The organism is Anaerosolibacter sp., from assembly GCF_029240175.1.
Taxonomy (GTDB): Bacteria; Bacillota; Clostridia; order Peptostreptococcales; family Thermotaleaceae; genus Anaerosolibacter.
In genome coordinates, this window is the sequence record NZ_JARBTM010000002.1 from 57,672 (window position 1) to 115,342 (window position 57,671).

At 39.5% G+C, this 57,671-nt stretch carries 52 protein-coding genes, 1 pseudogene and 1 other annotated feature (1 of these 54 only partly in view); of the genes and pseudogenes, 45 read left to right on the forward strand and 8 right to left on the reverse strand.

All coding sequences use genetic code 11. The annotated features are described in order from the left end of the window. From citF to K0R93_RS01605, 17 genes are all read left to right on the forward strand, one after another. Window positions 1–944, forward strand: partial view of a citrate lyase subunit alpha gene (gene citF, locus K0R93_RS01525; RefSeq protein ID WP_300296544.1) — the 3' portion only. It extends 598 nt beyond the left edge of the window; 944 of the gene's 1,542 nt are visible here — the last part of the coding sequence; its start codon lies off the left edge, out of view; it ends in the stop codon at window positions 942–944. 14 nt (window positions 945–958) lie between these two features. Beyond that, a complete protein-coding gene (gene citX, locus K0R93_RS01530; protein ID WP_300296547.1) occupies window positions 959–1,480 on the forward strand; it encodes a citrate lyase holo-[acyl-carrier protein] synthase in 522 nt (173 codons plus the stop codon). Window positions 1,481–1,612: 132 nt separating this feature from the next. Then, entirely contained in the window at window positions 1,613–2,278 is a 666-nt protein-coding gene (locus tag K0R93_RS01535) for a GntR family transcriptional regulator (protein WP_300296550.1), read from the forward strand. 188 nt (window positions 2,279–2,466) lie between these two features. Continuing rightward, entirely contained in the window at window positions 2,467–3,492 is a 1,026-nt protein-coding gene (locus K0R93_RS01540; protein WP_300296552.1) for a Bug family tripartite tricarboxylate transporter substrate binding protein, read from the forward strand. Between the two features lie 77 nt (window positions 3,493–3,569). Further along, entirely contained in the window at window positions 3,570–4,037 is a 468-nt protein-coding gene (locus tag K0R93_RS01545; RefSeq protein ID WP_300296555.1) for a tripartite tricarboxylate transporter TctB family protein, read from the forward strand. A gap of 26 nt (window positions 4,038–4,063) precedes the next feature. Next, complete coding sequence (locus K0R93_RS01550; RefSeq protein ID WP_300296558.1) at window positions 4,064–5,563, forward strand: tripartite tricarboxylate transporter permease; 1,500 nt, start codon at window positions 4,064–4,066, stop codon at window positions 5,561–5,563. A 135-nt stretch (window positions 5,564–5,698) separates the two neighbouring features. After that, window positions 5,699–6,529 carry a stalk domain-containing protein gene (locus K0R93_RS01555; protein WP_300296560.1) on the forward strand — a complete coding sequence of 277 codons (831 nt, stop codon included), beginning with the start codon at window positions 5,699–5,701 and terminating at the stop codon, window positions 6,527–6,529. Between the two features lie 103 nt (window positions 6,530–6,632). Beyond that, entirely contained in the window at window positions 6,633–7,043 is a 411-nt protein-coding gene (locus K0R93_RS01560) for a CGGC domain-containing protein (RefSeq protein ID WP_300296563.1), read from the forward strand. Between the two features lie 460 nt (window positions 7,044–7,503). Further along, a complete protein-coding gene (gene mglB, locus K0R93_RS01565) occupies window positions 7,504–8,613 on the forward strand; it encodes a galactose/glucose ABC transporter substrate-binding protein MglB (protein ID WP_300296566.1) in 1,110 nt (369 codons plus the stop codon). Between the two features lie 102 nt (window positions 8,614–8,715). Next, the gene (gene mglA, locus K0R93_RS01570) at window positions 8,716–10,239 is read left to right on the forward strand and encodes a galactose/methyl galactoside ABC transporter ATP-binding protein MglA (protein ID WP_300296569.1); all 1,524 of its coding nucleotides are present in this window, start codon (window positions 8,716–8,718) and stop codon (window positions 10,237–10,239) included. 11 nt (window positions 10,240–10,250) lie between these two features. Further along, window positions 10,251–11,324: a galactose/methyl galactoside ABC transporter permease MglC gene (gene mglC / locus K0R93_RS01575; RefSeq protein ID WP_330684964.1), complete on the forward strand. Its 1,074-nt coding sequence runs from the start codon at window positions 10,251–10,253 to the stop codon at window positions 11,322–11,324. Between the two features lie 57 nt (window positions 11,325–11,381). Beyond that, window positions 11,382–12,545 carry a galactokinase gene (locus tag K0R93_RS01580; RefSeq protein ID WP_330684965.1) on the forward strand — a complete coding sequence of 388 codons (1,164 nt, stop codon included), beginning with the start codon at window positions 11,382–11,384 and terminating at the stop codon, window positions 12,543–12,545. 92 nt (window positions 12,546–12,637) lie between these two features. Next, complete coding sequence (gene galE, locus K0R93_RS01585) at window positions 12,638–13,627, forward strand: UDP-glucose 4-epimerase GalE (protein WP_300296576.1); 990 nt, start codon at window positions 12,638–12,640, stop codon at window positions 13,625–13,627. Between the two features lie 11 nt (window positions 13,628–13,638). Then, window positions 13,639–15,144 (forward strand): UDP-glucose--hexose-1-phosphate uridylyltransferase, encoded by a 1,506-nt coding sequence (gene galT / locus K0R93_RS01590; protein ID WP_300296578.1) that lies wholly within the window; start codon window positions 13,639–13,641, stop codon window positions 15,142–15,144. 5 nt (window positions 15,145–15,149) lie between these two features. Continuing rightward, window positions 15,150–16,187, forward strand: coding sequence for an aldose epimerase family protein (locus K0R93_RS01595; protein WP_300296581.1), 1,038 nt, complete (start codon window positions 15,150–15,152; stop codon window positions 16,185–16,187). Window positions 16,188–16,199: 12 nt separating this feature from the next. Then, window positions 16,200–18,158: a beta-galactosidase gene (locus K0R93_RS01600; RefSeq protein WP_300296583.1), complete on the forward strand. Its 1,959-nt coding sequence runs from the start codon at window positions 16,200–16,202 to the stop codon at window positions 18,156–18,158. Window positions 18,159–18,183: 25 nt separating this feature from the next. Then, the gene (locus K0R93_RS01605; RefSeq protein WP_300296586.1) at window positions 18,184–19,185 is read left to right on the forward strand and encodes a LacI family DNA-binding transcriptional regulator; all 1,002 of its coding nucleotides are present in this window, start codon (window positions 18,184–18,186) and stop codon (window positions 19,183–19,185) included. 415 nt (window positions 19,186–19,600) lie between these two features. Here the strand turns inward: K0R93_RS01605 and K0R93_RS01610 are convergent, their stop codons facing one another. Then, window positions 19,601–19,801: a cold-shock protein gene (locus tag K0R93_RS01610; RefSeq protein WP_300296589.1), complete on the reverse strand. Its 201-nt coding sequence runs from the start codon at window positions 19,799–19,801 to the stop codon at window positions 19,601–19,603. Window positions 19,802–20,058: 257 nt separating this feature from the next. Here K0R93_RS01610 and K0R93_RS01615 point away from each other — a divergent pair, with 257 nt between their 5' ends. Further along, the gene (locus K0R93_RS01615; RefSeq protein ID WP_300296593.1) at window positions 20,059–20,226 is read left to right on the forward strand and encodes an aspartyl-phosphate phosphatase Spo0E family protein; all 168 of its coding nucleotides are present in this window, start codon (window positions 20,059–20,061) and stop codon (window positions 20,224–20,226) included. A 138-nt stretch (window positions 20,227–20,364) separates the two neighbouring features. After that, window positions 20,365–20,553 (forward strand): ferredoxin, encoded by a 189-nt coding sequence (locus tag K0R93_RS01620; protein WP_300296596.1) that lies wholly within the window; start codon window positions 20,365–20,367, stop codon window positions 20,551–20,553. Window positions 20,554–20,578: 25 nt separating this feature from the next. Here the strand turns inward: K0R93_RS01620 and K0R93_RS01625 are convergent, their stop codons facing one another. From K0R93_RS01625 to K0R93_RS01635, 3 genes are all read right to left on the reverse strand, one after another. After that, window positions 20,579–21,847, reverse strand: a complete 1,269-nt coding sequence (locus tag K0R93_RS01625; protein WP_300296598.1) for a hypothetical protein — start codon at window positions 21,845–21,847, stop codon at window positions 20,579–20,581. A 284-nt stretch (window positions 21,848–22,131) separates the two neighbouring features. Further along, window positions 22,132–23,424: a nickel-dependent lactate racemase gene (larA, locus tag K0R93_RS01630; RefSeq protein WP_300296601.1), complete on the reverse strand. Its 1,293-nt coding sequence runs from the start codon at window positions 23,422–23,424 to the stop codon at window positions 22,132–22,134. 46 nt (window positions 23,425–23,470) lie between these two features. Further along, entirely contained in the window at window positions 23,471–24,871 is a 1,401-nt protein-coding gene (locus K0R93_RS01635; RefSeq protein WP_300296604.1) for a sodium:solute symporter family protein, read from the reverse strand. Window positions 24,872–25,497: 626 nt separating this feature from the next. On the opposite strand from K0R93_RS01635, the gene K0R93_RS01640 reads away from it, so the two are divergent. From K0R93_RS01640 to K0R93_RS01745, 22 genes are all read left to right on the forward strand, one after another. Continuing rightward, window positions 25,498–26,415, forward strand: coding sequence for a DMT family transporter (locus K0R93_RS01640; protein WP_300296607.1), 918 nt, complete (start codon window positions 25,498–25,500; stop codon window positions 26,413–26,415). A 259-nt stretch (window positions 26,416–26,674) separates the two neighbouring features. After that, window positions 26,675–27,616 carry a hydroxymethylglutaryl-CoA lyase gene (locus K0R93_RS01645; protein ID WP_300296610.1) on the forward strand — a complete coding sequence of 314 codons (942 nt, stop codon included), beginning with the start codon at window positions 26,675–26,677 and terminating at the stop codon, window positions 27,614–27,616. A gap of 70 nt (window positions 27,617–27,686) precedes the next feature. Next, window positions 27,687–29,096: an aldehyde dehydrogenase family protein gene (locus K0R93_RS01650; protein ID WP_300296613.1), complete on the forward strand. Its 1,410-nt coding sequence runs from the start codon at window positions 27,687–27,689 to the stop codon at window positions 29,094–29,096. Window positions 29,097–29,147: 51 nt separating this feature from the next. Beyond that, the gene (locus tag K0R93_RS01655; RefSeq protein ID WP_300296616.1) at window positions 29,148–30,950 is read left to right on the forward strand and encodes a thiamine pyrophosphate-binding protein; all 1,803 of its coding nucleotides are present in this window, start codon (window positions 29,148–29,150) and stop codon (window positions 30,948–30,950) included. A 219-nt stretch (window positions 30,951–31,169) separates the two neighbouring features. Further along, window positions 31,170–32,048 carry a shikimate dehydrogenase gene (locus tag K0R93_RS01660; protein WP_300296618.1) on the forward strand — a complete coding sequence of 293 codons (879 nt, stop codon included), beginning with the start codon at window positions 31,170–31,172 and terminating at the stop codon, window positions 32,046–32,048. A gap of 31 nt (window positions 32,049–32,079) precedes the next feature. After that, window positions 32,080–32,559 carry a TRAP transporter small permease gene (locus tag K0R93_RS01665; protein ID WP_300296621.1) on the forward strand — a complete coding sequence of 160 codons (480 nt, stop codon included), beginning with the start codon at window positions 32,080–32,082 and terminating at the stop codon, window positions 32,557–32,559. Between the two features lie 88 nt (window positions 32,560–32,647). Continuing rightward, complete coding sequence (locus K0R93_RS01670) at window positions 32,648–33,940, forward strand: TRAP transporter large permease (protein ID WP_300296623.1); 1,293 nt, start codon at window positions 32,648–32,650, stop codon at window positions 33,938–33,940. Window positions 33,941–34,121: 181 nt separating this feature from the next. Beyond that, complete coding sequence (locus K0R93_RS01675; RefSeq protein WP_300296626.1) at window positions 34,122–35,111, forward strand: TRAP transporter substrate-binding protein; 990 nt, start codon at window positions 34,122–34,124, stop codon at window positions 35,109–35,111. A 210-nt stretch (window positions 35,112–35,321) separates the two neighbouring features. Further along, entirely contained in the window at window positions 35,322–36,497 is a 1,176-nt protein-coding gene (locus K0R93_RS01680) for an MFS transporter (RefSeq protein WP_300296629.1), read from the forward strand. Window positions 36,498–36,691: 194 nt separating this feature from the next. After that, window positions 36,692–37,489, forward strand: a complete 798-nt coding sequence (locus K0R93_RS01685; protein ID WP_300296632.1) for an IclR family transcriptional regulator — start codon at window positions 36,692–36,694, stop codon at window positions 37,487–37,489. Window positions 37,490–37,503: 14 nt separating this feature from the next. Further along, a complete protein-coding gene (locus K0R93_RS01690; protein WP_300296635.1) occupies window positions 37,504–38,448 on the forward strand; it encodes a DMT family transporter in 945 nt (314 codons plus the stop codon). A 134-nt stretch (window positions 38,449–38,582) separates the two neighbouring features. Beyond that, window positions 38,583–39,020, forward strand: a complete 438-nt coding sequence (gene aroQ / locus K0R93_RS01695) for a type II 3-dehydroquinate dehydratase (protein WP_300296638.1) — start codon at window positions 38,583–38,585, stop codon at window positions 39,018–39,020. A gap of 300 nt (window positions 39,021–39,320) precedes the next feature. Next, entirely contained in the window at window positions 39,321–40,109 is a 789-nt protein-coding gene (locus tag K0R93_RS01700; RefSeq protein WP_300296641.1) for an IclR family transcriptional regulator, read from the forward strand. Between the two features lie 268 nt (window positions 40,110–40,377). Then, complete coding sequence (locus tag K0R93_RS01705) at window positions 40,378–40,821, forward strand: hypothetical protein (protein WP_300296644.1); 444 nt, start codon at window positions 40,378–40,380, stop codon at window positions 40,819–40,821. Window positions 40,822–40,832: 11 nt separating this feature from the next. After that, the gene (locus K0R93_RS01710; RefSeq protein ID WP_300296647.1) at window positions 40,833–41,222 is read left to right on the forward strand and encodes a HAMP domain-containing protein; all 390 of its coding nucleotides are present in this window, start codon (window positions 40,833–40,835) and stop codon (window positions 41,220–41,222) included. Window positions 41,223–41,230: 8 nt separating this feature from the next. Beyond that, a complete protein-coding gene (locus tag K0R93_RS01715; protein WP_300296650.1) occupies window positions 41,231–42,082 on the forward strand; it encodes a methyl-accepting chemotaxis protein in 852 nt (283 codons plus the stop codon). A gap of 126 nt (window positions 42,083–42,208) precedes the next feature. After that, window positions 42,209–42,485 (forward strand) — a binding site (T-box leader). 61 nt (window positions 42,486–42,546) lie between these two features. Next, entirely contained in the window at window positions 42,547–42,840 is a 294-nt protein-coding gene (gene ilvN, locus K0R93_RS01720) for an acetolactate synthase small subunit (protein ID WP_300296653.1), read from the forward strand. Between the two features lie 63 nt (window positions 42,841–42,903). Beyond that, window positions 42,904–43,896, forward strand: coding sequence for a ketol-acid reductoisomerase (ilvC, locus tag K0R93_RS01725; RefSeq protein ID WP_300296656.1), 993 nt, complete (start codon window positions 42,904–42,906; stop codon window positions 43,894–43,896). A gap of 10 nt (window positions 43,897–43,906) precedes the next feature. Beyond that, entirely contained in the window at window positions 43,907–45,571 is a 1,665-nt protein-coding gene (gene ilvD, locus K0R93_RS01730) for a dihydroxy-acid dehydratase (protein WP_300296659.1), read from the forward strand. A gap of 28 nt (window positions 45,572–45,599) precedes the next feature. Then, window positions 45,600–47,255: a biosynthetic-type acetolactate synthase large subunit gene (ilvB, locus tag K0R93_RS01735; protein ID WP_300296662.1), complete on the forward strand. Its 1,656-nt coding sequence runs from the start codon at window positions 45,600–45,602 to the stop codon at window positions 47,253–47,255. A gap of 14 nt (window positions 47,256–47,269) precedes the next feature. Continuing rightward, window positions 47,270–48,190: a branched-chain amino acid transaminase gene (locus tag K0R93_RS01740; RefSeq protein WP_300296666.1), complete on the forward strand. Its 921-nt coding sequence runs from the start codon at window positions 47,270–47,272 to the stop codon at window positions 48,188–48,190. Between the two features lie 193 nt (window positions 48,191–48,383). Continuing rightward, window positions 48,384–50,180: a methyl-accepting chemotaxis protein gene (locus K0R93_RS01745; protein ID WP_300296669.1), complete on the forward strand. Its 1,797-nt coding sequence runs from the start codon at window positions 48,384–48,386 to the stop codon at window positions 50,178–50,180. Between the two features lie 57 nt (window positions 50,181–50,237). Here the strand turns inward: K0R93_RS01745 and K0R93_RS01750 are convergent, their stop codons facing one another. Together K0R93_RS01750 and K0R93_RS01755 are read right to left on the reverse strand one after the other, a co-directional pair. Next, on the reverse strand, window positions 50,238–51,131 hold the full coding sequence (locus K0R93_RS01750; RefSeq protein ID WP_300296671.1) for a DMT family transporter: 894 nt from the start codon (window positions 51,129–51,131) through the stop codon (window positions 50,238–50,240). Between the two features lie 155 nt (window positions 51,132–51,286). After that, window positions 51,287–51,463 (reverse strand): annotated as a pseudogene (locus K0R93_RS01755) (glutaredoxin family protein); the annotation flags it as partial. Between the two features lie 227 nt (window positions 51,464–51,690). Here K0R93_RS01755 and K0R93_RS01760 point away from each other — a divergent pair. Next, window positions 51,691–53,052, forward strand: coding sequence for an MATE family efflux transporter (locus tag K0R93_RS01760; RefSeq protein ID WP_300296675.1), 1,362 nt, complete (start codon window positions 51,691–51,693; stop codon window positions 53,050–53,052). Window positions 53,053–53,084: 32 nt separating this feature from the next. On the opposite strand, the gene K0R93_RS01765 is transcribed toward K0R93_RS01760, so the two are convergent. Beyond that, window positions 53,085–54,797 (reverse strand): methyl-accepting chemotaxis protein, encoded by a 1,713-nt coding sequence (locus K0R93_RS01765; protein ID WP_300296677.1) that lies wholly within the window; start codon window positions 54,795–54,797, stop codon window positions 53,085–53,087. Between the two features lie 396 nt (window positions 54,798–55,193). On the opposite strand from K0R93_RS01765, the gene orr reads away from it, so the two are divergent. Continuing rightward, window positions 55,194–56,258 (forward strand): ornithine racemase Orr, encoded by a 1,065-nt coding sequence (orr, locus tag K0R93_RS01770; protein WP_300296679.1) that lies wholly within the window; start codon window positions 55,194–55,196, stop codon window positions 56,256–56,258. 110 nt (window positions 56,259–56,368) lie between these two features. Further along, window positions 56,369–57,046 (forward strand): hydrolase, encoded by a 678-nt coding sequence (locus K0R93_RS01775; protein ID WP_300296682.1) that lies wholly within the window; start codon window positions 56,369–56,371, stop codon window positions 57,044–57,046. Between the two features lie 16 nt (window positions 57,047–57,062). On the opposite strand, the gene K0R93_RS01780 is transcribed toward K0R93_RS01775, so the two are convergent. Beyond that, entirely contained in the window at window positions 57,063–57,227 is a 165-nt protein-coding gene (locus K0R93_RS01780) for a hypothetical protein (protein ID WP_300296685.1), read from the reverse strand. A gap of 134 nt (window positions 57,228–57,361) precedes the next feature. Here K0R93_RS01780 and K0R93_RS01785 point away from each other — a divergent pair, with 134 nt between their 5' ends. Further along, window positions 57,362–57,595: a hypothetical protein gene (locus K0R93_RS01785; protein ID WP_300296687.1), complete on the forward strand. Its 234-nt coding sequence runs from the start codon at window positions 57,362–57,364 to the stop codon at window positions 57,593–57,595. Window positions 57,596–57,671: the final 76 nt, after the last annotated feature.

Genomic DNA, 57,671 nt, shown 5'->3' on the forward strand with positions numbered 1-57,671 from the left:
AATTTGCGGATACCGTAGTACTCATAACCGATAATCTAGTTGATTATCCGAATGTTCCTGCCAGCATTCATCAAACAGACGTAGATTATGTGGTTCAAGTAGATGCTATAGGAAATCCAAAAGGGATTGTATCAGGAGCAACCCGTTATACAAGGAACCCCAGAGAATTGCTTATCGCCAAATATGGAGCTCAGGTTATCGAAACATCAGGTTATTTTATTGATGGATTCTCTATGCAAAGCGGATCTGGCGGGGCTTCCTTGGCAGTAGCAAGATTTTTAAAGGATAAGATGATTGAGAAAAATATTAAAGCCCAGTTTATTCTAGGTGGAATCACTGGGCAATATGTAGAAATGCTTAAAGAAAATCTTGTGGAAAAACTATATGATACCCAAAGTTTTGATCTGATTGCTGCCCGATCTATTGGGGAGAATGCAAGTCACTATGAAATCGACGCGTCTTTCTATGCCAATCCTCATAACAAAGGGTGTGCAGTAAATCAATTGGATATTGTAATTCTAAGTGCCCTAGAGGTGGATACCCAGTTTAATGTAAATGTTATCACTGGGTCAGATGGTGTTATAAGAGGGGCTTCAGGAGGTCACTGCGATACTGCAGCTGGGGCGAAGCTTACGATGGTGGTAGCGCCACTTATACGAGGAAGAATACCCACAATATTGGATCGTGTAAATACAGTAATTACCCCAGGAAATACTATAGATGTGCTTGTTACAGACCGTGGAATAGCTATAAACCCTTTAAGAAAGGATTTGTTGGATCGCTTCAAAAATACAAAGCTGCCTCTCTTTTCCATAGAAGAATTAAAGGAAAAAGCAGAGCAATTAACTGGAAAACCTGAGCCTATCGAATTTGGGGAAAAAATTGTGGGACTTGTTGAATATAGGGATGGCACCATTATTGATGTGATTCGACAAGTAAAGTAGAGAGGATAACGGCTATGAATGACTCAGATGATGTGTTGCAAATGATATTATCTGCTAGGGAATTACGGGCAAATAGACAAAAAGATTTTCTAGAAAGATTTGGACATTCGTTGGTGTGCTTTACGCTAAATATTCCTGGACCTGATAAAAATGCTGTGTTATATGAGCACATTCATCAAGAAGGACTAAGTCATTTCCTCCAGTTGCTGCAGGAAAAAAAAGTATCTGTTATTCACTGGGAAGTGGAACAGAGTATCCTTGGAATGGAAGGATATATCAGTGTAGATTTAGACAGTGCCCTTCTAAAGAGAATGACAATAGAGATTGAGGATAAGCATCCATTGGGGAGGATCTTTGATTTTGATGTGTTTGGGCCTGACAGTAGTGTATGGAATCGTACTTCCCTAGGCAAAGAAAGAAGAAAATGTTTATTATGTGAAGACACTGCGATTCTATGTGCTCGTAGTAGAAGACATTCATTAGAGAATTTGATGAACAAAATACACAATATGGGAAAAGCTTATTTCAACAGATAACATGAAAAAGGATGTTCGTTATACCTGCTCCTGATTGGCGGTGTTAAAAATTTGAATCGAGAAGGAATTTAGAAAATTTAGAAGAATATATATACAAGGATACGGGATACCAAAAACAGTAGGGGTGATAATATGGATCAATATTTTGGAGCAGTAAACATCGCAAACGTAAAACCCATTCGTGATATCGTTTATGAAAATTTGAGAAAAGCTATTATGGATGGCAAGCTTCAGCCTGGAGAAAGAATTGTAGAGAAGGATTATGCAGAAAAGATGAATATTAGCCGTACGCCTATCAGGGAGGCACTACGGAAATTAGAAATAGAAGGACTTGTACAATATATCCCAAGAAAAGGCGTAGTGGTAAATGGATTTAATCACGAGGATATTGTAGAAATCTATGCAATTCGAAAGGCCCTTGAAGGATTAGCAATGAAATATGTTATACAGAAGATTACAGAGGAAGAGATAGGCAAACTGAAAAAGCTCACGGATTGTATGGAATCTTCCAATGCAGCTGGAGATTATGAAAGTCTGTTTAATACTTGTAAGGAATTCAATGAAGTTATTCTTAGTGCGAGCAGAATGCCTAAGATTACAGGTTTAATCAATACAATGCAGGAATATCTAGAGCGATTTAGAAGAATCACCATGTCAAAACGTACTAGAAGAGAAAGTGCTATTCAAGAACACAAAGCAATTCTCCAAGCAATTATTGATAGGGATGCAGAGAGAGCGGAGCGATTGGTTTATGAACATTTAGACGCTTCTGAAAAAGTATTTTTTGAAGGTTTATAAGGTGCTAATTAAAACAATTAGCATTTTATGGAAAATACGGGATACCGTACACCGTATTTCAGGAAAAGGTTTTTCGGTTTTTGTTTAATACGGGATACCGTACACCGTATATGAAATGTTTTTCATGTCTTAGTTTGATTAAAGGATCTAAGACAATGATAATAAAAAAGAAAGTGGGAGGGAGTAAAATGAAAAAAACTAAGAAAGTATTGTTATTTGCTGTTTCAATGTTGGTAGTACTGTCATTGGTATTAACAGGGTGTGGGGCAAAGCCAAGCAGCACCGCAGGTGGAGAGCAGGCTCCAGACTATCCGAAAAAAGCCATGGAGTTCATAGCACCAGCCGGAGCAGGAGGTGGATGGGATTTAACGATTCGTACTGTTGCTAAGACATTACAGGATGCTAAGCTGGTTTCAGTACCAATGCCTGTTACAAATAAGCCAGGAGGCGGCGGTGGCGTAAACCTCGCCTACATGCAAGAAAAGAAAGGCAGCGATTCTTTGATTTCTGTTTATTCGCCACCAATTCTATTAATCAATTTAAATGGTTCTACGCCGCTTGGTTATAAGGATACAACACCATTGGCAAGATTAATCACAGATTATGGTGCATTTGCTGTAGCGAAGGACTCTAAATATCAATCTATTACTGAAGTTATGGAAGCTTTAAAAGCTGATCCAAAGAGCGTAAAGATCGGAGGAAACTCAGCGGCAGGAAGTATGGATCATGTTCAGTTCTTGATCATGGCAAAGGCAGCAGGTGTTGAGAAAATTAATGAGATCGATTATATTGCTTTCCAGGATGGTTCTGGAGCAGCGCAAGTAATGGGTGGACATATTGATTTGTTAACCACAGGAATGAGTGATGTAAGGGCTTTAGCAGAAAGTGGTGAAATGAGAGTTCTTGCATCTACAGCAGAGAAAAGAATCGGTACTGGTGTACTAGCCGAAATTCCTACATGTAAAGAGCAAGGTATCGATGAGACGTTTGAAAACTGGAGAGGTTTGTTTGGTGCCCCAGAAATGCCTGACTATGCAGTGAAATACTGGCAAGATACCCTTGCAAAAATGGTTGAAACACCTGAATGGCAAAAGGCGCGTGAAACAAATGGTTGGGACGATGCCTATATGAATAGTGATGAATTCGTAAAGTTCTTAGAAGAAACCAATGAACAGTACAAGACCATCCTCAGCGAAATTGGGATGTTAAAATAGTAGCTAATCATAGTAGATGGGTAGAGGCTATGGCCACAGCTTCTACCCATATCAATAGAAAAGTGAGGTGTGAATAAATGAATTTATCGGCTTTAACTGCTGTACTAACGCTAGTTATAGGTATAATCTATAGTATTCAATCTTACAACTTGCCGAGGGCAACAATTGGGAGCCCTATGGCACCTGTTTACTTTCCCTTGGGATTGGGCGTGCTGATGGCAATATTTGGGATCATTTTATTGACGCAGTCTGTTAAAAGAGGCGATTTCAAAGGTATGGACAACAAGGAAAAGGGTCTCACATATACTGGAAAACTAATTGCTTATACCTGCTTTGTAAGCATTATCTACGCATTGATCTTTGAAGAAGCGGGTTTTGTTATTTCAACAATTTTATTCCTAGGATCTATACTCTTTGTAGTAAATGGAAAGGATCAGTGGAAAACAAATACCATTGTAGCCGTCTCGTTCAGTTTAGGCATTTATATCGTTTTTTCAAAGATGCTTGGAATTATACTACCACCACTGCCATTCCTTTATATCTAATAAAATGAAAACCAGGAGGTGAAATGATGGAAATATTACAATATTTATTTGATGGATTTACTGTTGCCCTTGAACCTATGAATATTTTCTGGGTTACCTTGGGAGGTGCGTTGGGAACAATTATAGGAATGTTGCCAGGCTTGGGGCCTGCCACTGGTGTTGCCGTATTACTGCCTCTAACCTTTACCATGGGACCTACAGCTGCATTAATCACGATGTGCGGCGTATATTATGGTGCTATGTTTGGAGGATCAAGAAGTTCTATTTTGATCAACACCCCAGGAGATGGTGCAGCTATTGCAGCAACCTTTGATGGATATCCTATGACATTGAATGGTAGAGCAGAAGCAGCATTGGCTATGTCAGCCATTGCTTCATTCATTGGAGGAACGATTGCTACGATTATCATGGTTTTTGTAGCCCAGCCAGTAGCGAAATTTGCTTTAAAGTTTGGGCCTGCAGAGTATTTTCTTCTGATGGTTTTTGCCCTATCTGCTACTGCTTCTATGTCTAAGGGCAATGTGATTAAAGGGTTTATCTCTATGATTTTGGGACTTATGATTTCTACTGTAGGTATTGATGCCCAGTCTGGCGTTACGCGATTTACTTTTGGAATATTAGAGCTACAGGGTGGAATTGATTTTCTTGTAGTGATTATAGCGATGTATGCATTGGGTGAAGTATTTAGTACCTTCCAATCACTAAAGGAAGGTAAAAAGAAAATGCAAACAAAGTTTGGAAGGATATGGATTACAAAAGAAGATTGGAAAAGGTGTTTTTGGCCCATTATCCGAAGTACACCATTGGGCTTCTTCATAGGAGCTCTTCCAGGTGCTGGTGGAACTATGGCTTCACTTATGGCCTATAATAATGAAAAGCAGCTTGCTAAGAATCCAGATGATTTTGGAAAAGGAGAGATTATAGGCCTTGCAGCACCTGAGGCTGCTAATAATGCATCCTCTGTTGGTGCGCTGATTCCAATGCTTACATTGGGAATCCCTGGTTCAGGAACAACAGCAGTTATGATGGGTGCTTTGCTGATGTTGGGATTGCAACCGGGACCTTTGTTATTCCAACAGCATCCTGATGTGGCATGGGGACTGATTGCTAGTATGTTCATTGGAAATATCGTTCTAGCTGTTATCAATATTCCCATGGCTGGGGGACTGGTAAGGCTATTAGCGATTCCACCAAGAATCTTATATCCGATAGTATTGGGTTTAGCATTTGTTGGTTGTTATGCAATTAGTAATAGCGTGATTGATTTCTATCTTCTCGTGATATTTGGACTTGTAGGATACTTTATGCATCAGGCCAAAATTCCTACAGCACCCCTCATCTTGGCGGTAATTGTAGGAAATAGTATGGAGCAGTCTTTTAGACAGGCGTTAACTATTTCTAATGGTAGCTTTGCTATATTCTCGAAATCAACAGTTTCAATGGTACTTATTGTTCTAACCATTATTTCTATAGGATATCCTTTCCTAAAAGATATGAGAAAAAAGAAAGCTACAGAAAATGCGTAATACAGATGAACGTTGAAAACGTGAATTATGATAATTCACGTTTTTATTTTTGGAAAATATATATTGTAGATAGAGGAAAAAGGAACAAATTTGGGTTTGTACCGTCTAAATTATACGGATAAAGGAGGTCAATCTATGAAAAATAAATTATTAGCATATCTTCTTGTTTGTATGACGGCCGTAACCATGTTTTCCATTACAGGTTTTGCTGATCAGCAAGTAAAAATTGAATTGGACGGAGAAGTGGTTTCCTTTGATGTTCAGCCAATAATTGAAGAGGGAAGGATACTGGTACCTGTAAGAAGCATTTTTGAGAAGATGGGTGCAGAGGTCAGCTGGAATGAAGATGAAAAGAAAGCGATTATTAACGATAAGTATAAAACCATTGAAATGCTTATTGGAAAGGAAGAAGCATTGATCTACCGAAAATATGATTTCACGGGCATTCCTGAAAAGATAGCCCTAGACGTACCTGCTCAAATCATAAAGGATCGTACGTTGCTTCCTTTAAGATTCGTTGCTGAAGCTTTGGAAGCGGAGGTGAATTGGGATGAAGGCCGCTATACAGCTATAATTAAGACAAATAGCCCTGGGGCAATGCCTGATGCACAACCGAATACACCAGTGCTTTATGAAGTGGTTGATTTGAAAGTAGTCAATGAAAATAATGAATTAGCCCAATGGTATAAAGACAGGTATAAAAAAGAGGGGATTTACGCCTTGCAAATTGCTGATGAAATGTATGTACTCATCAGCGGTGGGGAAAGGCCTACAGGAGGACATGTGATCCATGTGGATGAAGTTAACATTCTAGGAAAGTCTAGGATTGCTTCTGTGAAAGCAACCCTTTATCGTCCTACACCAGATATGATGGTAACTCAAGCAATTACCTATCCTCATACAATGATCAAAATGTCAGCAGCGAACATTGCTGTGATTCGAGGAGAAGAGATTGAATATAAATAGCGTATAGAAGGATTAAAATAGGTTGTAGCTTAAGATTGAAAATTGAGATGTACGTCTAAACATGATATGATTGATATAGTATAGAAAATAAAGGGGGATAAAAATGGAAACAAGGTACGTGGTAATCATTCAATGTGATATTGCCCACAATCGCTGCAGTGGTTTTGCTTGCGCGGACTCTTTCTATAATCGTGTAGGAAAGTTTGAAAACTATGGAGCGGATGTGCAGTACATATCCTTTACCTGTGGCGGCTGCTGTGGAAAAAGTGTAACAGCCAAATTGGAGCATCTGTCCAATAAGCTTCGAAAGAAGACAGATATCAAAAAAGATGAGGTGACTATTCATTTAGCATCATGTGTAACCACAGATAATTATCATTATGACCGCTGCCCCCACATAGATTATATTGAAGGCATAGTTGAAAAAAGAGGTTTTCAAAATGTTGTAGAAGGTTCATATGTAAGCCAGAATGCTTCTAGGAAGCGAGAAATAGGAACTTATAAAAGCTATTAAATGATGATTGCCAAAATACAGACATATCATTCCTTAAAAGGAGTGACGGGTCTGTATTTTTTTGCAGTAAAAAATTACTAGATACGAGGTCAATATATGCATAGAGCGTAAAATAGAAAAGAATAATCTAAAAAGTTACAGAGGCAAAACAGTATGAACTGGAGAATTTATTCATAACTTAATTTTAATAAGAAAGGTTTCCTGATGATAGGAAAACGTTTTGTAAAAAAAGAGTAAAATTTTAGTAAATATTTACTAAATAATATGATTATTATTCCCATGCCAATGGATGAAAGAACCAATGGTGGATGAAAGTATATTTAGATTAATAGAATTTATATTCTGATTTGAAGTTTTTAGTTGGGATAAAGGCGTTTTCTGAAAATACAAAAGGTATTGACAAAGAACTAAAAATTTAGTAAATTTATACTAAGTGGAAACGCTTTCACAGAATCTATGTATGTTAAGCGGAAACGCTTTCATAAATAATCAAGAAAGATTAAAGGGGGAAATACGTGTGAAAAAGTTTTTAGTTTTAGTACTTGCATTGGCAATGGTGCTTTCTTTAGCAGCATGCGGTGCAAAGCCACCTGCAGAACCAGCTGCGCCGGCTGAAGAGCCAGCTGCAGAAACGCCAAAGATTGGTGTAACAATCTACAAGTTTGATGATAACTTTATGTCTTTCGTACGTCGTGCAATTGAAACTGGTGCTAAGGACAAAGCAGAATTGGTATTAAATGATTCTCAGAACAATCAAGCTACACAAAATGAGCAAGTGGATATGATGATTTCAAAAGGCGTTAAGTCTTTAGCAATCAACTTAGTAGACCCACAAGCTGCTCCTACAATCATTGAGAAGGCAAAAGCTGCTGGTCTTCCAGTAATCTTCTTCAACAAAGAGCCAGATGCAGCTGCATTAGCTAGCTATGACAAGGCTTGGTACGTAGGAACTACTTCTTCAGAGTCAGGGGTTATGCAAGGAAAAATCGTTGCTGATTCTTGGAAAGCAAATGCAAACTGGGACAAAAATGGCGATGGTAAAATCCAATATGTATTATTAAAAGGCGAGCCAGGACATCCAGATGCTGAAGCAAGAACAAAGTTTGTTATTGATGAAGTGAAAGCTGCTGGTATCGAAGTAGAAGAGTTAGAGCTTCAAACTGGTATGTGGGATAGCGTAAAAGGTAAAGAGTTAGTAGATGCTTGGTTAGCGAAGCATGGCGACAAGATTGAGTACGTAATTGCAAACAATGATGCAATGGCTCTAGGTGCAGTTTCATCATTACAAGCAAACGGATATTTTGCTGGAGATAAGTTTATGCCAGTTGTTGGTGTAGATGCGATTCCAGATGCATTAGAGCAAGTTAAAGCGGGTACAATGGTTGGAACAGTATTAAATGATGCGAAGAATCAAGGTGGCGCAACATTAGAATTAGCGTTAAATGCTGCAAATGGTAAAGATCCATTAGAGGGAACTCAGTGGAAACTTGATGACAAGAAAGCTGTTCGTGTACCATATGTTGGCATCACAAAAGATAATCTTGCAATCGCTGAAGAAGCATACAAGTAAGATTATTTAATCGATACAAATGTTTTGATTACTATGTTAAACAAGGATGCATGGGCATGCATCCTTGTTTTTCAGATAGATATTTAGAATGGGGTGTAACCTATGGATCACAATACACAATTGAAGAATAATGAGAATTATCTTTTAGAGATGATCAATATTTCTAAGGAATTCCCAGGCGTAAAAGCATTGGATGGTGTCCAACTGAAGGTGCGAACAGGAACGGTTCACGCTTTGATGGGTGAAAATGGTGCTGGGAAGTCGACGTTGATGAAATGCTTGTTTGGTATATACCATGAGGATAATGGTGAAATCTACCTAGAAGGGAAAAAAGTAAAATTTAATTCCGCAAAACAAGCTTTAGAAAATGGGGTTTCCATGGTACACCAAGAGTTAAACCAAGTACGTCAGCGTAACATTATGGACAATATTTGGCTTGGACGTTATCCTAAAAAAGGTATATTTATCGATGAACAAAAGATGTATGAATCAACGAAGAAAATCTTTGAAGAACTGGATATACGGCTGGACCCAAGGGAAAAATCCGGAAAGCTTACGGTTTCACAGATGCAAATGGTTGAGATTGCAAAGGCAGTATCTTATAATTCAAAAGTGATTGTTATGGATGAACCTACTTCTTCTTTGACCGAAAAAGAAGTAAATCACTTATTTAAGATTATTAATGCACTTAAGCAAAAAGGTGTAGGCATTATTTATATATCTCATAAAATGGAAGAGATCTTACAGATTTCCGATGATGTAACAGTTATGCGGGATGGCAAATGGATTGACACGAGACCAGCTGCAGAGTTAACAACGGATATGATTATTAGTTTGATGGTTGGCCGTGATTTAACAAATCGTTTCCCGCCTAAGGACAATGTGCCTGGAGAAACCATACTGAGAGTAGAAGATCTAACGGCAACTTATCAGCCTTCCATTCAGAATGTTGGTTTTGAATTACGGAAGGGAGAAATTTTAGGAATCGCAGGATTGGTTGGCTCCAAGAGAACGGACATTGTAGAGGCTCTGTTCGGAATCAGACAGGTGGCATCTGGAAAAATCTATGTCCATGGAAAAGAAGTTCAGAATAGAGCTCCGCAGCAGGCGATTAAAAATGGATTTGCCTTGATTACGGAGGAACGACGTTCCACAGGAATATTTGGAATTCTTGACATAAACTTTAACTCGATTATTGCTAATCTTGATGAATACTTTAATAAATTTGGATTAGTTGATGAAGATAAATGCAAAACAGATACCCAATGGGTAGTGGACAGTATGCGTGTGAAAACGCCATCTCAGAAAACATTGATCAGTTCGTTATCTGGTGGAAATCAGCAGAAGGTAATCATTGGTCGCTGGCTACTGACGGAGCCTGAAATCCTTATGATGGATGAGCCAACCAGAGGAATTGATGTTGGAGCAAAATATGAAATTTATCAATTAATGATTGATCTAGCAAAAAAGGATAAGGGCGTTCTGATGATATCCTCTGAAATGCCTGAGCTGCTTGGAATTACCGATAGAATTCTTGTGATGAGTAATGGACAGGTGGCTGGAATCGTAGAAACGAAGAATACAACCCAAGAAGAAATTTTACGCTTATCAGCTAAGTTCTTATAGGATGAGGAGTGATGAATATCATGAGTTCAGTGACAGAAAAATTAAGAAACATGACAAAAAAAGATGTAGCAGCATGGATGATGAATAATGCAATTTTTATCGTTCTAGTGGTTTTATTATTGGTAATTATTTCGATTTCTCCTGACTTTGTATCGATTAATAATTTCCGTAATATTTTGTCTCAGGCGTCTACAAGAATCATTATCGCATTGGGTGTTGGAGGCTTAATTATCACTCAAGGTACAGACCTGTCAGCGGGACGTATGGTGGGCTTGTCAGCGGTCATCAGTGCTTCCTTACTTCAGGCCCCAGGATATGCTTATAGAATGTATCCAAATCTAAATTTATTACCGATAAATCCAGATGAGCCTGCATTTCAAATTCTTTTGCCGATTTTGTTAGCAGCCTCTATAACGGCAATTTTTGGACTAATCAATGGATTTATCATTGCAAAACTAAATGTAACACCCTTTATTACTACATTGGGTACCATGATCATTATTTATGGTGTGAATTCAATTTACTTTGACCGTCCACCTTATGGGGCCCAACCTATCGGTGGATTGGACCCAAGATATATGAAGTTTGCCCAAGGCAGCATTTATATTGGAGATTTTGCCGTTCCATATCTAGTCATCTATGCTGCCATTGTGACAGTTTTGATATGGGTGCTGTGGAACAAAACACGTTTTGGAAAAAATATATATGCAGTTGGAGGTAACCCTGAGGCAGCGGTTGTATCAGGTGTAAGCTTAGTAAAGACCTTATTAATCGTGTATACCCTTGCTGGGTTCTTGTATGGTTTTGCTGGGTCCTTGGAGGCAGCCCGTGTAGGTAGTGCCACCAACAATACTGGAAACATGTACGAACTGGATGCCATTGCAGCCTGCGTAGTAGGTGGTGTTTCCTTTAGTGGGGGTATCGGTACAGTGGCGGGTGTAGTTACTGGGGTATTGATATTCCAGGTTATTAACTATGGATTGGCATTTATTGGCGTAAATCCATACCTTCAGTATATTATCAAAGGTTTAATCATTATCACGGCTGTGGCCATAGATACTCGTAAATATCTAAAGAAGAAATAGAAGGATTAGTATATACCGATAAAAGAATAGATAAATCTAAGTACAGGGGTGTCTATGATGAATTTAGAGATGTTGATACATGATTTTACCAATAGATTTGGAGGCGAAGAAGGGATCATGACATTCTTTGCCCCCGGTCGAGTAAATTTGATTGGGGAGCATACCGACTATAACGGAGGCCATGTTTTCCCATGTGCCCTCAGCTTTGGCACCTATGCGGTTGCCCGAAAGAGAAATGATACGAAGATTCGGTTGTTTTCCAAAAACTTTGAGGACTTTGGAACGATTGAAGTAGATATAAGCAGCTTAAGCTATAACGATGCCAATGACTGGGCAAACTATCCCATCGGCATGGTAAAAATTTTTAGGGATGCAGGGTATCAGGTTGAATCAGGGTTTGATGTGCTATATGATGGAAACATACCTAATGGTGCAGGATTATCCTCAAGTGCATCCATTGAATTGGTAACCAGCGTTCTTCTAAAATCATTATATAACCTGGATATCGACATGATAGAAATGGTGAAAATGAGTCAGAGGGCTGAGAATCAGTTTGTGGGTGTAAATTGTGGAATAATGGACCAATTTGCCAGCGGTATGGGAAAAAAAGATCATGCCATGTTGTTGGATACCAATACGCTGAAATATGCGTATGTACCTATAAAGACGAAAGGTATCACCATCGTCATAGCCAATACCAATAAGCGTCGCAGCTTGTCGGGTTCAAAGTATAATGAACGAAGAAGTGAATGTGAAAATGCTCTAAAGGCTTTGCAGCAAGAATTGGAGATTTCGTCCCTTGGAGACCTTACGGAGGAGCGTTTCGATGCCTATCAGCACTTGATTCAAAGTGGAATAGAGCAAAGACGTGCAAGACATGCCGTATATGAAAACCAAAGAACCCTTAAAGCTGTAAATGCACTGAATGCAGGAAATATACAATTGTTCGGTGAACTCATGAATGCGTCTCATATATCTCTTCGAGATGATTACGAGGTAACTGGTATAGAGCTTGATACGTTGGTAGAAGCAGCCTGGGAAAACGAGGCTATCGGATCAAGAATGACAGGTGCTGGCTTTGGCGGCTGTACGGTAAGCTTGGTGCATGAGGAGAAAGTGCATAAGTTTATTGAAAATGTAGGCAACATCTATGAGGAGAAAATAGGGTATAAAGCGGATTTTTATGTTGTTGCCATTGGTGATGGCGCGAGACAAATTTAGTTAAATGCAGCAAGAGGTAGTTTCCCTCCCATATATAAAACTACCCCTTGTTGTATTATATTTTTATCCTTAAAAATAAAGGAGGTTATTTTATGGCTGTTTTGGTATGCGGGGGTGCAGGCTATATTGGTTCTCACTGCGTGTATAAATTGATAGATCAGAATGAAGAAGTAGTTGTTATAGATAATTTACAGGCAGGGCATGGAGATGCCGTCCATGAGGCTGCCAAATTCTATCATGGCGATATTAAGGATAGTGGGTTTTTGGATAAGGTATTTAGTGAAAATAAAATTGATGCGGTCATTCATTTTGCTGCAAATTCTTTGGTAGGCGTAAGCGTAAAAGAACCCCTTACTTATTATCATAACAATGTTTATGGTTCTCAGGTTTTATTAGAAGCCATGTGTAGACATGGTATCAATAAGATGGTTTTCTCATCCACTGCAGCAGTTTATGGGGAACCTGAAAATGTACCTATTTTAGAATCCGATAAAACAGAACCAACCAACCCTTATGGGGAAACGAAGCTGGCGGTAGAGAAAATGATGAAATGGGCAGATCAAGCCCATGGCATAAAATATATTACCCTTCGATACTTCAACGTGGCAGGTGCCCATGAAAGTGCACGTATAGGGGAGGATCATAGCCCTGAAACCCATTTGCTGCCTTTGATCCTACAGGTACCACTAAATAGAAGAGAACATATCACCATATTTGGTGATGATTATGATACACCTGATGGTACTTGCATCAGAGACTATATTCACGTGATGGACTTGATAGATGCCCACATTTTGGCCCTGAAGAAATTACGTGCAGGTGCAGATAGTAATGTATACAATTTAGGAAATGGAGAAGGATTTTCTGTGAAACAGATGATTGATGCTGCAAGAGCAGTGACAGGACATCCAATACCAGCCATCGTTGCGGAGAGACGGGCAGGGGACCCATCAAAGCTCATTGCCTCTAGTAAGAAAGCCCAAGAGGAATTAGGGTGGAAGCTAAAATACAATGGGGTGGAGGAGATCATTGCTTCCGCATGGAAATGGCATACCAGCCACCCGCAAGGCTTTGAAAAGTAGGGGGTGGCATTTTGATAAATATTTATGAGGATATACAAAGACTTATTCAATATGGATTGGACAAAGGACTAATTTGCAGAGAAGATGAAATTTATGTCCGTAATAGAATACTGGAGATATTAAAGCTTGATGAATTTGAAGAAGCAGAAGTGGCCCAGGAAAGCTTAGCGCATCCTCAACAAATTTTGGATCGAATATTAGACTTTGCTTACGATAAGGGTATTCTTGAGGAGAACACCGTGACCTATCGAGATTTGTTAGATACAAAGATTATGGATTGCTTCATGCCTCGTCCCAGTGAGCTTCGCAGGAAATTTGAAGCTGATTATGGTATATCCCCTCAACGGGCCACAGAAAACTACTACAACCTTTCTATGGCATCCAATTATATTAGAACGGAAAGAACCATCAAAAATGTGAGTTGGAAAACACAAACAGATTTTGGTGAACTGGAAATTACCATCAACCTCTCTAAACCAGAGAAGGACCCGAAGGCAATAGCGGCAGCTAAAAATATGTCCTCGACATCTTATCCTAAATGCTTACTTTGCAAGGAGAATGAGGGATATGCCGGGCGTATAAATCATCCTGCGCGGCAGAATCATCGGATCATTCCAATACAGCTTGGAGAAGAAGATTGGTTCTTGCAGTTTTCTCCCTATGTGTATTATCATGAGCATGCCATCATCTTTAAAGATCGGCATGAGCCCATGAAAATCACCAAAGATACCTTTGCAAGGCTGCTGGCTTTTGTGGATCAGTTTCCCCACTATTTTATAGGATCGAATGCAGATTTACCCATTGTAGGAGGATCGATTCTATCCCATGATCATTTTCAAGGTGGAAATTATTCCTTTGCCATGGAGCGGGCACCAATTATAAAAACTATGGAGATAAAGGATTTTGAAGATGTAGAAGTGGGCATGGTGAAGTGGCCTTTGTCGGTCATCCGAATCCGCAGCAATCAAAGGGAACGGTTGGTAACGCTGGCAGCCATGATATTGGAAAAATGGAAGGTTTACAGCGATGATCGCGTAGAAATATTGTATTGTACCAAGGGTGAGTCCCATAATACTATTACACCCATTGCTCGATATAAAGATCAAAAGTTTGAGTTGGATTTGGTACTGCGAAACAATCGAACCAATGAGGAGCATCCCATGGGCATTTTTCATCCCCATAAAGATGTACATCACATCAAAAAGGAGAATATTGGCTTGATTGAGGTAATGGGTCTTGCGGTGCTTCCAGACCGACTCATCCATGAGTTAGATTTGCTGAAGGATTGCCTATTAGGATTGAAGGATATTGATGGATATGAAGAGCTGGAGAAGCATAAAGACTGGTTTAAATGTATGAAACAGCAGTATCGGGATATGACCGTAGATTATGATGAAATCCTAAAATTAGAGGTTGGAAAGATATTTGAGAGAATACTGATAGATGCTGGTGTGTTCAAGCAGGATCAAAAAGGGTTAGAAGCCTTCGAAGATTTTATGAAAACTTTAAGTAGGTGAGAAGTATGTATACTGTCAAAAAAGCTTTTGATATAGGAGATAAGGAAGCAACCCTTATTTTATTAAAAAATCAAAAAGGTATAGAATTACAATTGCTGAACTATGGGGCAGCAATTGTGGATATTTTGATTCCTGATCATGAAGGCTGCATAGAGAGTGTCGTATTATCCTATGAAAATATTGAAGACTATATAAAAAATCCTCCGTATTTCGGCGTGACGGTAGGGAGAACCTCTGGTCGAATAGCTGGAGCTTCGTTCCAGCTGGATGGAAAGGTATACAATCTGGGGAAAAATTTTGGACCAAATCATGGACACGGGGGACCTAATGGATTTAGCTTTCAATTGTGGGATTACCAGGTGGAAGAGGTGGGAAACCAAACTAAGGTAATCTTTACGTATCTAAGTAAGGATATGGAAGAAAACTATCCTGGTAATCTTCATACCAAAGTAACCTATACATTGACGGAAGAAAACGAAATCTTTATTGAATATGAGGGGAAAACAGATCGAAAAACACTGTGTAACTTGACGAACCACACATATTTTAATCTGTCAGGAAATTATAAGCGTAAGATTAACCAACAGTATTTGCGCATGGAAGCCGATGGTTTCCTTCCTTTGGATGCCAATCAAATACCTACGGGAGAGATTGCACATGTGGAGGGTACGCCTATGGACTTTCGAGTGTTAAAGTCTATTGGTAAGGATATAGGGGCTGATGATGAACAGATTATCATGGCAAAAGGCTATGATCATCCATGGATACTTCAGGGTTGTGGAAATCAGATAGAGATGCTAGATAAAGAGAGCGGAAGGAAGATGACGGTTACCACGACATACCCTTGTGTCGTAGTATATACCTACAACTATCCCAATGATGAGAAGCTAAAGCATGGTAAACTAGGACGTGCCCATGACGGCATTTGTTTCGAAACACAATATGAACCTGACGGCATTCACCATGGTCACTTTCATTCAGCCATACTGGATGCGGGAGAGACGTATTACGAAAGAACAACGCTTAAATTTTCAATAGTCTAGGAGGCATATAACGTGTATTTAGGTGTGGATTACTACCCAGAGCATTGGGATATAAATATGATGGATGAGGATATGCAGCGAATGACAGCCATGGGGGCTAATATCATTCGGATTGGTGAGTTTGCTTGGCATATGATGGAGAAAGAGGAAGGAAGCTATGACTTTTCGTTCTTTGATCATGTTATTGAAAAAGCCAAGGGATATGGATTAAAGGTGATGTTTGGAACGCCCACAGCTACTTTTCCTGCTTGGCTGGCGAAGAAGCATCCTTCGATTCTCTCGAGGGATGAATATGGGCATACCAGAGTTTTTGGTGGAAGAAGACAATACTGCTATAATTCAAAGGTGTATCGAGAATATACAATGAAAATTGTAAGACAATTGGTAAGCCATTATAAGAATGAGGAAGCCATTGTGGCTTGGCAAATCGACAACGAATTTGGTCACGAAGGCAGTGATCAGTGCTATTGTGATCAATGCCACCACGGTTTTCAACGATTTTTAGAGGCGAAGTATCAAGATATTGATCAACTTAATGAAGTCTATGGGACTATTTTCTGGGGTCAAACCTACAATGGATTTGAAGAAATTCCTATGCCCCAGCCTACGATTACCACCCATAATCCCACTTTACAATTAGACTGGGCAAGATTTCGATCATTTTCCATTAATGATTATGGAAAACTGCAGATTGATTTGGTAAGGTCATTAAAGGGCACAGATCAGGAGATTACCCACAACTTTTATGGAGGATTTTTTGAAAAGGCCTACGATCAGAATATTATGTCAGAACATCTAGATTTTGTTTCCTATGACAACTATCCTGTGTGGGGTGGGCTAAAAGAGCCTTTAAAACCAGGACATATCGCCATGACCCATGACTATGTACGTGGATTAAAGAACAGAAACTATTGGATCGTAGAGGAACTGATGGGTGCCCAAGGCCATAACGTCATTGGATACCTGCCGAGGCCTAACCAAGCCAAAATGTGGGCTTATCAGGCTATGGCCCATGGATGTGAAAATATGCTTTTCTTTCGATGGCGGGGAATGACCCGTGGGGCTGAACAGTTTTGTCTAGGGATTATTGATCAGGATAACGAGGATGGACGGAAGTATCAAGAGGTAAAATCCTTTATGAAGGATGTCGTGAATCATGGGACTGTGATCAAAAGTGAGATTCAATCGGATATAGCTGTATTGTATGATTATGATAATATTTGGTCTTGGTACAATCAACAACAATCCAGTGCCTTTAACTTTACGGATGAGCTTGTTAGGTTGTATATGCCATTCTATACCCTCAATACCCATATGGATGTAATCAGTATTAGAAAAGATTTTTCTAAGTATAAGGTGATTTTGATACCTGTAATGCAAATTATCGATGAGGATTTGAGTCTGCGATTAGAGACATTTGTACAAAATGGGGGAACCATCATCTTTAGCTTTAGGTCAGGGATTAAGGATCGAAACAATAATATTCATTTTGGACAAGTATTTCCCTGTAAAATTCGACAGATGGCAGGCATTCGTGTGAAAGAAGGAGAATCGTTACAGTTGGATCAAATGGTTGAAATTGTGGGAGAAGGAAGATATGATGGAAACAAAGGCAACTGTATGGTGTGGAGAGATTTAATCATTCCTGAAACAGCGAAAGTACTTTATCGATATAATGATCAGTTTTACAAGGAAAATGCTTGTATTACAGAGAATCAGTATGGAAGAGGAAGTGTATATTACGTCGGCGGCGGTGTCAATGAAGAGGTGTTAGAAGAAATAGCCAAGGAGATTGTTCAGGCTAGAAGCATTCCTTGGATTGATTCACCCAAGGGCTTGGAAGTATACAAAAGGGATTTAAATGGAGCAGAATGGTTATTTATTAATAATCATACTGACAGGGAAATTATGTACGAAGGCATGCAAATTGAGGCTTATGGAAGCAAGATTGTTAAGGGTCAAATTATGTAAAGACTGATTGTGGAAGGAAGATTGTATGGCTACGATTAAAGATATTGCGAAATTAGCCGGAGTATCACCCGCAACGGTATCTCGTGTCCTCAATAATGACACGGCTCTATCCGTTACTGATGAAACACGGAGAAGGGTTTTTGAGGCCGCAGAGGATTTAGAATATAAAACGTTAAAACAACGCAATCGGGCCACAGAAAAAAACATAAAGGTCGGTGTCATTCACTGGTATTCGGAAAAGGAAGAATTGGGAGATCCATATTATGTTTCTATTACCAATGCCATTGAAAAGGAGTGTTTAACGAAGAAGATACAAGCGGTTACAATCTTTAAGAACGATGATACCTATACCACCAACAAATTGAACAATCTAGACGGTGTGATTGCCATAGGAAAGTTCAGTAAAGGAGATATCGAGGAATTTTCTATGTATTCCCAGAACATTGTTTTTGTGGATTCATCGCCAAATGAAAAGAAATATGATTCTATCGTTATTGATTTCAAGAATGCCATGGTAGAGGTATTTGAATATCTAATGGGTCTCGGCCATCGTAGGATTGGATTCATTGGGGGAAGAGAATACGTTGGTAAACATCGGGAACCCATAGAGGATGAGCGATTGGTAATGTATAATAGATTTATGAAGGAACATGCCTTGTATGAACCTGAGAATATTTATATCGGAAGGTTTACACCTGAAGATGGTCATGATCTGATGAAAAAGGCAGTAGAGAAAGGAAATCTTCCTAGTGCGTTTTTTATAGCCAGCGATTCCATGGCGATAGGTGCCCTTCAGGCTTTGTATGAATCCAATCTAAGGGTGCCTAAAGATATAAGTATTATTAGCTTTAACGATATCCCTACGGCGAAATTTCTTGTGCCACCTCTAAGTACAGTGAAAATTTATACCCAGCTCATGGGCACTACTGCAGTAGGTTTGCTCTTGGAGAGAATCCTTGAGGGCAGGGATATTGCGAAAAAAGTTATTCTGCCTACAGAACTCATTATCAGAGACAGCTGTAAATAAAGCCATGTAGTATTGACAACGATGTCAATGCTACATGGCTTTTCATTAGACAATAGCTTTTAATAGATCTTTACAGCCAGGAGAAAACAGTACCTAACAATAAAGATGCAATGATAAGCCATGCCAGTACTTTGGCAATGGTGTTTGTATTTCGTCTTATTTTTTCTGTTAGAAACATCCATAGCCCTCCTTCAAGATAAATTCTTTTAATTCTATTCTATAGCGGATTGAACGATTAGACAATAACCAATAACAATTTGTTGTGCTGTATAAAAAATTTGGAAGAGGACTTAGCGAATAAATATTAGTATAACAAAAAAGATAAGAAGAAAGAAAATGAAAAAACCCTGAAATATCAGGGTTTTTCTTGTAGTTATATGTTCAAATATATAATGATCAATATTATATTATTCTACTATAATTTAACTACATTCGCAGCTTGAAGGCCTCTGTCACCTTTAACTACTTCTAACTCAACCTTTGCACCTTCTTCAAGGCTCTTGAATCCGCCACCTTGAATTGCTGAGAAATGTACAAATACATCTTCTCCACCGTCAACTGTAATGAATCCAAAACCTTTTTCGCTGTTAAACCATTTTACTACGCCTGTTTTCATTAAACAAACCTCCAAAAAAATATATTGTTGCATCTGCAATCTCCTTATTCTACCATGTAATTCTAATATTGTCAATGCTATGAAAATGAATTGTTAGCGAAAAACTTATATTTTATTGAATATCCACCAAAGAAAACGTCTAAGATATTCCTATGTCAGAAAGCTTTTACGAGAAAATGAAGTTCAAATTCGATGAATCCCTTGGAAAAGGCTGTCATCAAATTTGCGAAGACCAGATGATTGGGAGAGGATAAAGCATGGAAGCGACAAAGGAAGTGCTTAGAGAAATTGAAACCATGAGATATGAGATGTACGCACTTATCGACGCAGATGATCAGATGAAGAATCCTCAAATTCTTTGGGCAAGCCAAAAAGTAGATGCATTACTGTTAAGATACCATGAACTTATCCATAAGAGAGAATAGGGTAGAATTTTTTTCAAAGGCCAATCATATTTACGTCAGCATCCATTTAAATAGGAAGATTTGATTTGAATCATAGGATACCTCAATAATCTTTGATAGGATGAAAATGAATAAAACATTATTGAGGAGGATGAAAAGATGAAGGGATTTGTTGATAAGGAAGCTTGCATTGGCTGTGGTATGTGTACAGCCATCTGTCCTAAGGTTTTTATCATGGATCAGGATGGATTGGCCAAGGCAAAGGACATAGATATACCAGAGGAGGACATGGAAGCAGCAAAAGATGCTGAACTACAATGTCCTGTAGAAGCGATCAAGGTAGAGTAGATGATTGCTCTATAAAATAGTTCTGTTAAGTCATATGGGAAAAATCAAGCTTAGAAACACCAAGGGCATGATTTTCCCATAATGTTTTTTTGACCATTTCTAATTCGTTTTCTTCACATTCTATGATTAATACTACCTCTGATTCTTTTAGCGTCTTACTCCTATTTTTATTATGCTTCTTTGTAACCATAAGTTTGATGATGATACCCACAGCACATCCAGAGCCTAATCCAATCAATCCCCACAAGATCGGTCCCCATTCCAAGACAAAACCATAGATACTGCCTAACAGCATAAATATAGTTCCTAAAACTGCAGCAAGATCGATTAAGCTTAATCCGTCGGAATAGTGGATGTTATCGAATAATCTTCTTTCTTCACCCCGTTTATCTAAGGGAGCAGCAAGAATCCTTTCTTTTGCTACTCCCTTCATTTGAATAGCTGTTACTGCCAGTTCTAAGTAATTGTTATAGGCGAAAGTAGCTACGATATACATGAGATCACTCCTATATGTTCCATCTTTGATGGGCATGTTAAACTTCGGGTATTGATACTGCTGTTTTAAGAACTTGGATTGCTCCCAATCATATAACTTGTTATTTTCTACGGTATTTACATAAGCATCATATACGGTAAAGCCATAAACCGATGGAACATTTAAAATCCATTGGACATCTAGAACAGATTTCGCCTGTTCAAATTGACCAAGCAGGGAAAAATGGATGGCTGGAAGCAGCTTAGAAAAATAGAGAATAACAATCCACCAAGCAATTGCAAAGGCGGCGGTAATGATTCTATGTATATAAAGCTGTCCACCACCAGGCAATAACGCAGACCACAAGAAGGCATTGATCGGTGTTTTCTTATCTAAATAGTTTATTTCCATTGCACCCATGTTAAATGAAGCTATCTCTGCATCTTCCCTTGCAGCTAACTTATACGTATTATTAAGATCAATGGTGGTTCTATAACTGTCCCATATGGCAAAAATATAGGTTGCAGCGTATAACAATATCCAGTCCTTGTCGAGCACTTCTTTTGCTTTGTCAAATTCTCCTATAAAAGAGTAATAGATACCAAGATTGATATGGGCTTTTATATTGACAAAAACTTCCCAGATGAATAGAAAAAAACCTCTAAGATATTTAGACAGCAAAAGATGTCCCAGGCCAGGGAATGCCGCAGACCACCAGGCGATAATCCATGGGTTTCTTAAGTGTAATTGTGTTGTACCTAATGTGCTCACATAGGCTATCTTCCTACGATTTGAATTTTTCTGATTTTGGTTTCCCATCTCGATATAGTTCTCCTTGTGTTCTATAAGGCCGATCAGGTGAAAAGGTAATATTTATAATGAACATCTGCCAATTTAGTTTTTACCATTGGGAAGATTATTATGAAATGAAATATAAAATATAATTATATGTCAGAGGTCGAATTGAACAGTAGAATGGGTCAAGATGTTCGTCATTCAGTTCAAAATCCATGATCAACAATTTTAAAAGACGAAGGCAGGGTGAAGAATATCACCCTGCCTTCGCCAGAAGGAGAAAGAATACGATAATTATTGGAGGTAGACTATAAGCCCTGAACCTTTGGAAGGGTATTGGCACCATGGGGCATGAGATAGGCTTTTACGTTAGTGCCCTTTATGGCATAGGCTATCGCTAGGGCCTCTTCCAGGGTTTTGACAATCTTGATATTTGCCATGGCCAAGGTTTCAGGTGACAGGCTAGATACCAAGATAAAGGTATGCTTTGCAGCCACTTCAGTGGCATAATAGCCGATATATTTAGCAATAGAATAGTTCTCTCTAATTGCACGTTCCCGATGCAGCAGAGTATCATAGTTTTGAACAATTTCTTGAATTTCAGCATTGCCAATTCCTTCGCTGCATTCACTAAGAATGATGATTACACCATTTTCTTCAACTGCTTCCTTGGCATTAATCACTGTTTTGATGGTTTGATAAAAATTAATGTCCTTTGGATAGCCGCAGGCGGAGGCAATAACCATATCGGCCTTACTTTGAATGGAGATACCATCCATCTCATCGACGATCTGGCAGCCCCGTTCATGGGCCTTTGCATAATCTCCAGCTACAGCATGGGCGATACGGCCCTGGGAGTCCATGATTACATTAAATATGAAAGAGGGTTTCACAAGGCCAGCGGCCTCCAACATATCGGCATGAATGGTATTATCAATGATTTTTCCGCTCCTGATTTCAGGATTGGAGCCTTTTCCAATCTCAGGGTGCAGAGACATGGCATGGTTTGCCATAATGGTTTCATAACCTGCAATCCCTGGGAGGATGGATTTTTTACCACCACCCCATCCAGCCAATAGGTGGAAAACAATGGCACCTGTTAATACAATATGATCACAATCCATGGCAATTTTATTCACTTTTACGGGTGTGCCAAAGGTAGTATGGCCAAGATAAACAAGATTTTCTTCATCGAAGCAATCATGGTCGATAACCTTGAAGCGATCTTTTAGGGCATCGCCCAGTAATCGCTGATGCTCTTTCTCCGTTTGCTTTCTATGGGAGCCTACAGCACTGATGAAAACAATATCTTCATCAGAAATTCCGCCTTGATGAAGTTCATCTATCAGGTAGGGGAGGTAAACATCCATTCTCTGCCATGCCCTTGTAACATCCGATATGACAACGCATACCCTTTCCCCTGGTTTCACAATCTCTTGAAGCTTTGGCGTCCCAACAGGATTTTCTAAGGCATCTAGAATGACTGCTTCTTCGGTTTTACCATGATCTGCGGTATTGCTTTTGATGACGCCAAAAATCTGATCTTCAGAGAGGGGTACAGATACAAGCTCTTTTCCATACTTTAGTTGAATTGTGTTCATGATTCATCCACCTTCTTTGATATATTTAGGTAATCTCTATTTGAATCTAGGATTCGACTAAGTCAGGTGTTCTTACAGGATCAAGCACTGCAACACCTAGGAATGTTATAACACATACGATCCATTCAAGGTAAATCACATGGGGAACAACTCGAATGGCAGGTACAAACAGCCATAAAAGCAATACTACGATTCCAGCGACGATGGTAACAAAGGCTGAGTTTTTTCTGCACAGACTAGGAAAGAATATAGTAAATAGGATTGTTACCGTAAAGGCTGTTGTAAGGCTTAAGAAAACAAGGAGGGTCTTCAAAATACTTACCACGGTTAAGGCAGAAATAAAGGTAACGGCACCTAATACGATAATGGTAATCTTATTCATGGCCATAAGCTTTTGATCACTGGCTTCTGGGCGAATAAAACGCTTATATATGTCTTGAACAAATAATGTAGAAGTACCTAATAAGAGGCTGCATGCAGTGGATACATCGGCTGCCCATAAAGCAGCTAAGGTGATCCCTGCGATTACAGGATTTAGGGACATGATAATGTTTGGCAGTGCCATGGTGGCACTAATATCAGGGTATGCTGCTTTGGCAGCAATTCCCATAATAGCTGCTAAGAAGCCGATAGGGAGCATCAACAATCCACCCCATATAAATCCACGCTTAGCTTGTTTTTCATCTTTAGCACCACAGGCAATTTGAACAGTGGCCTGCAATGATAAGGTTTGGGTCATCATCACAGCAAACCAACCAACGATGGCTGTTAACCCCAAACCATTTACAAGATGTAGGTATGGAACCTCTTGGGGAAGTTTGACAGCAAGGGTAGATAATCCTCCCTGTTGGCCAAGGGTGGCAATGGCAGCCATAATAATCCCAACGTAAATCAGAATAACGTTTAGTATATTTGAAAGACCTGCAGACCACATACCCCCAACAAAGGTGATGCCTACAAATACCACTGCACTCGTGATCATACCTGTTTTCAAAGTAAAAATGTCAGGCAGTAAGGATGCTAAGATGGCACCCCCTGCGATATATTGCATAGAAGTAATGACTAAAAGAATCAGCATTTGACTGAACACACAAAGAATGCGTCCCTTGGTATCGTATAATTTTTCGATGAGTTCAGGTAGGGTGGAGATATTTAATTTTCTATACCTTGATGCAGTCACAAGACCCATAAGGATGGCGCCAGCACCCCATGCAACGTTATACCAGCCAGCAGCCAGCCCTACAGAATATGCCTGTTCAGCAACACCAATGGTGGATGCGCCGCCAATGGCAAGACCGGTAATGGTAACGGCAATTAAAGGAGTTGTCAGCTGTCGGCCTGCTAAAATAAAGCCTTCAGACCCAGATGCGGCAAGCTTTCGCGCGTAAGCGCTAATGGCAAATAGTGCAACAATGTAAAGTACAACAATGATTAATGGAAGATTCATATTATCACCTCATATAGATTTTTAGTGGCATATAGGAAATCTTTAATCTCCTATGCTTTGGTTTTGAATTGGCTGTACACACCAATTCAAAGAAAATAGGTGACATGTCACATTTTAAAACTTTAAAAACTTATAAATATAAAAAAGAAGACTCTTTCTACAAGAGTCTTCTTCATTAGATAACAATTAGGCGTTTATCATCCAGTTCATTTTAATGAACTGGTACTATAGAAGGAGAAGAACTTATGAAAGAGGTATAGCTATTTTTTGGGAAAGTAAAATAACCAGCGCTAAAATAAAAGCTCCAGTTAAAAAAGTAGCTATAAAATTTGCTGTTCTGCTCCATTGGTCTTAACATCGTGTTCACCTCGATTGAATATTTATAAAAAATATCAGATAAATTATTAATATGTTACAAAACTATTTGCCCATTGTCAATAGGAAATTATGAAATAGGCAATAAGATCATAAGTGTTAAAAAAATAAAGCTAACAAAAAAAGTTGTATGCCCATGGAGACAAGCAGTCAGAAAAAATAGTGCAAATTATTAGAAAAAAAGATATGTGAATAGGCACTCCATCTGCTATAATACATCTTATAAATACTTGACAGAATGGATGGGGTCTATGAAAAAAACAGTGTTTTTGGCCTATGTCAGCATCATTTTTACTGCACTGATCTGGGGATTGTCATTTTTGAGTATTAAAGTAACCATTGCTGTATTTCCACCTATGACTTTGGCATTTATACGATTTGTCATTGCTTCTCTCATCATTGGGGCCATTTTCAAAGCAAAGGAAAAGGATACAAGATTGGCGAAAGAAGATCGGTTTTTGATGGTGATGGCAGGGTTTTTAGGGATCACCGTGTATTTTTATTTTGAAAACAACGGGGTGATGCATATTTCAGCTTCCAATGCATCCATGATTATCGCCGCAATACCAATATTTACCCTGATTTTTGAGTGTATTGTGTTTAAAACGAAATTAACGCTGCAGCAGGGTGTCAGTGTAATCATATCTTTTTTAGGGGTGTATCTCATTGTAGGTACAAACCACGGAAGTTATGAGGGTGAATCCTGGCTGGGTTATCTGATGATGTTTGGTGCAGTTTTCTGCTGGGTAGCCTATTCTTTGATTACAAAACCCTTGTTCCAAAAGTATTCCCAGCTTGCCATTGTATATTATCAAACGATTATTGGAACCATTCTTTTTGTACCTTTTGTCTTATTCGAAAGGACAGATTGGAGTTTACTCAATGGTAAGGTAACCCTGAATGTTTTATTTTTAGGGATCTTTTGTTCTGCCCTAGCCTACTATCTTTATGTCTATGCCATGGATATCATTGGTGTATCTGCTTCATCTTTATTCTTGAATCTTATACCTATCGTCACTGTAGTGGCCAGCTTCTTTATTTTAAAAGAAACTGTAGGTTATCTACAGATTCTAGGTGGGGCGTTGGTGGTACTTTCTGTATACCTGGTAAATTATAAAAAGATAGAGTCTGATAAGGAAACGATTATCGTAGAGCACCAAAAGGTATAAATATAAAAATAGCGAGCAGCTTAAGCTGCTCGCTATTTTTATATTTATATAGATCATTTCAAATAAATAAAATATTCTACTTTGAGACAAAATAAAAAATTTGAAGAAAATTAATTAAGTGAATTGACTTGAAAAAATAAACATGCTAAAATGAAATCAAGTTCCAAATAGAGAAACTTGGTTCCGTACAATGGAACTTCGATACATAGAAATTGTTCTGAATTATAGGATGAGAAGACGGTGCAAAGGAGGGAGTAAAATGCTTATAAGGAATCTAGAAAAAAACCTACAGTGGCCTGCTAAAATCGTTGTTTCAGAGGTTGGACCTAGAGATGGTCTCCAAAATGAAAAAAAGATGTTTACGATTGAACAAAAGATAGATTTGATTGAGCGTTCTGTTGAAGCAGGATCAAAAATTATAGAGATCGGTTCCTTTGTTAGTCCTAAAGCTATACCTCAAATGGCTGATACCGATGAAGTGGCCCGCCGAATAAAGCGGGTAGATGGGGTAGAGTACAGGGTATTGGTAACAAACTTACGAGGCCTAGAAAGGGCAAATGAAGCAGGAATCAAAAAAGCAAAATTAACAGTTTCTGCCAGTAGAGCCCATTCCTTAAGCAATTTAAATCGCACACCAGAGGAAGTGCTAAGAGGCTTTGCAGAGTGTGCAGAATATGCAGCAGCCCATGGCATCACCCTTTCAGGAGCTATATCCACAGCCTTTGGCTGTTCCATGGAAGGAAAGGTGCCCATAGAGCAAGTGATTACGGCCATTGACGGATTTAGAGAGATTGGCGTAAAGGAGCTGTCTCTATCAGATACGACGGGCATGGCCAATCCACAGCAAGTCTATGAATACAGTGTAAGGGTGAAGGAACAATACCCTGATATTATTTGGAATCTCCATTTCCATAACACAAGGGGGATGGGACTTACCAATGTGATGGCTGGAATGATGGCTGGCATTGAACGATATGACTCCTGTTTTGCAGGTTTGGGCGGGTGTCCTTTCGCTCCAGGGGCATCAGGAAATATAGCCACAGAAGACCTTATCCATATGTGTCACGAAATGGGCATTGATACAGGTTATGATTTGGATAAGATGATTTCCATCGGAAGATATGTCCAGGAGATTTTAGAAAAGGATACATCAAGCTTTGTGTTAAAGGCTGGAAAATGTAGTGACATTGTGAAAGTGTAGAACAAACAAAGAAGATGTTGCAGCAACTGCAACCCAAAATTATCTAAAAATTTTAAGGAGGTAACATAGCATGGCAACAGAGATTACATTAGAACAACAACAGGAGTTAGATGAGGTTTTTGATCGTGCTAGGAAAGCCCTTGCAATTATTGAGACATATGACCAAGAAAAGGTAGACCGTCTATGTCAGGCAGTGGCATGGGCAGTAGCAAACAAGAAAACATTTCTTCGTTTAGTAGATATGGGGATTGAAGAGAGTGGTCTTGGAGATCCAGTGAGCAGAGAAGGAAAACGATTTAAAATTAGAGGGGTTCTTAGAGATGCCCTTCGACAAAAGAGTGTCGGTGTAATTGAAGAAATCCCGGAAAAAGGTATTGTAAAATATGCAAAGCCCGTTGGAATCATTGGATCTATCGTTCCAACAACAAATCCAGATTTAACACCTGCAGGAACCGCAATCTATGCCATTAAAGCAAGGGACGTAGTGATATTCTCACCACATCCACGTTCCAAGAAGACTACTTTTGAAACCGTAAGATTGATGAGAGAGGCCCTTGAAAGAGAAGGGGCACCGGCAGATATCTTCCAATGCCTTACAAAAGTAAACATTCCAATGACAAAGGCCCTGATGAGCAGAGCAGACATGGTTCTTGCTACTGGTGGACCAGATATGGTGAAATCAGCATACAGTTCCGGAACACCTGCCTATGGCGTTGGTGCTGGGAACTCTACAATGATCATTGATGAGACAGCAAACATCGAAGAAGCTGCGCGTAACACGATGCTGAGTAAAACATCGGACTTTGGATCAGGATGTTCCGCTGATGGAAACTTGATCATAGAAGCAAGCATCTTTGACAAGATGGTAGAGCAGCTTGTCAAAGAAGGCGGCTACCTGGCAAGTGAAGAGGAAAAGGCGAAGTTAAAGGCTGTTATGTGGGACGAAGAGGGGCACAGATTATCAGATACAGTGGCCATCGCACCACAAAAACTGGCAGAAGCTGCAGGATTTACGATTCCAGCAGATAGAAAGTTTATCATCGTTTATGGCGATGGCATTGGCAAAGAGCATTTCTTCTCCAACGAAAAATTAACAACCCTCTTAGCGGTTTATAAATATGAAGGCTTTGAAAATGCCCTGAATATGATGAGAGCTGTTTATGAAGTGAAAGGAAAAGGACACTCCTGTGGAATTTACTCCTTCAACGATGATCACATCCATCGTTTGGCTTTGGCTGCGCCTGTAAGTAGAATCATGGTTCGTCAGCCCCAATCCAAAGCTAATGCTGGTGCATTCAACAACGGAATGCCGATGACGTCCAGCTTAGGCTGTGGAACCTGGGGTGGAAATATCATTTCAGAAAACGTGCATTTAAAGCACTACATGAATACGACTTGGGTATCTAAACCGATTCCAGAAGACAGACCATCTGATGCAGAACTATTCGGAGATTTCTACGATCCTGAGTGTGAGAAATAGGAGAACGGATTAGGATATCCAATCAAAAATGACTTGAGGGGAGTATACAAATTGAAAAAGCTAATTTCTTACCAATTGGTTGACTATTTAGAGAGACGAGGCGTGGAACATGTTTTCGGCCTTTGTGGACACACAGTCATCGCAATGTTAGATGCTTTGAAAGACTCTAAATTAAATTTCGTATCTGTAAGACATGAGCAGGTAGCTGCCCACGCTGCAGATGCTTACGCAAGAATCACACAAAAAGCCAGTGTAGTTCTTTGCCACTTAGGACCAGGACTTACAAATGCAGTAACGGGTGTAGCCACTGCTTCTTTAGATGCAGTACCAATGGTTGTGATCGCTGGAGATGTCCCAAGCTATTACTATGGAAAACATCCACATCAAGAGATCAATATGCATTGTGACGGATCACAATATGATATCTATAAACCATTCGTAAAAAGAGCTTGGAGAATTGACGTGCCAGAGTTATTTCCAGAAATTCTTGACAAGGCATTCAGACTGGCTGAGTCTGGAAGACCTGGACCGGTACTGATCTCCGTGCCAATGGATATGTTCTCAAGAGAATTAGACCCAGCTCACTTTGAAAGAACGTATCATGATGCCCATACAACGGTGAAACCAGCATTGCCAAAGGAAACAGCTGTGGAAATTGCCAAGATGTTAATCGAAGCGAAGAACCCAGTGATCCATGGTGGTGGACAGTTAATATATACCAATGCTTCAAAGGAGCTTATAGAATTGGTTGAATTCCTAGATATTCCTGTTACGAGAACATTGATGGCACAAGGTGCTATACCAGACAACCATCCGCTACATGTGGGAATGACAGGATTCTGGGGTACGGATTTCGTAAATGAAACATCAACAAAGGCCGATGTGATCCTTGGCGTAGGTACAAGATTTGCTGAAGCAGACAGCAGCTCCTGGTATAAGGGGGTAAGCTTCAATATTCCACCTACAAAGCTAATCCAAATCGACCTAGATCCGATCGAAATCGGTAGAAACTACCCTGTAGCTTTAGGCGCTGTAGCAGATCCTAAGCAAGCCTTAAAGGCAATCTTGGAAGCTGCCAAGGAGTTAAAGCCAGAGGGTATCGATAGACCTGAACTAAGAAAAGCTATCGCTGAATATAGAGCTGCATTCAAAGCATCCAATGTTGCGATTTCTGAAGACAGTAGATTCCCAATGACACCTCAGAGAATTCTTAAGGATGTAAGGGAAGTATTGCCGGAGGATGCGATCATCGCCACGGATGTGGGTTGGAATAAAAATGGTGTAAGCCAACAGTTTGAAATCACAAAGCCAGGCACGATTCTTCACACAGGCGGTCTTGCAACCATGGGCTTTGGACCAGCTGCAATCCTGGGGGCAAAATTAGCGGCACCGGACAAAAAAGTAATTACATTGGTTGGTGATGGTGGTTTTGGTACAAATCCAACGGTTATGGCTACAGCAGTAGAACAGAACATTCCAGTGGTATGGGTAGTTATGAATAATGGTGCTTTTGGTACCATTGCAGGACTAGAGGCGGCACAATATCATCACTCCTTTGGTACGATCTTCAAAAAGCCCGATGGTACACCATATAACCCTGAGTGGGCTGAAGTAGCGAAGGCTTATGGTATCAAGGCGAAGAAAATTACATCGGCGGAAGAATTTAAGGCTGCATTCCAAGAGGCATTAGATTCAAATGAGCCATATTTACTAGATGTTCCAATGGAGAATATCCCCGTACCTACAGATGGAATTTGGAATATCAATGACATCTATACGCCGAAAGAGAATGTTGTTGAAGGTAGATTGATCCATGGTGAAGCTACTCGATCTAAGCACGTAGCTACAAAGTAAGTGAATAAATAGTCAGAAATGAGGAAAAACTTACAAAATTTTAAAATATTAAAAGTGATTCCTTAAGTTTCCCCTAACAGTTATAATTGATGGAGAGACCTAGCACTAGGTCTCTTGCTATCAATTAAATTTCTGAATTGTCAAAACAAAAATATTGGGAAAATATGCATATAATTATCAGAAAATTTAAAATCATACAAAATAGGAAGGTGCAAAGGAATGGCTCATCATTTAAATGGAAAAGCGAAGTTGGTTGGGTTACTCGGTTACCCCATATCCCATAGTTTATCTCCACAAATGCATAATACAGCATTTACTCATTTAGGATTAGGTTATGCGTATCTTACCTTTGATACAAAGGAAGATAATCTAAATGACGTTGTAAAAGCAATGCGTGTGTTGAATGTAAAGGGCTTTAATGTAACGATGCCCAACAAGGCGAATATCATCCCATTGTTAGATGAAGTATCATCTGAAGCCCAGTGGATGGGAGCAGTAAATACTGTATTAAATGACAACGGAAAGCTGATTGGATACAATACGGATGGAAGAGGATATGCTCACTCATTGAGAGAAGCCGGTATTGACTTTGAAGGAAAGAAAATCGTAGTGGCTGGAGCAGGGGGGGCTGGAAAGGCCGTATGTGTTCAGTTGGCTGTTGACGGTGCAAGGGAAATCGTTATTCTTGACATGAATGAAGAAGCGGCTGTAGCCCTTAGCAATACAATCAATGAGAAGATCCCAAACTGTAAAGCCGAGGGAATGGTTTTTAGTGATGAAAATTTAAAAGAGGCATTGAGAACAGCGGATATGTTGACCAACTGTTCACCGTTGGGTATGACTCCCCATGAAGATAAAAGTATCATTGCTGATCCAAGCGTACTTCGAAGAGATTTAATTGTATCCGATGTTGTATATAAGCCTGCCAAGACAAAACTCTTAAAGATGGCCGAGGCTGCTGGATGTAAGACGATCAATGGATTTGGCATGATGATTTGGCAGGGAGCCATGGCATTCAAGATTTGGACGGGAGAAGATATGCCGGTAGATTTAGTAAAACAAAAGTTTATGGAGACTCTAGGAATAACAGGAAAATAAGGCAAGAGACGAATAAATGGAGGTGAATAGAATGGGTGTTTTGAAATGGCTGGATGAACACTTTGAAGAATATATTCTGCTTGTTTTACTTATTCTTATGACTTGCATCATGGGTGTTCAGGTTACAATGCGATATCTCTTTAATGCATCCCTAACATGGTCAGAAGAACTTACCCGTTATATGTTTGTATGGTCGTCGTTCATTAGTGTGAGCTACTGTATCAAAAAAGGTATAGCTATTCGAATAGACCAATTTACAAATATGCTGCCCGCATCAGCACAAAAAGTGCTAGATGTAATTGCAAGAATCGTAATGTTAGTATTCTTCGCATATGTGTTTAAGTTTGCCATAGAAGTAGTGAGTGCTACTTACGCAAACGGTCAGACAAGTGCAGCGTTGGGATTGCCAATGTACTTAGTGCAAGTATCAGCTGTATTAGGCTTTGGGTTGGCTGTTGTGAGGATTCTTCAAAGCTTCTGGAATGACTTTAAGTCAGCCAAATCTGCTTAACGATCATAACGGATATAAAAGTAACACAGAGGATGGGTGTAGATTTATTCAATATAAGAGCGAAGCAATATAGGAAGGGGGAGTTTTTTTGTCAGTCGGTATTTTGTTTCTTATCTTTGCAATAGGCATGGCTGCAGCCATTCCCATAAGTGCAGTACTAGGAATACTAGCCGTTCTTCCCAATGCGGTTAATCCATCATTTCCAGCAAATGCGCAGCTTATAATCCGGAGTATGCTGGGTGGTGTCGATAGTTTTCCTATCCTTGCAGTTCCCATGTTCATATTGTCGGGTATTATTATGGCTCGAGGAGGCGTATCAAAAAAGCTTTTTAATGTGTTCTCATATTTTATAGGTAATAAAACAGCAGGTATGCCCATCGCGGTAATCGTAACTTGTCTATTCTACGGTGCCATTTCTGGTTCAGGCCCTGCTACCACAGCGGCAGTTGGATCTATGACCATTCCAATTTTGGTGAGCCTTGGCTATGACAAGGTATTTGTTACAGCATTGGTTGCTGTAGCCGGTGGATTAGGGGTTATTATCCCACCGAGTATTCCTTTCATTCTATATGGTATGACTTCAGGGGCATCTGTAGGAAAACTATTCCTTGCAGGGGTACTGCCAGGACTATTGATTGGCGGTTGCTTAATGGCATATGCGTATTACTACTGTCGTACAAAGGGTGAAGATAAGGAAAAGTTAAATGAGCATTATCAAGCCATCAGAAGTCAAGGTTTCATGAAAGTATTCAAAGATAGCTTTTGGGCATTATTAACACCTGTAATTATACTAGGAAGTATCTATAGTGGTATTGCATCACCCACAGAAGCGGCTACCATTTCCGTGTTCTATTCATTAATTATCAGCTTATTCATTTACAAGAGCTTAAAGTTTAAAGAAATTATTCCAGTATTTAAAGAGAGCATTCGCACCTTTACACCAATTATGTTCATACTAGCTGCAGCCATTGCCTTTGCCAGGGTATTGACTTTTATGCAGGCACCCCAGCAGGTGGCAGCAGCCATTACATCTGTATTTACAACAAAGTTCTCAATTTTAATGGTGATCAATGTTCTATTGCTCTTTGTAGGTATGGTAATGGATACAAGTCCAGCGATCTTGATCTTGACACCAATTTTAGTACCAATTGTTCAGGCTGTAGGCGTTGATCCAGTACACTTCGGTATCATCATGGTTGTAAACCTAGCTATAGGCTTTGTAACGCCGCCCGTTGGAATCAACCTGTTCGTGGGAAGTTCCTTAACAGGTATTCCAGTGGTAGAGATTTCGAAAAAGGCAGCACCGTTTATTGTAGCTTTCATCATTGCATTGTTGGTTATTACCTTCGTACCAGAAATCAGTTTACTGCTTACGAGGTAGATTTAAGATGATGTAGAAGTACAAGGATATGGTTCGAATTTTATAAGCGTTGATGTATCCTGGAAACCAGAAAAGTCAGCACTTATATTTTTAAAAATAAAAAAATGGAGAGGAATGGGAGAGTATGAAAAAATTTAAAAGTATCATCGCATTAACATTGATAGCGTTAATGATGTTATCATTGGCAGCATGTGGGGCAAAACCTGCTCAAGAAGCACAAAGTGGAGAGCAGCCAGCAGCAAGTGCAGAAGCACGTACGTTTAACTTAGCGATGGATAGCCCGGAAGATACTGTAACGTATCTATATGCCCAAAAGTTTGGTCAATTGCTTGAAGAAAAATCAGGCGGCAAAATGAAAGTTCAGCTTTATGCTAACGGACAAATGGGTAGTGACAAGGAAATCGCAGAAAGCGTGCAGGCAGGCAGCCTAGATTTCGTTATACAAACTACAGCTCCCCAGGTAAACTTTGTACCTAAGCTTGCAGTATTTGATATGCCAATGGTATATGGCGATGCAGCAACAGCTAGAAAAGTACTTGACGGTCCTTTCTTTGATACAATTGCCAAAGTATATGAAGAGTCTGGCTTTAAAATCCTAGGATTTGCTGACCAAGGATTCAGAACGTTAACTTCAAACAAAAAAGTTGAAACATTAGCAGATCTTAAAGGTCAAAAAATTAGAACAATGGAAAACCCAAACCACATCGAGTTCTGGAAATCATTAGGTGCAAACCCTACACCTATGGCTTGGGGTGAAGTGTATATCGGATTACAGCAAGGTGCAATCGATGGACAGGAAAATCCTTTAGAAGTAATCGCTGCAAACAAGATTTACGAGCAGCAAAAATATGTAATCAACACAAACCATATGCTTCATACATTAACATTGATTACAAATCCAGCCCTTTATAATGGATTATCTCCAGAAGATCAAAAAATAATGGACGAGGCTGTAGCTGAAGCTAAAGTATATGCTAGAGAGCAAGCAGATGCTCGTTTAGCAGATAGAGCGAAAATCATCACTGACAATGGTTCTGAAATCGTTGACATTGCTCCAGAGGTACGTGCAGAAATGCAAGCGAAATCAGAAAGTGCTTATGAATTAATTCGTTCAAAAATTGGTGATGAATTGGTAGACGCGTTACTAAATGCAGTAAAAGAAGCGAAGTAATAAGACGTGATTCATGTAGTAACATATTAACAAATTTCAAAAGCATCACCTATATACGAATGTAACGGGTGGACTTTGAGAGCCATAGCCTGCGATACTTTTCGAGAATAAGCTCCTGAAAAGATATCGTAGGTTTTTTGGCTTGATAGGGGAATTTACAAAGACACAAAACTTAAATACATGAAAATGGATGGGCAGGTTGAATCGACAATGCTGAATAAGAAGACACTGTTTTGTATCGTCACGGGGTTATTTTGGTTTTCAATGTATGCATATATCCCTCAAATGACCAATTATGCCAAGGAAATGGGTGCTTCATATAAAATGATAGGCATCATTGCCAGTGCCTATGGATTTAGTCAGACGATCCTGAGAATACCGCTGGGAATCGTATCGGATGCATTAAATAAAAGAAAAATATTCATTACTTTAGGACTCCTGATCATTATACTTAGTACACTGTCGGTTTTTGCCCTCCCAAACACATATACCCTATTGTTGGCTAGGCTTCTAGCAGGTGTTGCTGCAGCTACCTGGATCAACTATACAGTAATGTTCTCAAGTTACTACGAGTCATCTCAAGTTTCAAAGGCCATGGGGATTATCAATGCTACCAATAAAGCAGGTCAGTTTGCGGCAGTATTGGCAGGCGGGTTTGTCTCTCTATATTTGGGGGTACGTTATCTGTTTTTACTCAGTGCCATTGGAGGTGCTGTGGGTTTTATATTGAGCTTATCCATATGGGAAGAAAAAAGTATGACTGGAAAAAAGCCTTTTCAACTTTCAGCTATGCTTTCTATGATTAGCAACAAAGATATTATACATGTTTCTGTATTGGCCATATTTTCTCAAGTGATTACGTATTCCACAGCCTTTGGATTTACCCCATTGGTGGCTTCCAATTTAGGCGCAAGCAACTTCCAGTTAAGTATGCTAGCCATTTTCTTTAATTTTCCTCAAATCGTTTTTGCAGCGTTGTCAGGCATTGTTTTTGTGAAGTATCTTGGAGAGAAAACAACGTTGTTGATTGGTTTTGGCATAAGTTCTGTCTTGTGTATGCTTACACCATTCAGTTTAAGCTTGAAAATGCTATATACGCTTCAAATCATTAGCGGAATCGCAAATGCCGTTACCTTCCCTTTGCTTATGGGTCTAGCTATTCATAATGTAGCATCAGACTCAAGAACGACAATTATGGGATTTTTTCAGGCAATGTATGGCATAGGAATGATTATAGGACCAATTCTTATGGGAAGTATCGGAGACCAATTCGGACTCACTATGGGTTTCTTTGTTACAGGGTTGTTTGGAATCGCTGCTATGGTATCAATTGCATTCGTGGGCGTACATGATAGTAGAAAGATATTAAGTAAAGCAGGGAATTAATACATGCAGGGTTGTATAAAAATAAAAGGAATCTTTTTTTTATAAACAAAAATAACGATGAATATGTTGAGATACAACGGATTCATCAAAATGGAAGAGCGTCAATTCTTTATTGCAGAAGAATAAATAGAATAGTTGAATGCCTCGGAAAATAGTAAAGGCATATTTGAAAAATCAATGATAGGAGGATTGACATGGCAGAAAAATCTAGTGAGAACAGTGTGCGTTCAATACAAAGGGCACTAAATGTTCTACTATGCTTTACTTGGAATGAAAGGGAACTGACCTTGACAGAGATCACAGAAAGGCTAGGATTGGCGAAATCTACAATATTAAGACTGCTAACTTCTTTAGAGCTGGAAGGATTTATTACGAAGGATCAGAAAACCAACAGATATAAACTGGGACATAATATTTATTATCTAGGATTGATTGCTAAGGAAAGCTTAGATATTAGAAGAATTAGTCGTCCGATCATGGAGGAAATTGGTCAAGCATCTAAGGAAACGGTGAACCTATATCTATTGGATCAAAAGGATCGTATATGCTTTGAACAGGTAGAAAGTCCTCAAGCAATAAAACAGTCAGTAAGAATCGGAGAGCGTTTTGCCATATGGGCAGGGGCAACAGGGAAATCTATATTGGCACATCTAGAGGAATCTATGTGGTATGAAATGATGAATGATATAAAAGCACTTACAGATAATACAATTGTAGATCCTGATGCATTTATTGTAGAATTGAAAAAGATAAGAGCAGCTGGATATGCTGTCAGTGTAGGAGAAAAGGATTACGAAGTAGGTTGTGTTGCTGCACCTATCTTTGATGGATATAGGAAGACCATCGGATGTCTTTCTATATCGGGGCCAAGATTTAGATTTCCAGAAAACACAGATTTGTATAGTAAGCTGGTCATAGAGGGGGCAAAAAAGATCTCTAGCCAGTTGGGATATTATGAAAAAAGTCTTGAATATATGGAATATACAGGGTAGATAGGTGATGGCAGGTGGAAAATTCACAGTATTCGAATGCATTCGGTACCACAGATGTACTGTTGGTTTTGGTAACAACGATATGGGGACTAAATTATGTAGTTTCTAAGATTTCTTTGTCAGAAATGAATCCTATGGTATTTAATAGTCTGCGATTTATTATTGGTGCGGTGATCTGCTGGATCATTTTGTTGTTTAGAGAAACGAATTTTATGGTTAGTAAAAGAGAATTGTTTCATTTGTTCATTATGGGCATTGTGGCCCATGGAATCAATCAGGTGGCTTTTGTATATGGTGTATCTAAAACTTCTGCCTCAACGGCATCCTTAATCTTGGCGGCTACCCCTATGTGTGTAGCTTTCCTTGCTGGACTACTGAAGTTAGAAAAGGCTAGCCGTAAAACCATCATAGGAATCGTGATTTCTTTCGGAGGCGTAGCCTTGGTTGTTATGGGGGCAGTTGGCGGTATTGGGATCAATGTAGAATCAAGTATAGGGAATATATTGATTGTAATCGCTACGCTGTTTTGGAGTCTGTATACCATCATGATCCGTCTGTACTTTAAAGATATATCGATTGTAAAAGTTACAACCTATTCCATGACGATCACAGCAATTTTCTTTTCATTGATCTCCTCAAGGCAAATCATGGCAGCAAACTGGTTGGCTTATTCTGGTGCTGCTTGGGCTGGTGTGATCTATTCAGGAGTATTTGTATTTGGAATATCTTATACTCTTTGGAATATAGGAGTCCGGAAAGTAGGACCTACACGAACTTCTATTTATGCCAATCTGCCCCCCTTTGTGTCTATATTGACAGGGCGGTTGGTTCTTGGAGAAATGATCACAAAAACTCAGATCATGGGAGGTTTGTTCATTATATTTGGATTAATTTATGCAAATCAAAAAAATCCAACTGACCAACTAGAAAAGGGCCAGCATAAATTGTTTAAAGGGTAAATCAGCAGAAGGCTTCCCTATGAGTTTAAAGCTTAGTTTAAAAAACAAAGATTGATTCTATGAATGGATCAGTGGTAAGATGAGGAGAGAAAAGCAGTATTCCAATAACTGTTAATGTTCAAAGGAGGATATTTATGAAAAAGATTCTCATGCTACACGGAATAAACCATAATATGTTTGGGAAAAGAGATCCTGTCCAATACGGAACAATCACCCTTGATGAAATTAATGCCAAGATGAGTGAGTTAGGAAAAGAATTGGGCGTTGAAGTAATCAACTTCCAAACAAATCATGAAGGTGAAATGTGTGAAAGAGTACATCAGGCATTCATTGAAAAAGTTGATGCTGTGGTGATCAATGCTGGGGCATGGACCCATTATAGCTATGGCTTGAGAGATGCACTGGCAATTCTCACTGTACCAATCATTGAAATTCATATGTCTAACATCCACGCAAGAGAAGAGTTTCGTCATCATTCAGTATTTGCTGAAATTGTTAAGGGACAGATTTGTGGATTTGGTTTGGACAGCTATCTTCTTGGCTTAAGAGCTGCTGTTGGTGCCATGGAATAAATCATATTTCAAAGTAAACGAATAAAGTTTTAATCAAGAAAAGTTATAGGTGAGATGGATGTTTTTGTAATAGTTGCTTGTAAAAAGCAAATGTTCATGGAACGGTATCTCATCTATAGCATTTTTTCTATATAATGAAATTGTGAATATTATATGTCATGATTTATCAAAAAGATAGAATAAATGTCAATACTTCATTATAATAAAGATAGATAGAGGATAATATGAAATCGAAGGAGAAATGCTTCTACAAGTTATTATTTTTCAAACAATGAAAGGCTGAATAACAGGAGGATTGACATGGCAGAAAAATCTAGCGAAAACAGCGTGCGTTCAATACAAAGGGCATTAAACATTTTATTATGCTTTACCTGGGATGAGAGGGAGTTAACCCTGACGGAGATTGTAGAAAAAATTGGTCTGGCAAAATCTACAGTTTCACGACTGTTAACGACTTTAGAATTAGAGGGATTTATTGCAAAGGATCAGAAAACCAACAGATATAAATTAGGGCATAATATTTATTATTTAGGCTTGATTGCAAAAGAAAGCTTAGATATTAGGAAAATCAGCCGTCCGATTATGGAAGAAATGGGTCAAGCGTCCCAAGAAACTGTAAATCTTTATTTATTGGATCATAGAGATCGGGTATGCTTTGAACAGGTGGAAAGTCCTCTGCCCATAAAAAAGTCAGAGAAAATTGGGGAGAGGGTATCTATATGGCAAGGTGCTACGGGAAGATCCATATTGGCCCACTTAAAAGAAAGCATCTGGCATGAAATGGTGAAGGAATTAAGGCCAATCACAGAGGATACTATAGCAGACCCTGATGCGTTTATCACAGAACTTAATCGCATAAGAGAAAAGGGTTATGCGGTGAGTATAGGTGAAAAGAATGCAGAGGTAGGTTGTGTTGCTGCACCTATTTTCGATGCCCATAGAAAGGTAATTGGATGTCTTGCTATATCAGGTCCTAGATTTAGGTTCCCTGATAATATAGACTATTACAGTAGGCTAGTGACGGAAGGTGCTAAAAAGATATCCAATCAGCTAGGGTATTTTGAAGCAAGTCCTAGCTATATGGAGTAAGCTAGAAGAGATATATGCAAATGACAAATGTAAATAGATTAAAAATAAGGGATGATTCAAAATCATCCCTTATTTTTAATGGTAACATACAGCAGACTTGTTGTTTGTAACTGATAATGTGATTCGCAACTATAACATAAAAATCGTGTATTTGACAAATTTTGATTAACTTTTTCAATGATTCGTAGTATAATTATATAAAAAAGATTCCGCTGAATGGAAAACGATTCCACTGAATGGAATTCTAAAAAGAACTGGGGGGCTTCAATTGAGCAAGCTGAATTGGCGTGATTTAAAAATTGGATTTAAGTATGGTGTTGCGCTGTTTACGGCCATTATCCTATTTATCATTGCAGCTGGTGTTATTATTACTTCTTTGTTCGCCATAAGAGCGTCAGTAAATGATATTGAAATTAAGAACAATCGATCCCTTGCTATAACCCAAATGAGTACCTTGTTTAAAGAAAAAGAACTAATTATTTCTGAGTATATGACTTTTAAAAAAGCTGATGTAGTAGATAAATATATAAATGTGAAAACACAATTCGAAGCACTGGAATCTGAAATTCAACCTTACATGAATACAAAGGAATTAAATTTAGAGTTCTCCTTAATTGGAAAAAACAATCAATCAATGGATGATGCATTTATCGACAAGATGATACCTGAAATGAAAAAAATAATACTGAACAAGTTTTGTCAGGATTCATAAAAGTATCCTCTTTGAGAAATCCCACATCCATCCTCTTTGAAAATATCAGAGTGAAGATAGATGCCGAACGTAAGCAATCAGTAGATACGGCATATAAAAATATCGAAAAATCAGTTGCTATTTTAACAGCGGGTATACTTTCAGCCACAATCCTTGGTTGTATTTTGGTTTTCCTAATCAGTAGAAATATCAGTCACAATTTAAATCTAGTAGTCAAGACCACAGATAGAATTGCGAAGGGTGAACTTAACATAGAGGAAATTAAGTACCGAGGCAAGGATGAGGTGGGCCAACTATCCACTGCAATCAATCATATGACAATGAATTTACGAAGTATTATTCAGGAAATTGCAAATTCAGCAATAGAAGTAGATGAGGAGAGCAGTATACTAAAAAAATAGCAGATGAGGTGCAGCGAAGCAGTGAGCAAATAGCATTCACGATGCAGGAGATGTCTTCTGGCGCAGAAGAGCAAGCTGGATCTGCCACTGAAATTGCAAATTCCATATTTAGTTTAACGGAAGTAATTGCGGAAGCTAATAAAAACAAAGTTTTATTAGAAGCTTCTTCAAAGGATATTCTAGAAGTGGTTCAAAGAGAAAGAACCCATATGGAGACTTCTATTGGAAATATGTATCATATCAATGAGGTTATAAAAGAGTCGGTGACGAAGGTAAAATTATTAGATGAAAATTCAAAAAAGGTGTCTACTCTGGGACAAGTTATCAATGCCATTGCTGAGCAGACAAATCTATTGGCCCTTAACGCAGCGATCGAAGCGGCTAGAGCAGGCGAAGCAGGAAGAGGTTTTGCTGTCGTGGCCGATGAAATAAGAAAATTGGCTGAACAAGTAGGGAAGTCAGTAAATGAGATAACAGATATCGTTACAGGGATTCAAAAGGATTCAAAAAGTATGACAGCGTCATTGGTAGCAGGTTATGAAAATGTAGAAGAAAGTACCAAACAAATTAGAATTACAGGGGAAGGATTTGAAAAAATACATAATGAGGTTCTTTCTATGGTGGACAGAATCCAAGATGTATCTGCCAGTCTAGACGAAATATCTTCAAATAGTAACAAAATAAGTTTAGCTGGTGAACAGATTGCTGCGATATCTCAAGAAAATTCTGCAGGAATTGAGCAAACTGTTGCTTCTATTCAGCAGCAGAATGGTTCGATGGAAATGATTGCTAACAATACGCATTTATTAGCAAAATCAGCAAATGACTTAAAAAGCATTGTTGATCAATTTAGATTGTAAAAAATAAGGCACATGAAGTTTGTGTATTCTGTATATAGTTTAAAATTTTCATAAAATTTAATTTATACGGTTGACATGAATAGATATTACGTGTAAAATTAATTTTAATATTCTAAAAATTAATACTTAAAAGTGATGAGGGAGAGAAAAATACCATCCTAAGACTACAGAGAGCCAACGAGTTGCTGAGAGTTGGCGTCGAAGCGGTATATAATAATCACTCCTGAACTGCCGAGTCAAAAAGCGCAGGCTGAGTAGATGACGCCGGGATTCTGTTTTAAACAGAAGTGCCACCGTTATATGGCTAGGGTTAAAAAGATATGTTCTTTCGACCTGAAGAGTCAATTCATGTGAATGAATTGTGAACTAGGGTGGTACCGCGAAGATATCCCTCGTCCCTAGAATACAAAGAATTGTATTCTAGGAACGAGGGATTTTTTAATTTTATCGAAGGAGGTATGTATATGAGCAGAACGTTGTTGGCATATGTGAACAATGAACCGGAAGTGTTGATGAGAGTCACAGGATTATTCAGAAGAAAGGGTTTGGATATTAAACACATTAGTATGGGAGAAAGTAAAACCCCAGCCGTTGCATACTTAGTAACAACTTTGGCTGGAGAAAATCAAGACATCAATCAAGCCATCCATCAAATGAACAAACTCATCGATGTGTATCGGGTGGATGAAATCGCATATGGGTTTAATACAGAGCAGTTTATGGCCTTTGCTGATGAAAGTATTACAGCAAAAATGTAAATGGAAGCTTTAGAGAAAAACTTTGAGAAAATATAAATACTGAAAAATTAAGGGGGATTTAAAATGACAAAGATGTTTTATGAAAAGGATGCTAATTTTAGTTTAATACAAGAAAGAAAGGTTGCCGTCATTGGTTATGGAAGCCAAGGCCATGCCCATGCATTGAACCTCAAAGAAAGCGGCGTGGATGTGGTTGTGGGATTATACGAAGGAAGTAAGTCTTGGGAGAAGGCTGCCGCCGATGGTCTTACGGTAATGACCGTGGATGAGGCCGTAAAGAACAGTGATGCATTTATGATGCTAGTGCCCGATGAAAAGCAGTCAAAGCTTTATCAGGAATCGGTAAAGCCTCACTTAAAGGCAGGGGATGCCTTGATCTTTGCCCATGGATTCAATATACACTTTAATCAAATCATACCGCCTGCAGATGTGGATGTATTCATGGTTGCACCAAAGGGACCAGGGCATTTGGTAAGAAGGCTATATGCAGAAGGTACTGGCGTACCAGCATTGATTGCAGTACATCAAGACTACACAGGAAAAGCAAAAGAAATGGCTCTAGCCTATGCCAAGGGGATTGGGGCAGTCAAAGCAGGCGTGATTGAAACGACCTTCAAAGAAGAGACAGAGACCGATTTATTTGGAGAGCAAAGCGTTCTTTGTGGCGGCGTTACAGAGCTGATTAAAGCAGGATTTGATACTTTGGTGGAAGCAGGATATCAAAAAGAAGTGGCATACTTTGAATGTCTCCACGAAATGAAGCTGATTGTAGATTTGCTTTATGAGGGCGGCATGGAGAGAATGAGATACAGTGTCAGCGATACAGCGGAATACGGTGATTATATGGTGGGTAAACGAATTATTACTGATGAAACCAGAAAGGAAATGAAGAAAGTACTCAAGGAAATCCAGGAAGGTAAGTTTGCCCAGGCTTGGATATTAGAGAATATGACGGGGCGTCCTGTGTTCAATGCCCGCAGGAACGAAGAAGTACAGCATCCAATTGTGGCGGTTGGTAAAGAACTAAGACAGATGATGACATGGTTGAAGAAATAGGAGGTAGCTTATGAGAAGCAAAAGTGTAAAAGAGGGCGTTGAGAAAGCGCCCCATCGATCTCTATTAAAAGCATTGGGCTTAACAGATGAGGAAATGAGAAGACCATTTATTGGGATTGTCAACGCATATAACGAAATTGTACCTGGACACAAACATTTGAGAGAAGTGGCCGAAGCAGCAAAGCGGGGGGTCATGATGGCAGGGGGCGTGCCCTTTGAATTTCCAACCATAGCTGTATGCGATGGTATCGCCATGAACCACGTTGGCATGAAGTATTCTTTAGCCAGCAGGGAAATTGTGGCTGACAGCATCGAAATCATGGTGAAGGCCCATGGCTTTGATGGTATTGTATTGATTCCAAACTGTGACAAGGTTGTACCTGGTATGCTGATGGCTGCAGCACGACTCAATGTACCTGCTGTTGTTGTCAGCGGGGGCCCCATGTTAACAGGCCGTGTAGATGGCAAAAAAGTGGATGTAAGCACAGTGTTTGAGGCAGTAGGCGCGGTGAAAGCAGGAAAGATGACGGAAGAGGAACTATACCAACTGGAACAACATGCCTGTCCAGGCTGTGGTTCTTGCGCGGGAATGTTCACAGCGAATTCCATGAACTGTATGACGGAAGCTTTAGGATTGGCTCTCCCAGGTAATGGAACCATTCCAGCGGTATATGCGGAAAGATTAAGGCTGGCCAAGGAATCAGGGATGAAGGTTATGGAGTTGGTAGAAAAGCAGATCCTCCCAAGGGATATCATGAATGAAGAGGGGATCCGTAATGCATTAGTGGTAGACATGGCTCTAGGGTGTTCGTCTAACACGGTACTTCATCTCACGGCAATCGCCCATGAAGCAGAAGTGTCAGTGGATTTGGATCAAATTAATGCACTCAGCGAAGGAACACCGAATCTTTGCAGATTAAGTCCAGCAGGCAGTCACTATATGGAGGATCTTTATGAGGCAGGTGGTGTTCTGGCTGTGATGAATGAATTAGATAAAAAGGAGCTTCTTTACCGAGAAGCATTGACAGTGTCAAGAAAAACTGTAGGGGAACTGGTGAAGGGCCATCAGGTAAGGAGAAAAGATGTGATCCGTCCTATCGATGAGCCGTACAGCGCCACAGGTGGTATCGCCATTTTGAAAGGAAATCTGGCGCCAGAAGGTGCTGTTGTAAAAAAATCAGCTGTAGATGAGGCTATGATGCAGCATCAGGGCAAGGCAAGGGTGTTTAATGAAGAAAGTGAAGCTTCAGCTGCTATTTTAAATGGACAAATCAATCACGGTGATGTGATTGTCATTCGATATGAAGGGCCTAAAGGTGGACCGGGTATGCAGGAAATGCTGACACCTACATCAGCCTTGGCAGGCATGGGGTTAGATAAGTCTGTGGCACTGATCACCGATGGAAGATTCTCGGGAGCCACAAGGGGTGCATCCATTGGCCACGTTTCTCCAGAAGCCTATGAAGGCGGCCCTATCGCTTTGGTGGAAGAAGGAGATCAAATTGAGATTGATATTCCGAATAAAAAGTTGAATGTGCTGGTATCCGATGAGGTATTGGAAGGAAGAAAGCAGAATTGGAGGCCAGTTGTGAAGCAGCAAAGAGGGTACTTAAGGAAGTACAAAGGGCTTGTAAGCTCTGGGGCTGATGGTGCCATCTGTAGGGTGAAAGAATAAAGCATTGAAATGGGAAGGAGGTTTCCATATGGAGTTAAGCGGTGCACACATCGTATTGGAATGTCTAAAGGAACAAGGTGTAGATACAATTTTTGGATACCCGGGAGGTGCCGTCATTCCATTATATGATGCCCTCTATGATAACAAGGAACATTTTTTACATGTAAGAACGAGTCACGAACAGGGAGCGGCCCACGCAGCAGACGGATATGCCCGATCAAGTGGAAAAGTGGGTGTTTGTATTGCCACCTCTGGACCAGGAGCTACCAATACAGTAACGGGCATTGCCACAGCCTATATGGACTCTATTCCTATGGTTGTCATCACTGGACAGGTAGCCTCAGGATTATTGGGAAAGGATTCTTTCCAAGAAGTAGATATTACAGGGATTACCTTGCCCATTACAAAACACAGCTTTTGCATAAAGGATATAGAGAAGATTCCAGGTGCCATTCGGGAGGCGTTTGCTATTGCCTCTTCTGGCCGACCGGGGCCTGTGTTGGTGGACATTACCAAGGATGCCTTGATGGCCAAGGGACCCTATGAAAGACAAGAAAAATTGAAAGAACAGCAAAATGATGATTCTCTAGATGTGGCATCATGTATAGAAGCTGCGAGGCTTATCAATGAAGCCCAGCGCCCTGTAATCTATGCAGGAGGAGGGGTCAGTTATTCTGGTGGCGCAGACCAACTGCTGTATTTGGCTGTAAAAGGAGATATTCCCGTTGTAAATACACTAATGGGCCTAGGCAATTTTCCAAGAACTCATCCCTTATCTCTGGGGTTAGTGGGGATGCACGGTTTGCCGGAATCAAATATGGCAGTGACCAATAGTGATCTGGTGATTGCTGTGGGCTCTAGATTTAGTGATCGTGTCATTGGTGCTGTGAATGCCTTTGCGCCAAAAGCTAAGGTAATTCACATCGATATCGATCGAGGAGAAATTGGAAAAAACAAGGCCGTAGAGATGTCCATACTGGGAGATATTCGGGGGATACTTTTGGAGTTAGCAAAGAATATGTTTCAGAAGAATAGGAAAGATTGGCATCAAGAAATTGATGGGTGGCGCCATGAGTTTCAATCCAGTGGACAAAGACTACATGCAAAACAGATTCTCGATTGTGCATGGGAGAAGCTTAAAGGAGATGCCATTGTGACAACAGAGGTAGGACAGCATCAGATGTGGACGGCTCAACATTGGAAGTTTGAGTCACCAAGAACCTTCATTACATCTGGCGGGTTGGGCACCATGGGTTTTGGGTTGGGCGCTGCCATAGGGGCTCAAATTGCCTATCCTCATAGAAAGATCGTACACATTGCAGGGGATGGTAGTTTCCGAATGAACTGTAATGAGCTTGCTACGGTTGCCACCTATAAATTACCCATCATTACCCTGCTGTTTAACAATCAATCCCTTGGGATGGTACGGCAGTGGCAGCATCTTTTTAATAGCAGTAGATATTCGGAGACAGATATCCAAGACAATGTTGATTATATGAAGCTGGTGGATGCCTATGGATTAAGAGGGAGAAAAGTAGATAACATTAAGGATTTTGAATTGGCACTGGAAGAAGCGTTGACCGACGGCAAAGGCATGGTCATTGAATGTATGCTACATCAGGATGAAAGTGTGTATCCTATCGTACCTCCTGGGCAGCCCATTCAAGACTATATTTTGGAATAATGGGAGGAATAAGAATGCAAGACATATATGTTTTTTATCAAGGGAAGATTGTAAAGGAAAGTGAAGTACAGATCAGCATTAGGAGTAAGGCCTTTAACTATGGCCTCGGTTGTTTTGAAGGGATTCGTGCCTATTGGGATGAAGAAGCTCAGCAGCTTTACGTATTTCGATTAAAGGAGCATTTCGAAAGACTACAGGAATCTTGTAAGGCATTGTATATGAGCTTGCCTTATACGGTGGAAGAATTATGTCAGTGGACGGTAGAGCTTCTACGGAAGAATAATTTTAAAACAACAGTGTATATTCGCCCAGTGGCTTTTAAGGGATCAGATCATCTGTTTCCAACATTGTTTGATGATGACAATAGGGTACTGATTTATTGTCAGCCCATGGGGAACTTTGCTGGAAAAGATGCTTTCCGGGCTGCTGTATCCTCATGGAGAAGAATTTCTGACACTATGCTGCCACCAAGAACCAAGGCTACCGCTGCATATTTAAATTCAGCGCTGGCTTCTCTAGAAGCATTACAGAATGGATATGATGAGGCGATTTTATTGACAAAGGATGGCAATGTTTGTGAGGGACCTGGAGAGAATATTTTCTTAGTAAAGAAAGGCAAGCTGGTAACACCATCTCCAGCCGATGACATCCTCGAGGGGATTACTAGAGATACAGTAATGACCTTAGCCAAGGAAGAATTGGGTATGGAAGTGGTGGAAAGAAGTGTAGGCAGAACAGAACTTTACAGTGCGCAAGAGGTATTTTTTAGTGGAACAGCCATGGAGGTAACGGCTGTGGTGGAAGTAGATAACCGAAAAATCGCCGATGGTCAACCTGGAGAGATATGCAAAAAGATCAAGGCGCTTTTCTTTGATATAGCCCTAGGTAAGAACCAGAAATATGCCCATTACTGTACACCGGTGTATGAGAAATAGTGAAAGGGAGACTTTGGTCTCTCTTTTAATTTATAAAAAAATAATGGAATAGATGGAAAAATTTACTGAATTTTTTAATAGTTTTATGTAATGTTAACGAAGGATTATATCGAAATGTGTCGAAATATGATTTAGAAGTATAACTTACTCAAAGATTTACAAAAGTAAATGAAAAGCAGGGAGGTTGAAGCAATTGAAAAATACGAAATTTAGCATTAAGATGAAAATTTTAGCAACCTTGATTTGTGTTAGTGTAACTTTAACTTTGGCATTAACATTTACATCTTCCTATATGATGAAACAAATGGGAAATCATTCTAGGGAGCAGCTGGACCAACAGCTCCGTGAAGATTTTGACAGAATGATTAAATCCGAAGTTGAGGTAGCTGTCAGTCTATTGCAAGAACTTCATAAAAAAGCTCAAGAGGGTGAAATGACCTTAGATGAAGCAAAAGCCCTTGGTGCAGACCTCATTCGGGAACTAAGATATGGTGAAGATAATAGTGGTTATTTTTGGGTTGATACAGTAGATGGGGTAAACGTTGTCCTTCTAGGAAAGGCAGAGGTTGAAGGGAAGAGTCGAATTGACAGCCAGGATGCAAACGGACTATTTTTAGTAAAAGAAATTATTGCAAATGGTCGGAAAGAGGGCGGCGGTTACACGGACTATTGGTTTCCAAAGGCTGGAGAGACGGAGCCCTTGCCAAAGAGGGGGTATAGTTTAGAATTTAAACCCTTCGGTTGGGTTGTAGGTACAGGTGCATATATCGACGACATTGATCAGATCGTAAAGGAAAAGGAAATAATATTAGAAGCGTATAGAAGTAAGAGCCTGTATATGACATCGGCCATTGCCTTGATTCTTTTGCTCATTACTGCTATGGTAACCTTTTTTATGGGAAAGAGAATTACCGATCCAATTATACGATTGACAAAGCTTATTGAGAAAACAGCAGGCTTTGACCTGTGCCATGATCAATCCTTTGAGGATTTGCAAAGGAATACGGATGAAACAGGCATGATGGCGAAAGAAATGCTGGATATGAGACAAGCATTAAGGCGGATGATAGGAGATATCAGAAATCAATCTCAAACGCTGGGAACCAACGCAAGTGCCCTTTCTATCAATACAAATGAGACAGCCCTGTCCATTGATGAAGTAGCCAAAGCCATTGAAGAATTGGCAAGCGGTTCAACAGATCAAGCGGTTGAAACCAGCGAAAGTTTATCAAAGTTGGGACAATTGAATGAAAGAATCAATGATTTGATAGAAAGTACAATTGTTATCAGTAAACACTTGGATCAAACAAATGAAATTACAAATCGCTCTACAACCACGGTAAAAACTTTACAACACAATTTTAAGCTGAATAATCAGGTGACTGCTGAGGTTGCTGGAAATGTAAACAGTCTAGCCCAGAAATCTAATTCCATAGGAGAAATTGTTGGCGTGATTCAGGCTATTGCCGACCAGACCAATTTATTGGCACTCAATGCTGCCATCGAAGCGGCAAGGGCTGGCGAAGTTGGAAGAGGTTTTGCAGTGGTTGCAGGAGAGATAAAAAAATTAGCAGAGCAAACAGCCCAATCTACTGATCAAATTAAAAATATTACTACAGAGATACAAAAGGAGATTGAAGCTGCAAGCCATAGCATGGATCAAGCGAAGGGTGTTGTGGCGAAAGCGGATGAAGCAACTATCGAGGTAGGCAAGGCTTTTGAAGAGACCTCCAATGCATTATTACAAATTACCCAGCAGATGGAAAAGCTAGTTGACAGTGCACACAAAGTGGATCAATACAAAGAAGGAGTTACAGCATCGATTGAGAATATTGCTTCTGTTACCCAGCAAGCATCGGCATCTACCCAAGAGGTATCTGCATCAGTGGAGGAACAAACGGCAACGATGGTTGAAATTGCTGAGATGTCTGAAAGGCTTAAGCAGTTGTCTATGGAATTAGAAGATAAAATACGTATTTTTAAGCTATAAATATATGGTTCAATATAAAACCCTTGGTATGACATAAAATTATGTCATACCAAGGGTTTAGATGTTTTCTTTCATTTTTTTAGGTCGAAGAAATGCCCACTTGGTTTCAGCCGTAAGGATGGCGATAAAGATAATTACACAACCCCAAAACATCTTCATCGTGAATAGTTCCTTTAATAGTATGGTGGAAAGGATACTGCCAAATACGGATTCAAGACTCAAGATAATGGCAGCATGGGTGGGCGTTGTGTACTTTTGCGCTACATTTTGAATCATGAAAGCCAGCAATGTGCTAAACACACCAAGATACAGGACGGATAGTATCGCATCCACTGGCAAATTTTGTGGGGCTGTCTCAAGAAATAAAGAGGCAGCGAAGGATAAGACAGCAGACACCCCCAGCTGGATGATGGTTAAAACAATGGGATCATGGTGCTCTGCAAAATATCCGATTGAAACAATATGACAAGCAAAAAAGAATGCACAAATCAAAGTGAGAAAATCGCCCAGATTGATAGTAAGGCTTTCGCTTAGGGTAAGAAGGCCAATGCCGCAAAAGCAAAGGAAGGCGGCCGTCAGGTTGTATTTATCAGGTCGAGTTTGCTTTACCATCCAGAATAAAAAAGGCACGATCACCACGTTGGTACCCGTTAGAAATGCTTGTTTACCAGCTGTTGTATATTGGAGGCCTACGGTTTGGGCGGCAAAGGCCACAAATAAAAAGAGGCCAATGATGGCTCCGGCTTTCAAATCTTGAAAGGTGCAAGCTTTTAAACGTTTATAGAAAACCATAGACATCAAAAGGAAAGCAATCGTAAATCGGAATGTCATCATATAATAGGGAGTAATGGTATTTAAAGCATGCTTCGTTGCCACGAAACCACTGCCCCATATCAAAGCCACAAGAAGCAGGGATAAGTCCGCATAGAGATTTTTATTCTTTTCTAACATAGATGATGTCCTCCTTCAGTTTGTCAGGGATGTACCCATATCATTTTTATTATAATATAATTATATAAAGTTGTATATGAAACTTATGGAGATAATAAAGTGCAAAAAGTAGAGAACAGGATTTCCTGCTCTCTACAAATGATGAAGTCAATAGGCTATAGAATTGTGTCGAGTCTTTCCGGGTCAAAGCCGACCACGTATTCTTCATCAACCTTGATTACCGGCACGGCCATAATTCCTTTTTGCATTAATTCTTTGCGGCCTGCTGGATCAGCAGAAACATCTACCTCGTCATATTGAACACCCTTCTGCGAAAGATACTCCTTCGCTGTTACACAATGAGGTCATGTTTTTGTCGTAAATACTGTAACTTTTTTCAAAATAAGCGCCTCCGTTTCAACTGTTTAATGATTGAAAAATACTTATATATTTATTATTTCTAGAATCATTTCCGTTATCCTTCTTATCTTGAGAATTCATTTGAAAGTCATAGGCAATACTGATATAATAATCTAGCTTTATGAAACAGATAACAGATTGAATAGGGCGGGTGAAAAATATGAAGCACATGCATTTGAAGGATCGAAATTTTTATAAAACCATGTTGGCCATTGCACTGCCTATATCATTTCAAAATTTGATTTCATCCTCCTTAAATATGGTAGATACCGTAATGATTGGAAGACTTGGTGAAACACAGATTGCAGCTGTAGGCTTGGCGAATCAGCTGTTTTTCTTATTCATTTTATTGATGTTTGGTATCAACAGCGGCTGTGCCATTTTTACTGCTCAATTTTGGGGGAAGAGGGATATTGCCAATATTCGCCGGGTATTGGGACTTGCCTTGGTTTCAGGCGGATCCCTTAGCTTGGTATTTGCTTCTGCTGCATTTTTTATTCCTCAGCATATTTTAAGATTGTTCACTATGGATGCTGTAGTTGTTGATTTAGGGAGTCAGTACTTGAAAATTATTTCTTTTAGTTATTTGATTACAACCATTAGCTTTGCCTACGCTTTTGCATCTAGAAGCATAGGACAAGCAAAGCTGCCCATGGTGGTGAGTGCTATATCCCTATTGACCAATACCTTATTAAACTATTTATTAATATTTGGAAACTTCGGGTTCCCGGCAATGGGTGTTCGTGGTGCAGCCCTTGCTACGGTCATTGCCCGCAGTGTGGAGATGATTTTTCTTTTAAGTATTATCTATAAGCAGGGAGACGTTTTGGCAGGCAAGATACGTGAGTTATTGGATTTTGGGTTTGACTTCGTGAAACGTATTTATCAAACAGCAATTCCAGTGATTTTGAATGAAGGTATTTGGGCATTGGGAATGACCATGTATTCTGTAGCATATGCCAGAATCAGTACCGATGCTGTAGCATCCATTCAAATAGCAAATACGATTCAGAATATCTTTATGGTGGTAGCTATGGGCTTAGGGAATTCTTGTGCTGTGATGCTGGGCAATGAGATTGGCGCAGGTCACAAAGAGAAAGCCATTACCTATGGAAATACATTCATCTTATTAGGCACATTATTGGGTGCTGCCATAGGCGGTCTATTGGCTTTGGTTGCGCCATTTATTCTACAGTTTTTTAATGTTTCTCAAAGTGTTTATGAGAGTGCCTATTGGATTTTGATGGTAATGGGTTTTACCATGGCGATTCGAATCTTCAATACGATACTAATCATAGGTATTTTCCGCAGTGGTGGAGATACAAAATTTTCACTGTACCTGGAAATGGGTAGTGTATGGCTAATAGGTGTTCCACTGGCTTTTCTAGGGGCTCTTGTTTGGCATCTTCCCGTTTATTGGGTGTATGGGTTAATTTCCATAGAAGAGCTGCTGAAAGCAGTTCTTGGCTTTCCAAGGGTATTATCAAAAAAATGGGTGAGAAATGTAGTTGAACATATGTAAAGGGCGCTCTTTGGGCGCCCTTTACATATGTTCTAAATTTTAAACTGCTGTACCATTTGAGTTAATCTCTCTGCTAACGCTGCTTGTAATCTGGATACAGATGAAATATGTTCAAGACGGTCAACTGCTTGGGAAATGTTGCTGGATATTTCTTGAGAAGCAGCAGTGGTTTCTTGAGAAGCTGCAGAAATAGATTCTATGGCAGTTCCCACCTGTTGCGTGACATGGTCGATGTTTTCAATATTGGTATTAAATTCCTTAATGAGTTCATGAATAAACGCTGCATCCTTTCTATACTGAATACCTGTTTTTACAAGACTATCATAGTCGTGCGATACTTTTTCGTCGATAAAAAGCAATAGTTCATTGGCATTGAGGGATAAGTTCTCGAAGGCTCTATAAACTTGTTGAATCACAGACTGGATGCTGTTAACGGTTTTAGAAGACTCATCTGCCAGCTTTCTTACTTCTTCAGCTACTACGGCAAAACCTCTTCCATGCTCTCCAGCACGGGCGGCTTCAATGGCAGCATTAAGGGCTAAAAGGTTGATTTGTTCTGAAATCGCTGAGATCCCTTGGGTCATGATCTCTATTTCTTTTACAATCTTACCTGATTCGATGGCATCAAGAATCTTGATCTGTTTTTCCTGGTAAATGCTTTCTGCAGCTGCCTTAGACTGTTCTGCTTCTAATTTCATAAGCTCAGCTCGATTTTGGATTTCTACAGCGGATAGGGTACCTTCCCGTACTTTTTGTACTAGGCTGTTGGTGGTGTATGTAACCTCTTGGGAGGATGCACTGACTTGTTCAAGGGCGGCACTGGCATCTTCTGTACCCTTAGAAATACCTTCTGTTGCCCCATCGACATGCTGCATTTGGATAACTACCTCGTCAATGGTAGCAGATAGTTCTTGACTTGAAGCACCCATCTCAGATGAATTTTCAACAATTTCTCGTATAAGATATTGTGTATTCATGACAGATTTATTGAGGGCTGTGATAAGTAAACCTATTTCATCTTTACGGTCTATTTTTATCTGCTGGGTGAGGTCACCGTTTCCAAAATTCTCAGCAAACGCCAGTCCTTCCTTTAGCGGGTTGGTAATGACCCTCGTCAGTAAAATTCCAAAGGCCACGGCAAGGATGATTGCACTGAAGATTATGATGGACATGATCTTTACGGAATTTGTATATAAATCATTACTGCTGAAATGTATTTGTTCAGCAATACTTTCATTTAGCGATACCAAGTGATCAAGGGATTGCTGGAGCTTGTCCGCAGAACGCTTAATGTTATCAAAGGCTAAAACCGCACCGCTCATGTTGTTGTTTTCCACCAGTGCTAAATATTTACTCTGGGAATAACCATATTGGGCCAAATCCCCTTTAAATGCCTGTAGCAGCTGTTCTTCCTCGGGCGTGAGCAACGTGGAAGCATATTCTTTAAGTAATGTATCATTCTCAGATGCCAGTGGTCCAATGCTGTTCTTAATCTCAGAAACAGTGGTTTTGTTTTCATACATTAGTAGACTATATAAGTGGGTGCGGATGGATGTAATGTTATTCTGTATATCTCCGAGTATTTGAATCGGTATCAATCGATCATAATACATGTTGGCAATTCCTTGATTGATATTTTGCATATTTATAATTCCAATAAGACCTACCGTGCCGATTAGAATGGATAAAATGAGAAAGCCAGAGATGATCTTAATTCCTGTCTTTAAGTTGAAATACCATTTCATACGTGATGCCTCCTTTCGACATTATAAAATTGTAATTTTTTGAATATAAAAACAATTATAACTATTGTCAAGACAAATTACAACAAAAATTTTCATAACAAAGAAATACTTGTAAAAAGTTAGACATAGTTTTAGATAAAAATATTGTAGAATGTAATTTATAAAGGGATAAAGAAATGGTATGATGATAATAAGGAATTTCCAGGTAGAGGAAAGAAACTTGTAGGGTTATAATAAAGAAAAAATTTGTCTTCCAGATCCTTCATGTGTATGAAATTTTACAGATACATCGAACAAATAGTATTGTAATAAATCACTTCTAATAAGGCTTCAGGAAGTGTATAATTATTCAATAAATCAATATAAGACAATAAATGCGGCATAAGGGGGAGAAATATGGCATATCCAAAGTTGGAAATTAATCTTTCAAAAATCTACCATAATGGAAAGCTGTTGGTAGAAATGTGTGAAAAAAAGGGGATAGAGATTGCAGGCGTAACCAAGGTTTTTCGAGGGAATCCAGAGATCGCCAAAGTACTTGTGGACGCTGGTGTATCTATGCTGGCAGATTCAAGGATTGAAAACATAAAAAAACTCAAGGACATTGAAATTCAAAAAATGTTAATTCGGATACCTATGCTGAGTGAAGTTGAAGAATTGGTAGAGTATGTAGATATAAGCATTAATTCTGAACTTGAAGTAATGGACAAGATTTCTAAAGAAGCTTTAAGAAGGAACAAGGTCCATCAAATCATGTTGATGATAGATCTAGGCGATTTGAGAGAGGGTCTGTGGGAGGATGAGATAGACTCGACAGTGGAACAGGTCCTAATGATGAGGGGCATTCAATTGGCTGGATTGGGTGCAAATTTTGGATGCTATGGAGGGATTGTTCCAGAAAGGCATACATTAGAGAAACTGATTAATATAAAGCAGGGCATAGAGAAAAAGTATAATATTTCTATACCTTATCTATCTGGAGGAAATTCTAATAGTCTTCATTTGATTTGGGAAGAACAGATGCCGGAAGGAATCAACCATTTAAGGATAGGGTATCCCTTTGTGCTAGGCAAGGAAGATGTATATGACCAAGTGATTGAAGGCCTCTATGGTGATGCATTCCGGCTTTATGGTGAAATTGTGGAGATTAAAAATAAACCTTCGGTGCCTATTGGGAAGCGGGGGATTGATGCATTTGGAAATATGCCAGAATTTATCGATCGGGGAATCCGAAAAAAAGCGATTGTAGCCCTTGGAAGACAGGATGTTCGTTTAGAAGGAATTATGCCAAAGGATGACAATGTGACCATTCTAGGTGCAAGCAGCGATCACCTCATATTGGATATCACCGATACGGAGACAATCTATGGGCTAGGAGATATCATGGAGTTTACGGTGAACTATGGAGCCCTATTGGCCGCCATGACATCAGATTACGTGGAGAAGGAGATTATTAAATAAGCAGCCATTTAGCGTGATTTAGTATTGGAAAAAAATGTTGAAATGATCATCATGAAAAGCAGCGTAAAATGGTAAGACTACTGATAGGAGAGAAGGAGGATGATAAGTCTATGGAGAAGGAAAAATTTGTTCCGGAGATAACCACGGAGCTTCGGAAGAATATTATTCAGATACCTAGGGTTATTTCTATGGCTAGCGGTATTCGAATATTGGGCAAAAGGATAAAGTCCATCCTATTTTCAACGGATGTGGCAATTATCAAAAACGCCAATGCAGATGCTATCATTGCAGTATACCCTTTTACACCACAACCTGCTATAACCCAAGCAATTTTAGAAGTAGCACCGGTTCCTGTATTTACAGGGGTTGGCGGTGGATTGACCACAGGGCAGCGTTCGATTAATATTGCCCTCCATGCGGAGTTCCAAGGAGCCATGGGCGTAGTATTAAATGCACCGACGCCCAATGATGTGATCGTGGAGATGCGGGAGAGAATTGATATACCTATTGTGGTTACCGTGGTTTCCGAGAATGATGATATTGATGGAAGAATCCGAAGCGGGGTTGCAATCCTGAACGTTTCAGGTGCTGCTAAAACCGTGGATATAGTTAAACGAATTCGTCGAGACTATCCTCAATTCCCTATTATTGCTACAGGAGGCCCTACAGAAGAAAGCATCCTTGAAACCATCGAAGCTGGTGCCAATGCCATTACATACACACCGCCTTCAACGGCCAAGATATTTAGTCAAGTTATGAACAGATACAGAAGTATTGATGACATGTAAGCAATTTCTTTCTTGCTTATTTCCAATGCATCAATTCATCGATATAGTCAGCATCATATTCTTGGGTAGCAAGAAAGTTGATAAGGGTTTTATCAGGGATGCTGTTAGGATCTAGCGTCCCGCGTTTGATAAATTCTGAAAGAAATTTTTGTACATTTGATGGATAACTGTTTAAATCCATACAAAACCCTCCTGTTTTTCGATTTTACTTGAAGTATTATTCTATATGAATAATATCTGGAGTACATTCAGAAAATATTCTTAGTTGATTTGTTTTCAAAATCAAGAAAAGTATGCGGGAAAGGATGGATATAAATGGAGGATAGAAGAACAGCAGAGGAAATCATTCGCCAGATAAATGGTCTAGAGAAGAATAATGCCAATAATATCGAGTATGTGAGCAGTATCAATCTGTTGCTAACAGATGACAACAATGGAACGGTAAAGGATGCAAGGGTATCTGAGAAATTTAATGCTTTGAAAAAGACAATGGAAGAAGCTAACCAGTTAACCAAAGAATTTGTTCAGATGTTAAGACAACAAAATTAAAAATAGGTTTATCATGAAGAGCAAGGAAGATCCTTGCTCTGATTTTGTTTTTGAACATTTTGTTAACATAATTGTA

Coding starts and splice junctions, on each gene's coding strand:
- citX (WP_300296547.1), top strand. CDS start 959: ATGAATGACTCAGATGATGTGTTGCAAATGATATTATCTGCTAGGGAA.
- K0R93_RS01535 (WP_300296550.1), top strand. CDS start 1,613: ATGGATCAATATTTTGGAGCAGTAAACATCGCAAACGTAAAACCCATT.
- K0R93_RS01540 (WP_300296552.1), top strand. CDS start 2,467: ATGAAAAAAACTAAGAAAGTATTGTTATTTGCTGTTTCAATGTTGGTA.
- K0R93_RS01545 (WP_300296555.1), top strand. CDS start 3,570: ATGAATTTATCGGCTTTAACTGCTGTACTAACGCTAGTTATAGGTATA.
- K0R93_RS01550 (WP_300296558.1), top strand. CDS start 4,064: ATGGAAATATTACAATATTTATTTGATGGATTTACTGTTGCCCTTGAA.
- K0R93_RS01555 (WP_300296560.1), top strand. CDS start 5,699: ATGAAAAATAAATTATTAGCATATCTTCTTGTTTGTATGACGGCCGTA.
- K0R93_RS01560 (WP_300296563.1), top strand. CDS start 6,633: ATGGAAACAAGGTACGTGGTAATCATTCAATGTGATATTGCCCACAAT.
- mglB (WP_300296566.1), top strand. CDS start 7,504: ATGTTAAGCGGAAACGCTTTCATAAATAATCAAGAAAGATTAAAGGGG.
- mglA (WP_300296569.1), top strand. CDS start 8,716: ATGGATCACAATACACAATTGAAGAATAATGAGAATTATCTTTTAGAG.
- mglC (WP_330684964.1), top strand. CDS start 10,251: ATGAATATCATGAGTTCAGTGACAGAAAAATTAAGAAACATGACAAAA.
- K0R93_RS01580 (WP_330684965.1), top strand. CDS start 11,382: ATGAATTTAGAGATGTTGATACATGATTTTACCAATAGATTTGGAGGC.
- galE (WP_300296576.1), top strand. CDS start 12,638: ATGGCTGTTTTGGTATGCGGGGGTGCAGGCTATATTGGTTCTCACTGC.
- K0R93_RS01595 (WP_300296581.1), top strand. CDS start 15,150: ATGTATACTGTCAAAAAAGCTTTTGATATAGGAGATAAGGAAGCAACC.
- K0R93_RS01605 (WP_300296586.1), top strand. CDS start 18,184: ATGGCTACGATTAAAGATATTGCGAAATTAGCCGGAGTATCACCCGCA.
- K0R93_RS01610 (WP_300296589.1), bottom strand. CDS start 19,801: ATGAAAACAGGCGTAGTAAAATGGTTTAACAGCGAAAAAGGTTTTGGA.
- K0R93_RS01615 (WP_300296593.1), top strand. CDS start 20,059: ATGGAAGCGACAAAGGAAGTGCTTAGAGAAATTGAAACCATGAGATAT.
- K0R93_RS01620 (WP_300296596.1), top strand. CDS start 20,365: ATGAAGGGATTTGTTGATAAGGAAGCTTGCATTGGCTGTGGTATGTGT.
- K0R93_RS01625 (WP_300296598.1), bottom strand. CDS start 21,847: ATGGGAAACCAAAATCAGAAAAATTCAAATCGTAGGAAGATAGCCTAT.
- larA (WP_300296601.1), bottom strand. CDS start 23,424: ATGAACACAATTCAACTAAAGTATGGAAAAGAGCTTGTATCTGTACCC.
- K0R93_RS01635 (WP_300296604.1), bottom strand. CDS start 24,871: ATGAATCTTCCATTAATCATTGTTGTACTTTACATTGTTGCACTATTT.
- K0R93_RS01640 (WP_300296607.1), top strand. CDS start 25,498: ATGAAAAAAACAGTGTTTTTGGCCTATGTCAGCATCATTTTTACTGCA.
- K0R93_RS01645 (WP_300296610.1), top strand. CDS start 26,675: ATGCTTATAAGGAATCTAGAAAAAAACCTACAGTGGCCTGCTAAAATC.
- K0R93_RS01650 (WP_300296613.1), top strand. CDS start 27,687: ATGGCAACAGAGATTACATTAGAACAACAACAGGAGTTAGATGAGGTT.
- K0R93_RS01660 (WP_300296618.1), top strand. CDS start 31,170: ATGGCTCATCATTTAAATGGAAAAGCGAAGTTGGTTGGGTTACTCGGT.
- K0R93_RS01665 (WP_300296621.1), top strand. CDS start 32,080: ATGGGTGTTTTGAAATGGCTGGATGAACACTTTGAAGAATATATTCTG.
- K0R93_RS01680 (WP_300296629.1), top strand. CDS start 35,322: ATGCTGAATAAGAAGACACTGTTTTGTATCGTCACGGGGTTATTTTGG.
- K0R93_RS01685 (WP_300296632.1), top strand. CDS start 36,692: ATGGCAGAAAAATCTAGTGAGAACAGTGTGCGTTCAATACAAAGGGCA.
- aroQ (WP_300296638.1), top strand. CDS start 38,583: ATGAAAAAGATTCTCATGCTACACGGAATAAACCATAATATGTTTGGG.
- K0R93_RS01700 (WP_300296641.1), top strand. CDS start 39,321: ATGGCAGAAAAATCTAGCGAAAACAGCGTGCGTTCAATACAAAGGGCA.
- ilvN (WP_300296653.1), top strand. CDS start 42,547: ATGAGCAGAACGTTGTTGGCATATGTGAACAATGAACCGGAAGTGTTG.
- ilvC (WP_300296656.1), top strand. CDS start 42,904: ATGACAAAGATGTTTTATGAAAAGGATGCTAATTTTAGTTTAATACAA.
- ilvD (WP_300296659.1), top strand. CDS start 43,907: ATGAGAAGCAAAAGTGTAAAAGAGGGCGTTGAGAAAGCGCCCCATCGA.
- ilvB (WP_300296662.1), top strand. CDS start 45,600: ATGGAGTTAAGCGGTGCACACATCGTATTGGAATGTCTAAAGGAACAA.
- K0R93_RS01740 (WP_300296666.1), top strand. CDS start 47,270: ATGCAAGACATATATGTTTTTTATCAAGGGAAGATTGTAAAGGAAAGT.
- K0R93_RS01750 (WP_300296671.1), bottom strand. CDS start 51,131: ATGTTAGAAAAGAATAAAAATCTCTATGCGGACTTATCCCTGCTTCTT.
- K0R93_RS01760 (WP_300296675.1), top strand. CDS start 51,691: ATGAAGCACATGCATTTGAAGGATCGAAATTTTTATAAAACCATGTTG.
- K0R93_RS01765 (WP_300296677.1), bottom strand. CDS start 54,797: ATGAAATGGTATTTCAACTTAAAGACAGGAATTAAGATCATCTCTGGC.
- orr (WP_300296679.1), top strand. CDS start 55,194: ATGGCATATCCAAAGTTGGAAATTAATCTTTCAAAAATCTACCATAAT.
- K0R93_RS01775 (WP_300296682.1), top strand. CDS start 56,369: ATGGAGAAGGAAAAATTTGTTCCGGAGATAACCACGGAGCTTCGGAAG.
- K0R93_RS01780 (WP_300296685.1), bottom strand. CDS start 57,227: ATGGATTTAAACAGTTATCCATCAAATGTACAAAAATTTCTTTCAGAA.
- K0R93_RS01785 (WP_300296687.1), top strand. CDS start 57,362: ATGGAGGATAGAAGAACAGCAGAGGAAATCATTCGCCAGATAAATGGT.